The sequence below is a fragment of the Methylobacterium symbioticum genome (assembly GCF_902141845.1).
GTDB classification, from domain to species: domain Bacteria; phylum Pseudomonadota; class Alphaproteobacteria; order Rhizobiales; family Beijerinckiaceae; genus Methylobacterium; species Methylobacterium symbioticum.
In genome coordinates this window covers 1-56609 of sequence record NZ_CABFPH010000018.1, presented here as the reverse complement: position 1 = coordinate 56609, position 56609 = coordinate 1, and the positions used below count along the sequence as shown (strand labels likewise).

Here is a 56609-nt window from a genome sequence, read left to right as displayed (position 1 = left end):
CCCCGAACAGGAACTCTGCCAGCGGTTCGGGGTCTCGCGCACCCCCCTGCGGGAGGCCCTCAAGGTGCTGGCCGCCGAGGGCATGCTGCAGCTCCTGCCCCGGCGCGGCGCCATCGTGGCCCGGGTCAGCCCCGAGGAGATCGACGAGCTGTTCCCCGTGATGGGAGCGCTCGAGGCGCTGGCCGGCGAGTTGGTCTGCCGGCGGGCGAGCGACGCCGAGATCGGGCAGCTGCGCGCGATCCACGACCGCATGATGGAGGCCTACGAGGCCGGCGACGAACCGGCCTACCTGCAGGCGAATCGCAGCTTCCACGAGACCCTGGTGGCCCTTGCCGGCAACGCGACGCTGCAGACCACCTACATGCAGATCCTGCTGCGCACCCGGGCCTTCCGCTTCGTGGCGCGCAAGAGCGCCGAGAACTGGCGGGCGGCCGTCTCGGATCACCGGCAGATCATGGAGGCGCTCGCGGCCCGCAGCGCCAGCCGCCTGTCGCGCCTGCTGCGGCGCCACGTGATGGGCGTCACCGTCAAAATCGCCCGCGACGCCCTCGCCGAGGCGGCGGAACCGGGCACGAGCGCCGTGCACCTCGTGGAGACCGGCTCCGACTGAGGGGCCCTGAGCCGCCCCCGGCCCGCGCCACGGCTGCGTGGCCGGACGACGGGGAATCCGAGAGGCTGCCCACCGGACGGCCGGGCTGAAAGCGGCCCGGAGGCGGGGGCCAGACATGTCGGAGGGCGGCGCGGCACCGGAGAGGAACTCGGCGCCGGCCGCCGGCCGTTCGGCCACGCCGAGGAACGGTGCGGCCGGAGCGACGGCGCTGCATCGCAGACCGGCCCGGCGGTGGCCATGGGGCGGACTACCGAGACACCGGAGCGGAGGACGGGAGACGCGGCCTTGGCGCCGCGCGACCCCATCCTCGAGACAGCCGCATCGGCCGCCCCGGACGATCAGGCGGCGTGCCGCCTGACGAGATCCGGCGGAAGCGGATCCTGCCCCGTCTGCGCCCGATAGGCGGCGGCGAGGTCCGGGCTGCCGCGCAGGTTGCCCGGCTCGTCGCGGTAGCTGCCGGTCCCTGCGACCGGCGCGCCCTGCCCGCGGCGCTCGATCGCGGCCCGCTCGGCCGTTCCGGCGAAGCCGTCGAGGAAGGCATCGACCGCCATCAGCAGGCGGCAGGAGGACGGGTGGTTGGCGACCGCCGCCGCGTAGAACCACGGGGCCGGCGCGATATTGCCCGGCAGGATCTCGATCCGCCCGCGCCAGGGGCCGTCGGGGCTGGTGCAGGCCCAGTGCATGATCGGCGCATCGACGGCGAAGGCATCGACCACGCCATCGTGGATGCGTCCCTGATCGGCCATAGGGATCAGGCTGCCGAGGGCGGCGACGCGCCGCCCCTTGGCCGAGAGGGCGTCACCCCAGCGCAACCCGGCGGCCTTCAGCGTGGCATAGGCGCTCTGATCGTTGATGATGCCGAGCGTCCGGCCTTCCAGATCGGCGAGGCCGCCGAGGCGCGTATCGCCGGCCCGGCGGGCCAGCACGTAGGGCAGGGAGGTCTAGGCCCGCGAATAGGCGATGCCCTCGAAAGCCGCGCTCGGCGGCAGGGCCGACCAGACGATGTCCGCCGGCGCCTCGCCGGGATGGCGGGCGAAGGCCTCGGCATATTCGACGTCGAGGCCGACCATCGAGCCGCCCTCGCGCCGCCGGAACGACAGGCCCTTGAAGGCCGGCTCGATGGCGATCCTCAGGCGGCACCGGGCGAGCACGGCGTCGAGGCGGTCGAAGCCGGCCTCCCGGCGCGCGAGGCCGTGGCGGGCGAGATCGGCGCCGGGCCGCCGTGCGCGGCGGCGAGCCCCTCGACCGAGAGGGCCAGGGCGCGGCCGGCCTTGGCCTCGGTCCGGTCCAGGCAGGCCTGCATCGCGCCGAGCGCCTCGTTGATCGACGCGTTGCTCGCGCTGATCGCCGCGAGTTCGGTGCCGACTCCGCCGAACAGGGACTCGATCCGGTCGGATTCAAGCCCTCATGAAGTCGACTTACTAAAATTGACCGTATTCGTCGCCTTACCCGCGCGACGATCAAGCTTTTATCCCATAGATTAGCAGATTATCCGGTTGTTTGTGCAATGCCTGTGCGGTGGAGAACTGGCCCTTGAGGCCAACGCGCGCCGACCGCGCGCCGCGCCCTGACGGCAGCCTGCTCGCGGTCGGCCGCGTCGACCGCGGGGATGAACCGGGTGGGGCTCGGGCCGGCGGAGGTGTTCTCAAGCACAGCCAAGCTGGGCCGATCCGGCTTCAATCCTCCTAGACGCAATCAGGGCGTCGCTTCGCAACACGAGAACTATTGATGGCCCATCACACCCTTGCCCCGATGACGACGGAGCCGACCCTCGGCGCCGAGGCCGTGCTGCTGTCCGACGAGGTTCTGGAGCAGGTCTCCGCCGGCGATCTGTTCGGGGTGGTGCATCATACGATGGGCACCATCATCGGCGGGATCTTGACCGTGACCGGAGACACCAAGAACGGCCAGCGCCTGCTCACCCACCAGCCGAAGCTGCTGGTCAAGAACGTCAAGGAGCTGTTCAACTCGAGCGCTCCGACGAAATGAATGCCGGTTCGGCGGATCAGGGTCACGCTGCGGTCTCAGGCTGGTTCGCCGCCGCGGTACCGGGCGAACGTTCTACGTCCCTCGGCTCCGAAGAGTGTGACCTCGTAGGTGTCCAGCTCCACGCCATCGACCTCCATGCCGGGCGAGCCGACCGGCATGCCCGGCACCGCCAGGCCCGTCCCGGTCGGCCGCTCCGCCAGGAGGCGCTTGATCGCCCCGGCCGGAACGTGCCCTTCGACCACGTAGCCGCCGACCTGGGCGGTGTGGCAGGAGGCAAGCTCGCGCGGCACCGCGAGGCGGATCTTGAGCGGGTTCACCGGGCCCTCGGTCACGGTGACGGTGACGGTGAAACCGGCCTTGCGCAGGTGCGTGACCCACTTCTCGCAGCAGCCGCAACTCGGGTCCTTGGTCACCGCGACCTCGGGAAGCCCCTGCGCCAGGGCGCCACGTCCGAGCGCCGGCCCCGCGGCCAGGCCCGCGAGCACGGCACGTCGGGACGGCATCGTTTCGCTCCGCATCGTCATCTCCCGTTCGCTCTCACTCGGCTGCCTGCGGCAGCCGCATCGCTTCACCGTTCGCCTCCTCGCGGATCGCGCCGGCCGGGGGCAAGCTCCGCCCCTTCATCAGGGCGTAGACCGCCGGGATCACCACGAGGGTCAGCACGGTCGAGGAGACCATGCCGCCGATCATGGGCACGGCGATCCGCTGCATGACCTCGGACCCCGAGCCGGTGCTCCACAGGATGGGCAGCAGGCCCGCCATGATCGCGGTCACCGTCATCATCTTGGGCCGCACTCGCTCGACGGCACCGACCATGATGGCCTGCCGCAGGTCCGTCCGCGTGAGCGGGTGGCCCTCGCGGTCGCACCCGGCCCGGACCTCGTCGAGGGCGTGGTCGAGGTAGACCAGCATGATCACGCCGGTCTCCGCCGCGACGCCGGCCAGCGCGATGAAGCCGACCGCCACCGCGACCGACAGATTGAAGCCCATCCACCAGAGCAGCCAGACCCCGCCGACCAGGGCGAAGGGCAGCGACAGCATCACGATGAGCGTCTCGGTCAGGCGCCGGAAGTTCAGGTAGAGGAGCAGGAACACGATCAGCAGCGTCAGCGGCACCACGACCGCGAGGCGTGCCTCTGCCCGCTCCAGGTACTCGTACTGCCCGCTCCATTGCAGGGTCGTGCCCTGCGGCAGCCTCACCGCGTCGGCCACCGCCTGGCGCGCCTCGGCGACGTAGCCGCCGAGGTCGCGCCCGCCGATGTCGACGAACAGGTAGACCGCGAGCTGCCCGTTCTCGGTGCGGATCGAGGTCGGCCCCCGGGTGAGTTCGACTTTGGCCACCTCGCCGAGCGGCACCGTACCGCCGGCCGGCAGCGGCACCTGGACCTCGTCGGCGATGGCCCTGGGGTCCGAGCGGAAGGCGCGCGGGTAGCGCACGTTCACGGTGTAGCGCTCGCGGCCCTCGACCGTGTTCGTCACGGACTGCCCACCCAAAGCCGTCGCGACCACGTCCTGCACGTCCCCGACCATCAGGCCGTAGCGCCCGAGCGCCTCCCGGTCGGGCGCGATGTCGAGGAAGTAGCCGCCGATCACCCGCTCTGCGTAGGCGCTCGACGTGCCGGGCACAGCCCGGACGACCGCCTCCACCTGGCGGGCGACCCCCTCCATCTGCTTCAGGTCGGTGCCGAGCACCTTCACCCCGACCGGCGTGCGGATACCGGTCGAGAGCATGTCGATGCGGGCGCGGATCGGCTGGGTCCAGGCATTCGACACGCCAGGGAACTGCAGGGCCGCGTCCATCTCGGCCTTGAGGCTGGCGAGGGTGACGCCCGGGCGCCACTCCGCCTTCGGCTTCAGGGCGATGACCGTCTCGAACATTTCCATCGGCGCCGGGTCGGTCGCGGTGTTGGCGCGGCCCGCCTTGCCGTAGACCGAGGCCACCTCGGGGAAGCTCTTGATGATGCGGTCCTGGGTGGCGAGGAGTTCGCCGGCCTTGGTCACCGAGATGCCCGGCAGGGTGGTCGGCATGTAGAGCAGCGTGCCCTCGTCGATCTCCGGCATGAACTCGGAGCCGAGCTGACGTGCCGGCCAGACAGTGGCCGCCAGCACGCCCACGGCGAGCAGGATAGTAAGGACCCGGGCCCGCAGGACGCCGGCGATGAGCGGCCGGTACAGCCAGATGAGGAGCCGGTTCAGCGGGTTTCGGTGCTCCGGGACGATGCGCCCACGTAAGAACAGCACCATGAGCGCCGGGACCAGGGTCACCGACAGGAGTGCCGCAGCCGCCATGGCGAAGGTCTTGGTGTAGGCCAGCGGCCCGAACAGCCGCCCCTCCTGGCTCTCCAGGGTGAAGATCGGCAGGAAGCTCACCGTGATCACGAGGAGCGAGAAGAACAGGGACGGCCCGACCTCGCTTGCCGCCTCGACCAGGACCTCGACCCGGGGTTTGTCCAGCGGCGCCCGCTCCAAGTGTTTGTGGGCGTTCTCAATCATGACGATGGCGGCGTCGACCATGGCACCGACCGCGATGGCGATGCCGCCCAGGCTCATGATGTTGGCGCCGAGCCCGAGCGCCTTCATGCCGGCGAAGGCCATCAGGATGCCGACCGGTAGCATCAGGATGGCCACGAGCGCGCTGCGCACGTGGAGCAGGAAGACGATGCAGACGAGGGAGACGACGACGCTCTCCTCGACCAGCGTGTGCCGCAGGGTGTCGATGGCCGCATCGATGAGCTGCGAGCGGTCGTAGACCGGCAGGATCTCTGTGCCGGCCGGCAGGCTCTTTGCGACCTCGGCGAGCTTCGCCCTCACGCCGTCGATGACGTTCAGGGCGTTCGCACCGAAGCGCTGGAGGACGATGCCGCCGGCGACCTCGCCGTCGCCGTTCATCTCGGTGATGCCGCGCCGCTCGTCCGGACCGAGCTCGACCCGGGCGACGTCGCGGACGCGCAGCGGCGTGCCGCCCGCGGTCTTCAGCACGACGTTCTCGATATCGGCGACGCTCCGGATGTAGCCGCGACCGCGGACCATGAACTCGAACTCGGAGAGCTCGACCGTGCGACCGCCGACGTCGGCGTTGCTTGCTCGGATCGCGTCCCGGAGCTTGGTGAGGCTGATGCCCTGGGCCCGCATCCGGTTCGGGTCGACGACCACGTTGTACTGCTTCACGAAGCCGCCGACGCCCGCGACCTCGGCCACGCCCTCGGCGCGCGAGGCGCCGAACCGGATGACCCAATCCTGCAGCGACCGAAGCTCGGCGAGGGTCCGTTCCTTGGCGACGACGACGTACTGGTAGACCCAGCCCACTCCCGTCGCGTCAGGCCCGAGGGTCGGCGTCACCCCGGCGGGCAACCGGCTCGCGGCCCCGTTAAGGAACTCCAGGACGCGCGACCTGGCCCAGTAGGGGTCGGTGCCGTCCTCGAAGATGACGTAGACGAAGGACACCCCGAAGAACGAGAAGCCGCGCACGACCTTCGCCTTCGGCACCGTCAGCATTGCGGTCGAGAGGGGAAATGTCACGACGTCTTCGACGGTCGTCGGACTTTGACCTGGATACTCGGTGTAGACGATGGCCTGGACGTCCGAGAGGTCGGGGATGGCGTCGAGCGGCAGGGTCCGCAGCGCCAGGACGCCGGTCGCGACCGCGAACACGGTCCCGACAAGCACCAACACGAGGTTGCGGGCCGACCAGCCGATCAGGCGCGCAATCATGGCGCCGCTCCCGCCGCCTGCCGGTCGTCCTTCGGGGCGGTCAGGGACTGCAGCGCCGCCTTCAGGTTGCTCTCGGCGTCGATCAGGAAGTTCGCGGCCGTGACCACCCGGTCGCCGGCCGAGACGCCCTCGCGGATCTCGACGTAGCCTCGGCCGCGAAGGCCGACCTTCACCGCCTTCGGCTCGAAGCGCCCGTCGCCGCGGTCGAGCAGCACGACCTGGCGCTCGCCGGTGTCGATGACGGCGTCGTCGGGCACCGCCACCACCGGCTTGTCGTCGCCGGTCGCGATCTCGACGTCGGCGTACATCGACGGGCGCAGCGTGCCGTCGGGGTTCGGCAGCTCGATCCGCAGCCGGGCGGTCCGGGTCTCCATGTTGAGGTGGGGGTAGATCCGCGTCACCGTCCCGGTGAAGGCGCGGTCGGGGAAGGCCCGCACTCTCACCGTCGCCTTCTGCCCCTCGGCCACCCCGGCGAGGTCGCGCTCGGTTACGTCGGCCAGCACCCAAACGCGCGTGTGGTCGACGATGCGGAACAGGACGTCGCCGGACTTGGCCTTCATGCCGTCCGAAACATTGCGCTCGACGACGACGCCGTCCCGCGGCGAGGACCAGGTGATGGAGGCCGGCACCTTCCGGGTGCGCTCGATCTCGTCGATGACCTCCGGCGGGATGGCGAGGTTCTCCAACCGCCGGCGGCCGCCCTCGTAGCCGATGGAGGTCAGGTACTGGGCCGCGACCGCGTTGATCTCGGGCGCGAACAGGCGCAGCAGCGGCTGGCCCTTGTGGACGTGGTCGCCGGTGGTGACCGGCTCGACCTTCTCGATGAAGGCGTCCGTGCGCATGGCGATGACGGAGATGCGGCGCTCGTCCTCCTCGACGCTGCCCGGCGCCCGCACTGGCACCGACAGGACGCGGCGCTCCGCGAGCTCGGTCCGCACGCCGGTGCGCTGGACCTTGCCGGGCGACACCGTCACGACGCCGCTCTCATCCTCGCCCGCGTAGACGGGAATGTAGTCCATCCCCATCGAGTCCTTCTTGGGCGTCGGCGAGGTGTCCGGCAGCCCCATCGGGTTGCGGTAGTAGAGGATGCGCCGGTCGCCGCCGGGCTTGGCCGCCTCGCTTGCCTCCGCGCCGTGCCCAGCCATGTCCGCGGGCATGGCCTCGCCGTCGTCGTCGAAGCGCACGTCCTCGCTGGCACGGACGGCTCGGAACTCCCGGCCATCCGCCGTCACCATCGGCGAGGCCGAGTAGACGGGCTTCCCATCCGGGTCCTGGTAGTAGACCACCGGCCCGGACGACGGCCCGGTCTTGGCGGCGGGCGCCTGGGGGCCAGGCTTCGAGGCCGGCATCCAGCGCGCGAATGCCATTCGTGCGCGCTCGGCGAGCGCGGGGACGAACTCGGAACGGGCGCGATCCACGAGCGCCGGCACGGGGACGTCCCCGTGCCCCGCCCCGTAGCCGACGGCCCCCGCCGCGAGCGCAGCGAAGGCCCCGGCCGCCCAGGCGGCGCGGCTCATTTGACGGCCTGGAAGACCAGCTTGTCCTCGACCGTGCCGGTCTCGCCCTGGACCTTGGCCCCGAGGGACAGGCGCCAGCCGCCGGCCATCGAGAGCTTGGCCTTGAAGCGGTAGACGCCCGGCTCGGTCGAGGGCACCTGTTCGACCTTGGTGACCATCTCCTCCATGCTGTCGGGCGCCATGTCGAGGCGCTTGGCGAAGATCACGGCGTCGGGCACCGGCTTGCCGCTGCGCTTGTCCACGAGACGCACGGCGACAACGGCCTCGCCGACCTTCGCCTCCTGCTGCACCAGCTCGAAGCGGTAGTCCTTGATGTCTGCCAGGGCGGGGAAGGTCATCGTCGACGCTGACAGGGCAGCGAGCAGCGCGGCCGGCACGGCGCGCGCGAAGGGGTTCTTGGTCACGGGTGTGATCTCCTGAAGGCGATGGATGGCGGCGCGCGGGCGCGCGTCACCGTGCCGGCGCGAGCGCCGGCGGCATCGGGTTCAGGCTCGGGGAGGCTCAGGCAGCGGGGGGCCGTGCACGCTGGCGAAGGACGCCAGGTCAGGCCAAGCCGGCGTGGCGCGTGTCGCGACCGGCGCCGGGACTGGCACCGCTGCCGGCAGAAGGGAGGCGACGCTGGCAAGGCAGAGCGCCATCAGAGGGCAGCCGGACTTGGCACAGTCCGGCTTCCCCGCCTTCTCCGGCGGGCAGCAGGGCATGTCGTCCATGTCCATGCTCGCCATGTCCATGTCGGCATGGTCCATGGCCGGCATCGCCTCGTACGGGCCGTGAGCCTGCGCCGTCACGGACGCGTGCATGCCCGCGGCGGCCGCCGAAGCGGTCACCGGCATCAGGGCGAGGCTGAGAACCGCGAGGAGCGGGAGCAGCCGCCGGAGGGCGAGCCAGAACGTCACGAATCGACGATGCCAGTTTTCCCGGTCGCGCGGAAGGTCGATGGAGTTCAGGATGCCCCTTCCCACCGTGGGACGGTCAAGTGCACACGACCGCCGGGACCGCGTCGGATGGTCCCGGCGGTTGAACGCGGCCGTCAGTACCCGTGATGGTGATGGTGGTGGCCTCGGTCGAAGTGGACAGGGCGGTCATAGCCGTGATGGTGATGCCGCTCGGAGCCGTGGCGGTGGCCGTAGCCATGGTGATGATGGTGGTCCCAGTGCTGATGGTGATGATGGCGCGGCCCACGCTCGTACCACTGCGCGGAGGCGGCGCCGGGGAGCAGCACCAGGGCCGCGGCAACCAGACCTGCGATGCGAAGCTTCATGGGAGGACCCTCCTCGTTCGAGATGTCCTCAGACTGGGCAAGTCGCGTTGAACCGGTTCTGAAGCCCGCGCGCAGCCTCCGTTCAGCGAACGGCGCCGCGTCCCTCGACGACGTCCGGCCGCGCCCCCCACAAGGCTATCGCCAGCCCGAGGTTCGCCAGCGCGAGCGCCACAAGCAGGACGTAGACCGCGTCGGCGCCGCCGTAAGTGAGCGCCACCGCGCCGAGCGAGGGTGCCAGCGCCTGTGCGGCGAGACCAGGTCGCGCCAAGCGTCCCACGAGCACTGGGTAGCGCGCCGGCCCGAATAGGGCGAGTGGCACCGTGCCCCGGGCAATGGAGTAGATCCCGTTGCCCCCACCGTAGAGTACCAGGGCAAGGCCGACCGTCGGCACGCCCGCCGCCAGGATGGCTAGCCCTACGACCACCAGCGCCATGGCCACGGTCAGGGTCCAAAGCGGGTGGTGCCGGCCCTTGTTTGCCATCTCTACGATGCGGGCGCCGACCTGGGCTGGCCCGATCAGAGCGCCGTAGGACACGGCCGCTGCGAGCGCGACGCCGCGGGCCTGGAGCAGCGCGATCAGGTGCACCGAGACCAGCGTCATGACGGTGCCGCCCAGGACCAGCACGCCCGCCATCAGTAGGAAGGCCCGCCGCTCGCGCGGCGCCAGTGGCCCGTCGTTTCCGTGCGTCCCCGCCGCACCGGGTGCCGCCGCGGGCGCCGGCGGGATCAGCCCGAGCACCAGCGGCAGGGTCACAGCAAGGTGCAGCCCGGCATAGGCGAGGCACGCGCCCCGCCAGCCGACCTGCTCGACGAGGAAGGCCGAGAGCGGCCAGCAGACGGTGCTGGCGAACCCGCCCCAGAGGGTCAGTGTCGTTATGGCCGGGCGCGCCTCGGCGCCGTAGAGGCGACCGAGGGTGGCGAAGGCCGGGTCGTAGAGGCCGCAGCCCATGCCGAGCCCGATGACCAGCCAACCGGAGAGGAACACCGGCAGGTTCGGCGCTAGGCCGATCACCACATGACCCACCGCCAGCAGCAGCGCGGCGAGCGCCAGCACCGGCCGGCCGCCGTGCCGGTGAATGGCGAGCCCCACCCGGGGCGACGCGACCGCCGCCGCCAGGAGGCCGATGGACAGGCCGCCGACCACCCACGCCAGCGGCCAGCCGGTATCCGCCGCGATGGGACCGGCGAGCACCGCCGGCAGGTAGAATGAGGAGCCCCAGGCGAGGATCTCGACGACGCCTAGGGCGGAGATGACGGCGAGGCGCCCGCGGGCCTCAGACCTCACGGGAGGCAGGCATCAGGGCCGCTCCCTTGCCCGCCGCGCCGCGCTCGTGCCAGCCCTGGCTCCGGTTCACGATCCACACGACCGAGAGCATCACCGGCACCTCGATGAGCATGCCGACCAGGGTGGCGACCGCCGGACGGTGACGAAGGCCGGCGACAGTGGCCAGGGCGAGCGCCGCGCCGCCCTTGAGCACAGTGTGCCGGGACCGATAAGTCGGCATGGGCAGGCTCCTCCCCCGTCGGAAATCGGATCAGAAGCCGTAGAGCTTGGCCGGATTGGCGACAAGGATCCGGTTCCGCACCGCCTCATCGGGGGCCCAGGTCGCCAGGAGGTCGAGGAGCAGGGCGTCGTCCGGTTTGGCGTCGGCAGGAGAGGTCGGATGTGGCCAGTCGCTGCCCCAGACGAGACGCTCAGGGGCGAGTTGCACGAAGGCGCGGGCGAGACGGCCACGATCGGCATAGGTCGGCGGCCCGACCTTCGAGAGGAGGTAGGCGCCGGTGAGCTTCACCCAGGCGCCGTGCTTGTCAATCAGATCGGCGATCACCCTAAAGCCCGGATGGTCGGGGCCGGCGGGCTCGGGCAGGTGGCCCATATGGTCGAACACGACCGGAACCGGCAGGCCTTTCAGAGTGTCGGCCAGTTCTACAATCTTGTCGCCATCAGCGACCAGCACGATGTGCCAGCCGAAGGCGGCGATCTTGCGGGCGACCGGCACCAGGTCGGTGATCGGCGCCCCACCCGGCAGGCGCGTCCCGAACCGGACGCCGCGGATGCCGGCCGCGTCCAGGCGCTTCAGTTCCTCGGGCGCAACCGAGGCGTCGAGCATCGCGATGCCCCGGGCGGTCGGGCCGAACTCCTGCACCGACTGAACGAGGAGGCTGTTGTCGACCCCGTAGGTCGACGGCTGCACCACAACGTGGCGGGCGATGCCGAGGCGCTGCATCAGGAGCTTGTAGTCCGCAACGCTCGCATCTGGCGGCCGGAGCGTCGCGCCGGGCGAGGCGGGGAAGCGCGCATCGTAGATGTGGTGGTGGCAGTCCGCGGCCCCCGGCGGCACGGTGATCTTGGGCCGCTCCGTGCCCGAGGACCACGGCACGGTCTGCGCCGCGACTGGCCGGAGCCCGGCGCCGATCGCGGCGCCGGCCATCAGGGCCGCGAGATGCGCGCGGCGAGTCATCGAGGTCGTCATCCGGTCGGTCCGTTCAGTGATGCGAGAAGAGGGTTTGGCCAGCAGCCGGCATTCGTGCCGTCAGGATGCTGCCGGTCTGAGATTCGGTGATGAAGAGGGTTGCGCCATCCGGGCCGCCATAGGCGATGTTGGTGGTCGAGATCCCGGCAGGCGATTTGACCCGCAGCAGCGGCTCGGCGACCGGCGACAGGCGCCAGATCGACCCGAACCCGGTATGGGCGACGATGAGGCAGCCCTCGGCATCGAGCGCGATGCCGTCCGGGCCGCCGAGGCCTCCGTGCAGCTGTGAGAACACGCCGACCTTCGCGACGAGGCCGCTGGCGTTCAGGGGCACCCGCCAGATCTGCTGGGCGCGGGTCACGGCGATGAACAGGCTGCCCATGGCGTCGTCGATGACGATGCCGTTCGGGCTCGGAATGGTGTCCACGAGGCAGGTGAGCTCGCCGGAGGGGCGCAGGCGGTAGACCCGGCCGGTCGGGTCCTGCAGCCCGGTCTGGCCCTGGTCGGTGAAGTAGAGGTCGCCGTTCCTGGCGAAGGTCAGGTCGTTGACCCCACGAAAACCCTCCGAGCCCGCCGTTTCCAAGAACGGCGTCACCGCCCCCGTGTCGGGGTAGAGGAGCATCAGGCCGCGCTTGTAGCAGGTGATGAAGATCCGTCCGTCCTGATGGATCTTCATCCCGTTCGGCCAGCCGTCGTACTCGGCCACGAGCTCCCATTCGCCGGCCGGGTCGATGCGGAAGATCCGGCCGAAGGGGATGTCCGTGACGTAGAGCCGGCCGGCCCGGTCGAAGACGGGGCCTTCGAGGAACGAGTCGATGGCGTGTCCGCCCCGGTTGGCGTTCGCCCAGGCGGTCGGCCGGACCTTGCGGAAGCGATCGGGCAGGCGCGTGAAGACCTCGGCCGTCACCGTTGGCGGAGGAGCGAAGAACGACATCGTGTGTCCTCGGTAGGGGAGCAGGGACGATGGCTCAGGCGGGCAGCGCCGCGGTCCGAGCCTCGCGGGCATGAGCGCGGCTGATCAGGATGACGCTGATCGCGGCGGCGGCATCGAGGGCGGCGACGGGGAGCATGCCGAGTGGGAAGCTGCCGGTCGCGTCCTTCACGAGGCCGACGATGTTCACCATCAGCCCGCCGCCGATCAGGTTCGAGATCGCGTTGATCCCGGCGAGCCCTGCGGCCAGCGTTCCCGGCGACAGCCAGCCGGCGGAGAGCGCCCAGAACGGCCCCTTGAAGGAGTAGGCGCCGACGAGGGCGAAGGTCACGGCCAGGACGGCGGTGGCGATGCCGCCGGTCAGGTTGAGGTAGGCTAGGCCGAAAGCGGCGAGCAGCAGGGGGATCGCCGTGTGCCAACGCCGCTCGCCCTGCCGGTCGGAGTGGCGGCCCCACAGCACCATCAGGATCGTCGCGAAGCCGTAAGGGATCGAGTTGACGAAGCCGGTCTGGAGGTTCGTCAGCCCGAACGACTTGATCATCTGCGGCTGCCAGACCGAGAGCACGCTGCCCGTCGCGGAAGCACCGGAGCAGACCAGCGCCATCGTCAGGAAGTACTTGTTGCGGGCGAGCTGCCAGAGGGAAATGTGGCCGATGGGTTTGCGCTTGGCCGCCTCCTCGTCGAGGCGAGCGACGAGCCATGCGCGCTGATCGTCACCGAGCCATTTCGCATCACGGGGCCGGTCCGTCAGAACGAACAGGCAGGCGATGCCGAGGCACACCGTCGGCAGACCCTCCAGCACGAACAGCCATTGCCAGCCCTTGAGGCCGAGCAGACCGTCGAGTTCGAGGAGCGACACGGACAGGGGTGAGCCGAGGAAGGTCGCCAGCGGGATCGAGACCGTGAAGGTCGCCATAATCCGCGCCCGGTACTCACTCGGCAGCCAGTAGGTGAGGTAGAGGATCGCGCCGGGGAAGAACCCGGCCTCCGCCGCGCCGAGAATGAAGCGCATCACGTAGAGGGAATGGGGCCCGGTCACGAGGGCCATGCCCATAGTGACGAGGCCCCAGGTGATCATGATCCGGGCGATCCAGCGCCGCGCCCCGACCTTCTGCAGGGCGAGATTGCTTGGCACCTCGACCAGGAAGTAGGACACGAAGAACAGGCTCGCCGCGAAGCCGAACATGGCCGGGGTTAGCCCAAGATCCTTGTTCATCTGCAGGGCAGCGAAGCCGACGTTCACCCGGTCCAGCAATGCGAAGAAATAGCAGAGCATCAGGAACGGCACGAGCCGCAGGATGACCCGGCGCATGGTCGCAGCCTCAAGCGGATGCTTGGCTTGTTCGGAGACGTTCACGTCCCAACCTCCCTATAGTTCGAGATTTGGCTCACGTGACGTCCCGCGCCCTTGAGCCTTTGTCGTGCGGCGTAGCGAGGAGGAGATCAGATCCCCTCGCAGCCCGACTCCGCGAGGGCGCGCTCGACCCACGACCGGTCCACGGTGCCGTCCTTGATCGCGGCCATGGTCCTGGCCTCGGCCTGTTGCTTCTTGTCGGCGGCGGCGAACACCGCCTCGGTCTGATCGAAGGGCACGCAGACGAAGCCGTCGTCGTCGCCGACGATCAGGTCGCCGGGCTCGATGACCATGCCCTCGATGGCGATGGTGGCGTTCATCTCGCCCGGCCCGTTCTTGTAGGGGCCGCGGTGGGTGACGCCGGCGGCGAAGACAGGGAACGAGTTCATGCGGATCCAGCCGTAATCGCGCACCGCGCCGTTCAGAACGACGCCGGCCATGCCAATCTGCTGCGCGTGGGAGAGCATGAGTTCGCCCATGAGCGCGTTCGTCAGGTCGCCGTCGCCATCGACGACGAGGACGTCGCCGGGCTTCGCGCGGTTGAGGGCCGCGTGGATCAGCAGATTGTCGCCGGGGCGCGCCCGCACGGTGAGGGCGACGCCGCAGAGCACGCCTCCGGCATGCAGCGGCCGGATCCGCGCGCCGCCATGGCTCATCCGGCTCATGGAGTCGCTGATGTTGGCGACCGCGATGCCCTTGAACTTCTCGACGGTGGCCGGGTCGATCGTGCGGGTGCGCGGGTGGATCTTGAAGCCGATTGCCATGATGGTCGTCCTTCGAGGCGGGGGGATGGAAGGGGGCGTTAGGCGACAGGCTTCAGGCCGGCCTTGAGCACCATGGCGTCCACGGCCTCCTGGTAGGTCCGGGGGACGACGCCCTTGAAGTGGTCCTTGAGGCCGAGGCTCTCCTTCCAGCGCAGACGCTGGGCCACCGCGCGGGCCATGATCGGCTCGACCCCGGCATCGGCGACGGCGTCGGCAGACATCTCCAGCTCCTCGGCGCGGCGCTTGGCGTGGATCGCCCCAGACGGGGTGAGGCTCTGAACCGTATCCATCCACGGCCGGGCGAGGGTCTTGGAGGCCGAGGCGAGGACGACCTCGTCGATCCCGTAGTGCCGGGCGGCGAGCAGCATCTCGTCGGTGAGCGCCTCGATGCCCTTGATGAGGACCGAGCGGATGATCTTGATCCCAGAGGCTGTGCCCAGGACCGGGCCGGTGAACTCGATCTGCATGCCCCACGGCACGAGCAGGTCGCGCACCCGCTCGCCGGCCGGGCCGCTCGACAGCATCCGCATGGAGTAGCCGTGCAGCGGCGTACCCTCGATCGAGCCGTCGCCGAGGAGGGCGCCGGTCGCTTCGAGCTTGCCCGCGACACCCTGCTTAATCTTCGGAGTCGCCGAGGCGAAGTCGAGGAAGGTGTGGCGCGCCGTGAGCACCGGGGCGAAGGCGTCAGCGCTTTCCAGCGAGGAAGCGCCCGGCGTGACACTCACGATCAGGTCGGCGGCCTCGGCGAGGTCCGCGTTCGAGCGGACGAGGGCAACGCCCGCCTCCTTCGCCCGCGCCTGGATGAGGTCCGCGTAGGGGCCGTCGAACGCGTACTTGTCGTAGCAGGCGATTGCTTCGAGGCCGGCACCGCGCAGGCCCGCGCCGAGCGTGCTGCCGATCTCGCCGTAGCCGACGAGGCCCAAACGGAATTGCGTGCGGTCTGCCATGGTGTGCTCCTTGAGGGTCATGCGGTGAGGGTGGCGGTCCGCCGGCCGGCCAGCGGGCCAGCGGCGAGGTGATCGCGGAGAATCTCGACGGGGTGGGGCAGGCGCAGGCCGTCGACCAGCTTCACCTGCGAGCGGCAGGAATAGCCGTCCGCCAGAAGGTGGCCCGAGCGGCCCTTCGCGGCGACGTGCCCGGCCCAGCTCAGGCCGTAGATCCGCTCCGACATCGCCCGGTGCTCGGCCTCGTGGCCGTAGGTGCCGGCCATGCCGCAGCAGCCCGATGGCAGCACCGACAGGCGCAACCCCAGGGCGGCGAAGACCGTGGCCCAGTCGGCGAGCGCCGGCTGCGCCGTCGCCCGCTCGGTGCAGTGGGGCAGCAGCCAGTAGGACTCGGCTTCGGGGGCCGGGCGGACGCCGTTGAGGCGGCCGGCGAGCCATTCCTGGACAAGGTGGACCCGTGGCAGGTCCCGCCCCGGCAGGGCCTGCCGGTACTCGGAGCGGTAGGTTAGCGTCATCGACGGGTCGAGGCCGACGAGGTCGATGCCGGTCGCGGCGAGCTGGCCGAGATCATCGGCATTGGCCTCTGCCAGACGCGCGAACCGGCCGAGGAAGCCGTGGACGTGGAGCGGCTTGCCGTTCGGGCGGTAGGGCGCGAGCCAGGGCCGCAACCCGAGCCCGATCAGCATGTCGAGGAGGGCCAGAAGGACGGGCGTGTCGTAGTGGCTGGTGAAGGCATCCTGCACCACGATGACGCTCGTCAGCCGCTCGGCCTCCGGGAGGCGGTCCAGGGTCCGCGCCTCGGCCAGCGCTACGCCGCGGCGCTTCAGTTCTTTGGGCAAGTCGAGGCCCGACAGCTGCGGGACGTGCACGAGCCCGATCAGCCCGGTCAGGCCCAGCGAGGTCGCGGCATTCGCGAGCCGGGGCGCCTTGGCCAGGAGCGGTACGGCGGCCTCCAGGGCGGCGACGGCGTGATGGCGCAGGGGCCGCAGGTAACGGCCGTGATAGAGTTCGAGGAACTTCGCCCGAAAGGTCGGCACGTCGACCTTGATCGGGCATTGCCCCGTGCAGGATTTGCAGGCGAGACAGCCGGCCATCGCCTCGTGGACCGCGTGGGAGAAGTCGGCCCGCCGCCGCAGGGTCGCGGCGAGGCGGGCCAGGAAGGTCAGCCAGCCCGACCGGGCGCGCAGGCGGCGGGCCTCCTCCAGCGGGTCGCGGCCCTCGGCGGCCAGCCGCCGCAGCCACTCGCGCATGAGCTGGGCGCGGCCCTTCGGCGAGTGCCGCCGCTCGCGGCTGCCCTTCCAGGACGGACACATCGCCTCGTCGGGGTCCCAGGTGAAGCAGGCGCCGTTGCCGTTGCAGTGGAGCGCCTCGTCGTAGGCGGCCCGGACGGTCTTCGGGATCGACCGATCCCGCTGGCCCTTGGTCGGCACGCCGTCCACGGTCATGAGCGCCGTGCCCTCGGGGCCGGCGATTTTGCCCGGGTTGAGCTGGTTGCGCGGATCGAAGGCCGCCTTCACCGCCTGCAGCACGGGGTAGAGCGGGCCGAAGAACCGGGGGGAGAACTCGGAGCGCACGCCCTTGCCGTGCTCGCCCCAGAGCAGACCGCCATAGCGCTGCGTCAGGGCGACGACGTCCTCGGTGACGGCGCGGACGAGTGCCTCGGCGCCAGGCGCCTTCATGTCGATGGCCGGCCGCACGTGCAGCACGCCGGCATCGACATGGCCGAACATGCCGTAATCGAGTCCGCGCCGGTCGAGGGCGTCGCGGAATTCCGCGATGTAGTCGGCGAGGTGTTGCGGCGGGACGGCGGTGTCCTCGACGAAGGCGATGGGCCGCCGGTCGCCCTTGGTGTTGCCGAGGAGGCCGACCGCCTTCTTGCGCATCGCCCAGAGGCGGCCGACCTCCGCCTCGCCCCTTGCTACCGTGTAGCCTCGGCGGCCCTTGGTCCGGCCGGCTTCGTCCAGGGCCGCCGCGAGACGGGCGAGCGCCGCCTCGACCGCCGGCTCACCGTCGCCGACGAACTCGATGAGGTTGACGCCCCGTGCCCGCTCGCCCCCGTCTTCAGGAAAGTAGGCGGCGACGCCCTCCCAGATCGGATCCTCCTGGGCGAGGCCCAGCACCTTGGAATCGACCGTCTCGACCGAGGCCGCCCCGAAGGCCACGAGCGTCCGCGCGTCGCGCAGGGCCGCGTCGAAACTGTCGTAGCGGAGGTTCACCAGCGCCATGTGGGTCGGCAGCGGTAGGACGTTGAGCGTCGCCTCGGCCAGCAGGCCCAGCGTCCCCTCCGAGCCGCACAGCACGGCGTTGAGGTCGAAGCGTCCGTCGGCGCGGCGCAGATGGGCGAGATCGTAGCCGGTGAGGCAGCGGTTCAGCGCCGGAAAGGTCTGGTCGATCAGCGCCGCGTTCTCGCGCTGGAGCCTGTCCACCTCCCGGTGGATGGCACCCACGAGATCCAGGCGTGCCTGGGCCGCCGTCAGGCCGGCGTCATCGAGGGGTTCGGAGTGCCAGACCGTCCCGTCGGCGAGCACCATGGTGAGGGCGAGCACGTGGTCCCGGGTCTTGCCGTAGAGGCAGGAGCCCTGGCCGCAGGCATCGGTGGAGATCATCCCGCCGATGGTGGCCCGGTTCGAGGTCGAGAGTTCGGGCGCGAAGAACAGGCCGTGCTCAGCAAGCGCCGCGTTGAGCTGATCCTTCACCACCCCCGCCTCGACCCGCGCCGTCCGGCGCACCGGGTCGATGGCGAGTATGCGGTTCATGTGCCGGGAGAGATCGACCACGATCCCGTCCGTGAGGGACTGGCCGTTGGTTCCTGTCCCGCCGCCGCGGGGAGCGATCCGCACCGTGGCAAACCGCTCCTCGGCGAGCAGGGTCGCGATGCGAACGAGGTCGTCGAGCCCCTGCGGAAACGCGATGGCCTGCGGGGTGATCTGGTAGATCGAGTTGTCCGTGGCGAGCACGGTGCGGTCGGCCTCGCCGAGGGTCAGGTCGCCCGCAAAGCCCCGCGCGCGCAGCTCGGCGCAGAAGGCCGCGGTGAGCGAGGTCACCTCCGGGCCGGATGGAAGAGGCGGGATCATGGCGGTTACGCCGGGATCGCGACCGGGATCGCATCCCGGCGAACCTGCCGGCCGAAGGCCAGCATCAGCACCGCGCCGACGAGGAGGATCCCACTGACCGCCAGCAGCGGCGCGGTGAACCCGCCCGAGAGATCGCGGACGAGGCCGATCAGGTAGGGCCCAGCGAAGCCGCCGAGGTTGCCGATCGAGACGATCATCGCGATCCCGCCCGCCGCGGCGCGACCGGTGAGGAAGCCCGACGGTACAGCCCAGAAGGTCGCTACGAAGGAGTTGATGCCCATCACCGCCACGCAGAGCGCAGCGATGGTGAGGATCGGCGTCGGCGTGACGGCGCTCGCGGTCAGCGCGGTGGCGCCGACGAACAGCGAGATGGCCGGGTAGACCGTGCGGTCGCCGCCCCGGTCGGACAGGCGGCCCCACACCACCATCGCTACCGCGCCGCAGAGGTAGGGGATAGCGGTCACGAACCCGACCAGCGAGGTCGCGAGCCCGAGCTGCTTGATGATCTGCGGCAGCCACAGGCCGATTCCCAGCGAGCCGATGATCGCGCAGAAGTTGATCGTGGCCAGCATCAGCACCCGCCAGTTCCGCAGGGCCTGAGCCAGGGTCATCGGGTGCTTCTTCTCGATCGCCGCCTTCTCCTGGGCGAGCTTGGCCACGAGCGCCTCGCGCTCGGCGGGCGTGAGCCAGTCGGCCTTCTCAGGCCGGTCGGTGAGGATGAAGAGGCAGACGATGCCGAGGATCACCGCAGGCAGCGCTTCGAGGATGAGGAGCCACTGCCATCCCGCGAGGCCGAAGCCCTCGATCTGCACCAGCGCCCCGGAGATCGGTGAGCCGATGATGTTGGCGACCGGGATCCCGAGGAGGAACAGCGCGGTCGCCCGCGCCCGCACCGCCGAGGGGAACCAGAGGCTGAGATAGAGGAAGACGCCCGGCACGAAGCCCGCCTCGCCGAGGCCGAGAAGGAAGCGGGCGATGCCAAACTGGATCGGGCCCGTCACGAAGGCGGTGGCCGCCGAGACGAGGCCCCAGGTGATCATGATCCGCGCGATCCAGAGTCGGGCTCCGACGCGCATCATGATCAGGTTGCTCGGAATCTCGGCGATGAAGTAGCCGAGGAAGAATAGCCCCGCGCCGATACCGAAGGATGTCGCGGTCAGACCGATATGCTCATTCATCGTGAGCGCGGCGAAGCCGACATTCACGCGGTCCAGATAGCTGACCACGTAGCACACGAAGAGGAACGGCAGGATCCGCCGCATCATCTTGCGATGGAGGTTTCGCTCATCGACCGCGTGGGCCGGAGCTTGGGTCTGTTGCCCTAGCGCCATGACGTCCACTCCCGAATCGCCGAATTTTGAAACGGCGTTTCGTTTTTACTCGCGCAAACAGCGGGGGCTGTCAACGATGCCGTGGGCAAGGCGGTGTCACGGCTTGGTGAGGAAGGGGACGATCGCTATGGATCGCGCGTCACAGACCTCGCGAAACCGGAACGAGTGCGAAGAGATGGCGAAGGAGGCGCGTGCGCGGCCCAATCTCGAAGGCGTGGCTTCGGCCGATCGGGTACTGACGGTGCTCACCGCGTTCCGACGGGGCGACGATGCTCTGGAACTCTCCGAGCTCGCCCGGCGAACGTCGCTCGTGAAGAGCACGATCATGCGGCTGTGCATCTCGCTTGAGAAGTTCAACCTGATCGAGCGGCTGGACGATGGGCGCTACCGCCTGGGCGTTGAGGCGGCCCGTATCGGCTCGGTTTACCAGCAATCCTTCGCCTTGGAGGAGCGGATCGTCCCCGTCCTCGAGCGACTCGCCGCCGAGTCACTGGAGACGGCCTCGTTCTACATCCGCCGGGGCAACCAGCGGCTGTGCCTGTTTCGGGCGGATTCGCCGTCACCGCTGCGGATGAATGTCCGCCCTGGCGACATGCGGCCGATGGACGAATCGGCCATCGCCCAGGTTTTGAGGACCTTCAGCGACCGAAGGGCTTCGGGAAAGGCGTCGATCGAGATCCCGATCTATTCCTCCGGCATTACCGACCCTCATGTGGCATCGATCGCGATGCCAGTGTTCGGGACGGAGCAGCGGTTGATCGGTGCCATCGCGCTATCCGGTCCAGCGTCTAGGCTGACATTAGAGCAAGCGGAGACGCTCAAGCCTCGGCTGCGAGAGGCTGGCGAACGCCTCTCGTCTGAACTCGGTGCACAGCTCTAACGGGGTTTGCAGTCCAACAGGCTGTCTCGAGAAGAGTGCTCCGTAGTCTTGTTGCACCTCAGCGCTGGGGTCTGCTTATTCGTCCAAGGGACCGGCGAGCAGACATTCCGCTTTCGGCCACGAGCCGCCGACGCTGACCTATTCGGTCGCTCACGAGCGGACCTTTCAAATGCCTGCCCCGGGTCAGATCAAGCCTCTGGCTGCCTCATTCTCGGACGGTGGAGAGGAGGCGAGCGACGGAAAGGCGCAGAACGTGCCTCCCTCTCGTTCGTAGGGCCGCGAAGGTCGTCGGACGACCTGGGCCGGAACGTTCGCTGTGCTCACCAGATTGCCCGACAAGGCAAGCCTGGAGCGCGAGGTGCTCGCGTACTCATGACGGTACCTGCACCCCCAACACACTCGGCGAGGCCCCGTCGAATTCTCCTCGTCGCGACCATGCGAAACGAGGGACCGTACATACCTGAATGGCTCGCCTACCACCGTGCCATCGGGTTTACCGATATCGTCATCTGCACAAACGACTGCGTCGACGGTTCACCGGCACTCCTCGACCGCATTCAGGCGCTCGGCCTGCTCACCCATCTACCCCATACTGTTGCGCCAGGGGACAAGCCCCAACTCGCCGCCTATGCCCGCGCCGAGCGGCTGCCCATCCTGAGCGAGGCAGACTGGGTCATGGTGCTCGATGCCGACGAGTTCCTCAACATCCATGTCGGCCAGGGGCGCGTGACGGACCTGATCACGGCCGTTCCCGGGAGCACCGCCATTCTCGTGAACTGGCGCGTATTTGGCAGTTCCAGGCACCGCACATGGTCTCCGGACTTCCTGACCGAGCGGTTCACCCGGGCAGCGCCTCTCGAACATGGCGTCAATCGACCCTACAAGACGCTCTTCACGCAGGCGGAAGTTTACGGCTGCAAGCTGCTGCCACATCAGCCGCGCTTTCCGCACTCGGACGCACTCGGCACACTTCGCTATGTGAATGGAGCGGGTGCGACGCTGCCCGCCTACTTCTACGACGAGTCGCACGGAGACTTTCTGCAGTCGGAGCCGGGAGCAGTCTCCTGGAAGCTGGCTCAGGTCAACCACTACAACACGCGTTCTTGGGAGGACTACGTCGTCAAGCACCGCCGCGGCGGCGGGCTGAACGTCGAGTGGTCGCGCGAGACGAACTGGCCTGTGTTCGACCGGAACGAGGAGGAAGACCTCAGCATTGCGGTCAGGCTGCCAGCAGTCAGGGCCAGTTACGACAAGCTCATGATGGATGAGGGCGTCCGAACCCTCCACGAGCAGTGTTGCCGCTTCTACGCGGCGCATGTCGCTGCGCTTACGCGTGATGTCACCGCAGCCCAGTGCGGTACAGGGCCATTCTGAGGGCGGCGGATCGTGGCGGAACCTTTCACCTTCGGAATCCCCCTGATCGCGCGTGACGCCGCCACGGACTGGCCGCTCGTTGAGGCGCTGCTCGGCTTGACCCTCAAGTCAGTCGCGGCTCAGACGGACCTGGCGTTCCGCGTCGTGATCGCCGGACATGACCGGCCAGCCGTCGTGCCCCTTGATCGCCGGATTGCCTTCATTGCCGCCGACTGGCCGGTCGAGGCCGTCCGTGCGGACAATCTCGACAGCGGGCGCAAGAAGCACTTGATTGCCCAGCGTATTTTGGCGGAAGGCGGCGGTCTGCTGATGTTCCTCGACGGCGACGACTGGGTCGACCGTCGGCTCGTTGAGGCGGCACGAACCGCGATCCCGTCCGAGGCACTGGGCGGGTACATCGCCGACGGCTTCATGGCCGACATCCGGGCGCACCGGGCGATCCACCTGCCGGACGAGCGCATCTTTGATGGTGGCTTCCAGCGTCTTTGCGGTTCAAGTGTTGTCGCGCGGCTTGTCCCCGAAGCGGCCGAAGCGCTGCGGCGCGATCCCCACGCCGTCTTGCACGAGCACTATCGTTGGCCGGAGACCGCGCGGGAGCACGGCGGGGTGGCTGTCCCCCTCCCGGTGACCGGCGCCTACGTGATTAACAGCTCCGTGAACCACTCGGAAGTTCACGGCCCCTTCAGTTCCTGGCGCCGCAGTTTGAGCACAGCGGTTCGGGAAGCTGGCTTTGCGATGAATGATCAGTTTTTGTCCGGGTTCGGGCTGAGCGCACAGGATGTCGCTCGAGCTGTGGGACGCCCTCTGCGGTGATTGTGGATGTGGCCCGGTTCGGCCCCGAGTTTGTCCTGCCTTGTTCGGCTTCCGGCTACAACCGAGCCTTGGCTTTTGACCGAAAGGCAGCCCTTCGGCTTTGCGCTCCCTCTCGGCGAATCAGCCGCCCACAGGAGCGTCTTCAGAGCGGACGCCGCGGCAGCTCAGCTTGTCGATCCAAATAGTGCGCGCTTTTGACGATCAATCTGTGTCGTGGGGAGATCTGCTTGCTCCTCATCGGCAAATTCAAGGAGCCCTGCTTGATCAGCTTTGTGCCATTGCTTGTGCTAGCCTACAGGTGGAAACCGCTGGATTGGGTCTGAGGCTTGGCTCCTTCCATCTCCGGCTTATGAAAGGTGAGGCTCTGCTTCCTGATCGGGCCTGCGGCCATCCCACCTCTTAGCAAAGTTCGTCTCAATCCCGAAGAGATCGAGTGCTCGGACGACCGTCTGATCGACAATGTCATTGATGGTCTCGGGCCGATGATAGAACGCCGGCACGGGGGGCATGATGATAGCCCCGTTGCGGGTCGCCTGCGCCATGAGTTCGATATGGCCCGCATGGAAGGGCGTCTCGCGAACAAGGAGTACGACGCGCCGTCGCTCCTTCAGGCACACGTCTGCCGCCCGCACGACGAGGGCTTCGTTGGTGCAATGGGCGACGCCGCTCAGGGTCTTGATGGAGCATGGCGCGACCAGCATCCCGTCCGTCAGGAAGGAACCGGAGGCGATCGAGGCGCCGATGTCCTTCGGGCTGTGCACATAATCGGCTAACCCCCGCACAGCGTCCGGCGTCACATCGGACTCAGCCAGGATCGTGCGGACGGCCGAGGATGTCAGGACGAGATGCGTCTCGATATGGCCGAGCGCCCGCAGGATCTGGAGCGCGCGGATGCCGTAGGTGGCGCCGGAGGCGCCCGTGATCGCCACGATCAGCCGCGTCGGGCGGGTCCGCCTCGGCGGCCCCTCGCCGGACGCGAAACGCTCAGCTGGCATTCTCGATCCCCTGCAGGCCTGAGGGCCTCGCCGACCGGGATGCCCAATGCCGATCGAGCAGTTCGAAGAGAGCGTACATTCCGGTCCCGAGGACGCCGACGACGCTGAGCGCTGCGAAGACGAGCGGCATGTCGAAGTTGGAACTGGCCACCAGCATGACGTTGCCGATCCCGCCGTTGCCGCCGATGACTTCCGCGATGATGGATCCGACGAAGGCGAGGGTGATCGCGACCTTCAGGGAGGCGAAGAGGTAGGGCAGGGCGCGGGGAATCCCGATCTTGACCATGAGATCGCGGCGGGAGCCCCCGAGGGAGCGGATCAGGTCGACGAGCTCCGGCTCGATCGAGGAGAACGCGAGCGCCACGTTGGCGACCACTGGGAAGAACGACAGCAGGAAGGCCGTGATCACGGCCGGAACCGCCCCCAGGCCAAACCACACCACGAAGATCGGCACGAGCGCGGCCTTCGGCACGCTGTTGAAGGCAACTAGGAGGGGGTAGATCGCCTGATGCGCGAGCCGGGACATGCCGACCAGCATGCCAATGAGCGTCCCGAAGACCAGCGTCGCGGAGAAGCCGACCAGCGTCGTTGCCAGCGTGATGGCGCCGTTCGCCGCCAGCGGCCGCCAGTGCCGGACGAGCGAGGCGAGGGTCTCGCCGGGGGTCGGCATGATGTAGGACTTCACGTCGAAGGCCGCGACGCCGAGCCACCAGACCAGAACGAGAAGAGCGGCGCTGATCCAGGGGGCGGCGCGGGCGAGGAGCATCGACCTCATGCGCATCGCGCCGCTCCGATCGCGTGACGCAAATCCTGCACGATGCCGACGAAGCTCGGCTCGAAGGTCGTCTCGAGGGTGCGGGGCCGAGCGACGCGCACATCCGTCCGCTTCACGAGCCGGCCGGGGCGCGCGCTCATGACGTAGACCGTCTCCGCCAGGAAGACGGCCTCGCGCAATTCGTGAGTCACCAGGATGATGGTGCAGCTCTGCCGCGACCACAGATCCTGCAGGACGTGCCAGAGCTCCTCCTTCGTGAAGCTGTCCAGTGCCGCGAAGGGCTCGTCGAGCAGAAGGATCGAGGGTTGGTGGACGAGGGCGCGGCAGAGCTGCGCGCGCTGCTGCATGCCGCCGGAGAGCTGCCAGGGCATCCGGTCGCCGAAGCCGGACAGGCCGACCGCCTCCAAGAGGGCGTCCGCCCGCGCCCTGTTAGCCGCGCGATCCTGCCGGAGGCGCCGACGGTAGGGCTCGACCACCTCCAGCGGCAGCAGGACGTTGTCACGGATCGTGCGCCAGGGCAGCAGGGTCGGGTTCTGGAAAGCCATGCCGACGGTCTTGAGCGGCTGCGTGACCTCAGCCCCCTCGACCCGGATCCGGCCCGCGCTCGGCCGGACGAGGCCCGCGACGAGCTTGAGGAGCGTGGACTTCCCGCATCCACTCGGTCCCACGAGTGCGACGAACTCGCCATGGCGGATTGAAAGGCTCGCTTCGGAGACGGCAAGCGTGCCGGTTCGCTCCTCGCCATAGATCAGGTCGACTGCTTCGATCTCGATGAACGACATGGCAGCCCTGCGAAGCCGGAGGGAAGGACGTCTCAGCGAACCATGCGCTCGTCGCGGGATGGCAGGAACGATGGGTCGTAGACCTCGGCGACGGCCGGCGAGCGGGGCAGGCCATACGACTGCACGATGAGCGCGATGCCCTTGGCGAGCCGATCCTCGTCGAGGACGCCCCAGCCGTCCTTCAGGACGCGCTCGGTCACGAGACAGCACTTCATGGCGATCGCGAGCCGTTCCCGCTCAACTTCGGCGTTGAGAAGCGGCTGGAAGGTCAGTGCCGCTCTCACGCCTTCCTCGGGATCGCGCACGAGGTCGCGCAGTCCCTTCACGGAGGCGCGCAGGAAGGCCCGCACCGCTTCGGGATGCTGCTCCGCGAAGCGCCGGGACACCGCAATCGAGTTTGCGTAGAGGGATAGGCCGTGATCGCTGTACATGAAGTACTGTATGTCCTCGGCCTTCACACCCTTCGCCTTGAGGGCGATGTACGAGTTGAAGACTTGGCCCGGAACGGCGTCTACGTCGCCCCGGGCGAGGAGAACCTCCCGCAGGCTCGGCTCGATCGACTGGACCTTGACCGAGTCCGGGTCGAACCCGTTCCGCTTCGCGAAGACGGGGAACAGCTTGAAGGTGGAGTCGTGGGGCGCCGAGCCGAGCTTCCGGCCGGCGAGCTGCGCCGGCTCGGAGATGCCACTCTTGCGCAGAAAGACGATCGCCGCAGGCGCCTGTTCGTAGCCGCTCATGACGGCCCGGAAGGCCTGATCGGGATTGCGGGCGTTGAACTCCATCAGGACGTTGATGTCGGGAAATCCCATGTCGTAGAGGCCGGCGGCCAGTTGCCGGACCACTTCGGTCGAACCCTTCCCGGGATCGATGGTGACGTCGAGACCCTCGGCCTTGTAGTAGCCCTTCTGCTGCGCGATCAGGAACGCGGCGTGGGTCGAGCCCGGGATCCAATCGAGGGCGAAGCGAAGCTTGGTCTCAGCACGGGCCGCGGGCACCGACGCGGTCAGGATCGCGGACGCTAGCACCGCGGCCAGGAAACGCCTCAGCATCGAACCACTCCTCTCTTGCCGTGACCGCATAGCGGGTTGCGTGTTCAGGCCTGCAATCCGGCCCGTTCCAGGATGGCGCGCGCCCGCGCACGGTCCTCGTCCCCGATCACCAGACGCTCGGCGAAATCGCGGCCTGCCGGACGCGTCGCATCGATGCCCATCTTGGTGAGCGTGAAGTCGGTCGGGTCGGAACTCGGATCGAGGATAGCGCCTTTCACGCCGGGGATCAGGACGATGTCCTTCTCGGCCCGCACGCGGGTGGCGATCGCCCAGAACACGTCGTTGATGTCGAAGATGTCCACGTCGTCGTCGACCACGATGACGTACTTCGTGTAAAGTTCGGTGCCGAGCGCGGCCATGATGGCCATCTGGGGCTCGCCCTCGGCGGTCTTCTTCATCGAGACGATCGCGACAAAGGCCCCGCAGGTCGAGTGCGGGACGTGCACTGCCTTCACATTGGGTAGGTTTCGCCGGAGCGCGTTGAGGATCTCGCCCTCGCGCGTGATGCACGAGACCAGGATGTGGTCCTTCGACATGCCGGAGGTGACGCTGTGGAACATGGCGTCGCGCCGCATCCGGATTCGGTGGGCGACAAAGACATTCTGGGTGCTGCGAAAGGAGGCGTAACCGGTGAACTCGCCGAAGGGACCCTCGGGCTCGCGGACGTCCGGCAGGATCTCGCCCTCGATGATCATCTCCGCGCCGGCCGGCACCTCGAGGTCGCCGACGCCGCAGCGCGCGAGGCGGTAGGGCTCGCCGAAGAGGCCCCCGATGATCTCGAACTTCCGGACGTTTGGCGGATAGGCGTAGACCATCGAGCCCATGTAGTGGAGCGGATGGATACCGATCGTGATCGCGACCGGCAGCGCTTGGCCTCGGGCTTCAGCGCGTCGGTGGAACTCGTACATCCGCCGGCGCGAGTGCAGCGACACGCCGAGCCTGTTACGGCCCTTGAGCATGAGCCGGTGGAAGCCCGTGGTGTCGACGCCGGTCTCCGGGTCGCGAGCGGTGAGCTGCCCGGCCGTGATGTAGGGCGCGGCGTCGACGGTGAACTGGTAGGGGATCGGCAGGAGGGCGAGATCGACCGCCTCGCCCTCGATCACCACCTCGTCCCAGGCCGGGTCGGTGACCGTCTCGCAGGGGATGTAGGTCTGGCACCGCTCCCGGAACGCGGTGGGCAGTTCGGCCGGCGGCACGCCGAGACAGGCCGCCAGCAGGGTCCGACTCGCGGCGATGTTGGTGACGCAGGGCATGCTCTTGCCGTCGAGCCGGTCGAACACGACCACCGGGTCGCGACCCTGCCGTTCCAGCTCGAAGACGATTGCCGTGGGGACAAGGCGGGAATCGACGGTTTCCGCGATGCGCAGGAAGTCCCGCGGATAGTGCTCCTGGACCATGCCGAGGAAGCCGCGCAGGGTTTGCCGATCACGGTCCTTCGATGGCATCAGGTGACCCTTCCGGCTTGGCTCAGGGTGAGGCGCGCCCGGTGCGGCAGCTCCCCAGCCAATTCGTCAGTACACTGATGATAGGATTTCGATAGGTCAACGCGAAGATTCGAGCAGCGCGCGCCTAATATGTTTTCAGAATGGCGCGCCCTTGCTCATTGTTTGCTTCGACCAGCACAAGCAACTGCTCGACGAAGGCCTGACGCGCCTCCGGCGGTAGAGCCTCGATGAGTCTGCGATGCGCGTTGTCGAGCGCGCCCTGCATCGCGCTCACCATCGCCGCGCCCTCGTCCGTCAGGAAAGCGCGGCGGGTCCTGCGGTCGTGTTCGGCCGGGCGGCGGGCGATCAGGCCGCGTCGCTCCAGACGATTCAGGACCTCGGAGAGGGTCGTCCGATCCACGCCGATCTCGGCCGCCAGGGTGACCTGATCCAGGCCCGGGCGCAGCAAGAGGACCTGAAGCACGCTGGACTGGACGGGTGTTGTCCCGAACGGCTCGCATTCCTGCAGGTAGAGCGCGACATAGATCTGGTGGAGTCGTCGGACGAGAAAGCCAGGCCTCTGGAAGAGGCTCGCGGCTCTGAGTCTGGCGGCCTGCAGGTCTTCATCCATCCCGATCTGACCAGTTCGTCGCGGTAGTAAGCGAGGCTACCGCGGCGCTGGCACGTCGGCGAGCAACCGCGCATCGTTGTGCGGGCGACATGTTCGAGATGGAGTCCGGAGTCAATGCTGGCCCGGAACCTCAATTCCGTCTGCAGGCTGCAAGGTTGGACGAGCGGCGAGCGGTAGCCGAGCGCCGAGTGGCGGCGCAGCGGATTGTAGAAGCCTTCGATGCAGCTGAAGACGGCCATGCGTGCCTCCGCCTGCGAGGGGAAGCGGCGGCGGGCGAGCACCTCGCATTCGCGAGTGGAGAAGAAGCTCTCGGCCATGGCATTGTCGTAGGCGTCGCCGACCGAGGCCGCGCGTCGCCCGACGGTCCCGAGGCGCCGCGCACTGGCGACGACTTGCCGGCGCGGTTCTTCAGGTCGAGGTCCCGGAAACGGGGTCGGCGAAGACCGTCGGGTCGAGGGGCGCCGGCTAGGCCGGCATACGGCCATCCGGCGTGTAGCGGTCGACGGCTTGCGGAAGCTCCCGGGACAGCCGGGACAGCAGTTCCTGGCGGGACAGGCCGGTGCGCTGCGTCAGGGCCGCGAGGACGTCAGGCCCGATGGCCTGCTCCAAGTGTTGAGGCGCGATTTCCTGGTTCGGCCCCTGGTTGACCCAGGACTGCGCGGCTGCCCCGTGGCCAGCTTGCTGGAAGCGCTCAAGCATCTCGCCGAGACCACTGTGCAGGAAGCCGCCGGGCGCTTGGTTCGGCTGATTGCCAAGCAGGCCGCCAAAGATACCCCCGAGTCCACCGCCCGTGCTGCCGGGCGCCGCACCCGTGCCTGCGGGCGCCTGCGTGGCTTGGCCAGCGCCGCCGAGCAGCTCCGCGAGCTTGTCCCGGTTCTGGTAGCCGGCGAGAGCCAGCAAGCCCAGGAGGGCCGTCATCGAGGGGTAGCCGTCACTCATGGGTCGTCTCCGGCTTGCGGCGGTGAGGCGGGAGCCATCCGCCTTAGGATCGGGACGGGAAACGCGCCCGGACGCCGATGCGATGCATGTCCTTTGTTCAACGGCCCGACGTGCCGTCACCCTCGCCCTTCCTGGGCCCGCCCGTCACGCCCGACCGCCTTGCGCAGGACGCGGGAGACCTGCTCGGCCGAGTACGGCTTTCGCAGGAGCTCGAAGCCGTGGGCACCCTCCTGCGCCAGGACGTGGCTGTAGTGCGTTCGGCGACCGGCGACAGCGTGGATCTCGCCTATGTCGATCAGGGCTTCACAGGCAAGCGTGCGGCGAAGGTGGCGGCGGATCGCGGCATCACCTTGGAGGTGGTGAAGCTGCCCGAGGCCAAGCGCGGCTTCGACCTTTTACCACGCCGATGGGTGGTCGAGCGCACCTTCGCCTGGATGGCCCGCTTTCGCCGGCTGGCCTGCGACTACGGACGCTTGCCCGCCACCTTGGCCGGACCGCAACTCGTCGCCTTCAGCCTCCTACTCCTGCGCAGAGCCGCCGACTTCGCAGCAGTCCGTACCAGCCTCTAGTTCGCAGGAAAACGGGCCGCACCATGCTCCTCGCCGTTCCTCAATGTAAGCGAGCGTAGGCCGCCCAGCAAATGGCGAGCAGGACCAGGCATGCCTCTGCAATAGCCTCGCAGCCTACTATTCGCGCGCCGATCTCCCTGCGTGATATATTGACTTTGTCTGCCAGACTGCGCCTTATAGTCACGTTTAGTCGAGCCGCTGCACGCAAGGCTGATTATGAAGGCTGCCCGACCGCTGTTCGCAGCTCTGATCGTTGCGCTCCCCTTCAGCACCTTCAATCCTGTCGGGTCTTTGGCGGGATCGTCGCCTATGAGCCGCCCGGCTTTCGAGAAGCTGCTCATGGAGCGCGCAAATCCCGACAGTCTCGGCACCGACACCGCAGGAGCGTGGGACGGCCTCTATCAACACCTCTCAATCGCACGGTCACTCGACCGGACCCTGTACGAGCGAGCTCTGCTGCAGCTCAATGATCCAAGTTGCGATGCCCACAAGAGAAAAGAGGCTCGTTTATCTTGCGCCGCAAATCACGCCGCAAGCGTGGCTTCCTCAATCAAAGCATTTGCGGCTGCAGTTGACTTTCGACAGGATGCAGTAGTTTACGCCGAGCGTGGAGACAACAAAGATCGAGGAGCACTTGTTGACGCCTTGATTGATCTAGCGTTTGATGAGCAGCTTTACGGCAATTTATTTGCGACAGAACGCGCGTCAGCGCGCGTTGGAGAGTTATTGGCGGCGGACCCATCTCTCATAACTCTCAAGCGCAGGTTCCAATCTTCGCTTATCAGGGCCAGAATAGCCGATGCGCGCCTGGAAGATACTGCGGCCGGACAGGCATTCTCCGATGCAGTTACTGCTGCCATCCAGTCGAGAACGCGGGCACGCAGCTCCTCTAATCCAGACTTTATTCGAACAGAGCCCTTGGACGAATTGGTGCGACAATACATTCAAGGACGTTTTTGCGCGACCTGCGGAGCATCTGCGGCCGTAGCAGTCAGGCAGTGGATCGCGTCACAGCTCACAGGTGTCGCAGACGAGGATGTCGGGACAAAGCTCCCACAATCTGCGTACCTGCTAATGGCATTGTCGCTCACGCGGGATGGCTTTTCCAAGGTAGATTTGTCGTCCTACGTACAAAGATACCTGCAATTAGTCCGAAAAAATGGAGGCATACATCCGAGCGCTCAACGGGCGCTTCCTCCCAGAATAGACGATCTTAGCAAGGCCAAATTATTTGCTCTGGTCGGCGAGACTACCGCAACAAGCGACACAACGACGGCAGAATTTGCTCAACTTCTCTCCGCTATGAAGCCAGAGATTTCTCGCAGCCAGTTTGATCACTTGATAGCAATACACAAAAATGTTATCGAGAATAACTTCGAACAGTTCGGCGCGGTCAGCGCCGTCTCTAAGCATTTATCGGTCCTTGCACGCAACTTTCAAACCTTCGGCCTTCGTCAGCAAGCTCGGGCAACACTTCAGCTCCTTATGACGCGCGATGAGGCCGTCGATAAGCCTTCCAGACGCAGAGAATGGGAGAAGTTGACTAGTGTCTACGCCCCTGCTTTGGCGCGCTTGGCTTCCCTTGAATTCGATGCAGGCGATAGAGCATCAGCCTTGCTTCGCCTCGACGAGGCCAGTGCTCTCATTACGAACAAGCTGCGGGCTGAATGGGCAGCCGGAGGGGCTGGAGCCATCCTGGCGCTGCGCGATCTTGGGCCCACTTTTCGGCTAATTGCTCAGAAGAGAGCTGAGATCCTTGTACCGACGGGGCTCTCACGCAACGGCACGGGTCATGACACGCTGTTCCGGGAGTTGCAGCGAGCGATGTTTGGCGAGACGGCGCTTGCCGTTGAGGTTGCCAACCAGCGGCGCATCCTCGCTGATGAGGCTTTGCGTGATCTGAGTCGCCGCTACCATGCGGTCGTAGGAGAGGCTGAACGGGCTATCGAGATTGCCGGCTACGGCCATTCTTCGGGCGACGTAGACGGCGCGCTCGCCGCGGTCCGACGGTCGGCAGAAGCACGACGCAATGCATTGGAGCGTGAGTTCCGAGAGCGAGTGCCTCCGGCTCACTCAGCTGCCGCGGACATCGATCCGGTACCACTCGCCGAGGTGACGCCGCGGCTGCGTTCAGGCGAGGCTCTTGTACTGCTGCATGTCGGCAGCCATGGACTGCACGGCTTCTTGCTGGACGCCACCGGCCAAAGCTACGCGTGGCGCACCCTGATCCGGCGTGAGGCGATCGAGGAGTTGGTGCGCAATCTCAGAGGGGCCGGCGACGTCACGCGGGGCGTACAGCCCTTTCCCGCAGCAGATGCGGCAAAGCTCCACGCGCTGATCTTCGGGCCCGCGCAGGACAGGCTCAGCGCCTATAACAAGCTCATCCTCGTGGGCGACGGCCCGCTTCAGGCGATGCCATACGGGCTGCTCCTCACACGCGCGACCGAGATCCCGGCCGATCCGGGGGCCTATCGCGCAGCCGCGTTGCCCTGGCTCATCCGCACGCATGCATTAGCGCTGCTGCCGTCCGTCCGCACCCTCGTCACGCAGCGTGCAGGGACGCTCAGGAGCAGGGCCGCCAAGCCGTTCCTCGGCATCGGCGACCCGAGCCTTGCTCCTCCGGAGCTGCGGGTGGCCGATGGGTCAGGAGCACTGCGCGGCATTGACGTCTCGGCCGCATTCCAGACCAGCGGCGGCTTGGCCGATGTCTCTGTGCTGCGCCGGCTGGTCAGTCTGCCCGAGACGGCAGATGAACTGCGCGCCATTGCCACCCTGCTGAAGGCTCCGCCCGAGGCCCTGCTGCTCGGTGCCGGCGCCACGGAGCGGGCGGTTCGCGCAGCGCCGCTGGTGGACTACCGCGTCATCGCCTTCGCCACCCACGGAGCGCTCGCCGGTGAGGTGACTGGCACGAGCGAGCCAGGCCTTGTGCTGACGCCGCCTGCTACGGCCAGCCGCGAGGATGACGGCTTCCTGGGGCTGTCGGAGATCTCCGGGCTGCGCTTCGATGCCGATCTGGTGATGCTCTCGGCCTGTAATACCGCGACCCCTGACGGTCGGCCCCGGGCGGAGGGGCTGTCGGGCTTGGCACGCGGCTTCTTCAACGCCGGCGCGCGCAGCCTTTTGGCGACGCACTGGGCGATCCCCTCGGAAGCCTCGGTGAAGCTGACGACGGGGCTGATCGCATACCAGGCCGAGAGACCTGAAGCGGACTGGGCGGAGGCGCTCCGTATTGCGACGCTCGCGGTAATCGACCGCGAAGGTCCGGCCGCCTGGGCGCATCCGGCCTATTGGGCCGGCTACGCTGTGTTGGGAGTGCGACCGGCGCAGCCATGATGCGCAACCGCGCTTCAGCCTCTCACAGCCGAACAGGCAGGCCAAAAGAACATCACTCGGATTAATGACGGGCAGATCTATGCAGCACTTTTTGGGACTGACTTACTCCTCAGTCTGTATCTGCGTACTGGCCAGCGCATCTGCAGTGGCCGGCGACCTCACAAAGGAAGCGCTTGGGAGTTATGAGCTGAAGGGCAGCTACAATCAGAGGGTCAAGATCAGCTCACCTAATGGAGGACGGAGCTTTATTGGGACATTTGAAGTGTTTACGCGCGGCTGCCAAGGAGACGTGCGCATGGCGGGCCAAGCCTCCGGACGATACAGCATCCTATTCGTGAAGAAAGACCCAAATGTCGAAGGTGGCGCCTGCAAAATTAATGTTGTTTTTTCTCCAAACTTCAATAACATCGAAGTTTCTCATACATATTGCGGTTATTCTGGGGCTTCGTGCGACTTCAATGGGAAGCTCCAAAGGACAAAGCGCTAAAGAGTTCCTGTGGGTCAAATATGTTCTCGGAGCGTGTTACGGACTTGGACCCAAGTGACTGTACCCGCCCATCAATTCGGCTGAGTATCGCGCGAGAGAACCGCTGTGGTTCAACGGATTAGCTTTAGTCCGTAACACGCTCCAGGGCCGAAGCGCCCAGCCATTCCTTCTGCTCGATCTCATCCGCAGCTGGAAAGGGGTGAACCGCCGGATATGACGCACCCATCACACCATTCCGGGCTCACCCACTGGTTGAGAGAGGCCTCTCAGTAGGGAAGACGCAACAGAACTTCATACAATTGCCGTAGCTTGAACCCGAATTCTGAGTAGTGCTGGCCAAGCATACTGCCGAAGCGCCTGGTCCGCGGCCGCCAGCGTGAACTGGATGAAGCGGTCCATCTTGCAGCGGTCCTTCACCGGGATGAGGGCATCCGGATCGAACCCATCCGGCTCCTCGTCGCGGGACGGCACCAGCCCAGCGACCCTCGCGTCGATGTCGGGTACCAGGTCGTCCGGCAGGCGCCGCAGCCCGGACCCGGACGCGACGAGCCTACGCCGCATGCCCTCGACGCTGCAGCCGAGGGGGGGACACGACGCCCTTACCGGAGACCCCGATCCGGTCGCGCATGGATCTCCTCTCCCCAAGATCGTGCGCGCGGCGGTGGCGCACGGCACAGGCGGCTCCCGACAGGCCGGGCACTGGCATTCCTTCAGGTTGTCAAGGACCGCGCCGCCTTGAGGCGCGAGCCGTCACGGCCGGCCTGGTCCCGTGGATGTCAGGCCGAGACGGAAGTCTGCGCCGCCTCGATCAGCTCGGTCGCCAACGCCTCGTCGTCGACAGCCCGCGCCAGGACGACGGCACCGACGATTGTCGATAGCGTCGCCAGGGACCGTTGCCGGCGGCGCTCCTTGGCTACCCTGGGCGTCAGGCCGGCGAGGATGGAGGCCATGCGCTCGACCCCTTGGGTGAAGCGCGCACGCACGGGGCCGCCCCGCGGCTCCCGCGCGACGTCGTTTGCCAGTGCGGCGAGAGGACAGCCCATCCCGGGTGACCGGACGTGCGCGAGAGAGAGATAGTTGGCGATTATGGTATCGACGGTCCCGCGGTATTCCTCATCCAGCGCCGTATCGAACGCCTCGGCCGCGAGCGCCTCCTTGTTGGCGAACTGACCGTAGAACCCTCCATGGGTGAGGCCGGCGGACGCCATGATGTCGGCCACGCCGACGCCATTGATGCCACGCTCCCGGAACAGCGACGCGGCGACCTCGACGACGCGTCGGCGGTTGATCTTGGCCTGTTCCTGCGAGACCCTGGGCATTGCCTAATCCTTCGGCGTTCCTAAAGCGAATATAGATGCGCCTCGTCATTTAAAGAAGGGCAATCCCTGGTGCGATCCGCGTGCGGTGGCCCGATGCTGCCGGGCAAGGGGAACTGCCTTCGAGACTACAATCGGCCGGCCTGCATAGGGGGCTTGGTCGCAGGCCGGCCGGTGCACCGCGCGTTCGGTCGTCGAACGCGCGATCCCGGCATGCCCCCTCACCGGGACCTCGACCCGTGTCTCTGGATCAAGGCTCCGCCGGAACCGGCATCGCGTCGGATCCGGATGCGACGCCAGTTGCGACGGGCGCCCGTATGACCCGGAACCACAGGGCGTAGAGGGCCGGCAGGAACAGCAGCGTCAGGACCGTGCCCACGCCGACGCCGCCAATGAGGACGTAGGCCAGCGCCCCCCAGAACACCGAGTGGGTGAGCGGGATGAAGGCCAGCATCGCGGCCGCCGCCGTCAGGATCACCGGACGCGCCCGCCGCACCGTCGACTCCACGATGGCCTCGTAGTCCGACAGCCCCGCGGCTCGGTCGTGGTGGATCTGGTCCACCAAGATCAGCGTGTTGCGCATCAGGATGCCGGACAGCGCGATCAGGCCCAGGATCGCGTTGAAGCCGAACGGTTGGTGGAAGACCAGGAGCGTCGGGACAGCGCCGACGAGGCCCAGCGGCGCGGTGGCGAACACCATGAACATGGTGGTGAACGAGCGCACCTGCAGCATGATGACCGTCAGCGTCACGATCAACATCAGCGGGAAGACCGCGACCAGGGCGTTCATCGCCTTCGCGCTCTCCTCGACCGCGCCGGCCGTGTCGATGCGGTAGCCGATCGGCAGTTTCGCCTTGATCGCGTCGAGCTCGGGGAAGATCTGTGCGTGGATGTCTGGCGGCTGTTTCCCGTCGAGCACGTCGCCCTGGACGCGGATGTAGGTCTCGCGATTGTAACGCTTGAGCACCGCGTCTTCGTTGCGGCTCTCCAGGTGGGCGACCTGCGAGACCGGCACCTGGCGCCCGTCATGGGTGGTCAGGGTCAGGTCGCCGATGTCGCCGAGCGAGCGCCGCTCCGGGCCGGGACTGCGCAGCAGCACGTCTACCGCGCGCTGGTTCTCGCGGACCTGGGTTGCCGGCGTGCCGTTGAGGTAGCTCTGCAGTTGCTGGCCGGCCTCCTTGGGCGTCAGGCCGATCAGGCGCAGGCGCTCCTGGTCGAGGGCGAGGTGCAGGCTCGGCGTCCTGTCGCCCCAGTCGAGATGCACCAGCCTCATGTTCGGGTTGGCCATCATGACATCCCGGACCTCCGCGGCGATGCCGCGGATGACGTCGGGGTCCGATCCGACCACACGGAAGGCGACGGGGAAGCGGATCGGCGGGCCGAACACGATCTGCAGGACCCGCACCCGCGCCTCGGGGAAGAGCCCGTCGCTCACGAGCTTGCGAAGCTTGATGCGGAGCGCGTCGCGGGACGCGGCGTCGGAGGTCTGGACGACGATCTGAGCGAAGGCAGGATCGGGCAGCTCGGGATCGAACGAGAGCACGAAGCGCGGCATGCCCTGGCCGATGTAGCTCGTGATCTCGCGCGCCTCGGGGAGCCCACGGACGGCCGCCTCAACCCTCTTCACGCTCGCCTCGGTGGTGGCGAAGGCGGAGCCTGTCGGCAGGGTCACCTCGACGATGAGTTCGGGACGTTCCGAGTTCGGGAAGAACTGCTTCTCGACCCTGCCCATGCCGATGACGGCCGCCGCGAACAGTCCGACCGTGATCCCGGCCGCCAGCCACTTGTGGTCGACGGAGGCTCGCACCACGCGGCGCAGGCGCTCGTAGTTCCTCGTGGCGTAGATCGCCTCGTGGCCGCCTTCCACCTTCTTGATGTCGGGCAGGAGCTTGACGCCGAGATAGGGTGTGAAGGTCACGGCCACGATCCACGAGATGATCAGCGAGAAGCCGACCACCCAGAAGATGTTACCGGCGTACTCGCCCGCCGTGGAGGCGGCGAAACCGACCGGCAGGAAGCCCGCGATGGTGACGAGGGTACCGGTGAGCATCGGCGCGGCGGTGGCGCTCCAGGCATGGGTCGCGGCCTCGATGCGGTCGTAGCCTTCCTCCATGCGCACCACCATCATCTCGATGGCGATGATGGCATCGTCCACGAGCAGGCCGAGCGCGATGATCAGCGCACCCAGCGTGATGCGGTCGAAGTCGCGGCCGGTGAGCATCATGACCACGAAGACGGCCGCGAGGGTGATCGGGACCGCGAGCGCCACGACGATGCCGACCCGGAAGCCCAGCGCCACGAGGCTGACCACGATGACCACCGAGAGGGCGGTGAAGAACTTCACCATGAACTCTTGGATGGCGTCATCGATCACTTTCGCCTGGTCGGTGATCTTGGTGAAGGTGATGCCGGTGGGCAGTTCGTGGTGGAGCGCCACCTCCTCGGCGTTGAGCGCTTCGCCGAGCGCCAAGCCGTTGAAGCCCGGCTTCATCACGAGGCCCAACATCAGCGCCGGCTCGCCGTCGTTGCGGATCTCGAAGACCTTCGGGTCCTCATAGCCGCGCTTTACCTCGGCGATGTCCCCGAGCTTGAGGCTGCGGTCCCCGACCGCCACCGGCAGGTTGCGGATCGTGTCGAGGCCGTCGATGGCGCCGTCCAGCCGTAGGTAGACGCGCGGACCGGTGGTCTCGATGAATCCGGCCGGTGTCACGTCGTTCTGGTTGGCCAGCGCCGCGAGCAATTGCTGGCCGGTGATGCCGAGCGTAGCCAGGCGCTGGTAGGAGATCTCGACGAAGATCTTCTGGGCCTGCTCGCCCAGGATGTTGATCTTCTCGACGCCGGGCACCCGCAGCAGCCGCTGGCGCAGGTCCTCGGCGCGCAGCACGAGGTGCCGGTGCGGCAGCCCCTGCGCCTGGAGCGCGTAGAGGGCGAAGTAGACGTCCGAGAACTCGTCGTTGAAGAGCGGTCCGAGCACGCCGCGCGGGAGGGTGGAGGCCTGGTCGGAGAGCTTCTTGCGGGCCTGGTAGAACTCCGCCTGCAACCTTGCCGGCGGCATGCTGTCCTTGAAGTAGACCTTCATCAGCATGAGACCGGGCCGAACGGTGGTCTCGACGCGGTCGTAGTAGACGAGTTCCTGAAGGCGTTTCTCAAGGGGGTCGGCGACCTGCCGCTGGATCTCCGAGGTGGTCGCGCCGGGCCAGGCGGCCGAGACCGACATCGTCTTCACGGTGAAGGCCGGATCCTCGGCGCGCCCGAGCTTCTGGAAGGCGAAGAAGCCCGCAGCGGTCACCGCGATGATGAGGAAGAGCGTGACGGCGCGCTCGCGGACCGCCAGGGCGGAGAGATTGAAGCCGGTCATCGCGCCGCTCCCGTCAGGCTTGAGGGGGCCTGCCGCACCGTCTGGCCGGCCTTCAGGAGGTGGGCGCCGAGCGCCACGATGCGGTCGCCCGGGCTGAGGCCGGACACGACCTGGGCGCCTTCCTCCGACATGCGGGCGACCGAGACGGGCTGGGCGGTGACGGTGTTGGTGTCGGCGTCGAACTTCCAGACCGCCGAACCCTGCCCGGCGTCGAACAGGGCCCCGAGCGGCACGTCGACCGACGTCGCGCGTCCGGCATCCGGCGGCGTGAGCCGGAGCGTCACCGTGGCGCCGAGCGGCGCGGCCTCGCCTCCGCCCGACAGGATGTAGCGCGCCCGGTAGGTCCGCGTGGCCGGGTCGGCGGTGGCGGAAAGCTCCCTGAGCTTGGCTGGGTAGGTCGTCTCGCCCTCGGCGTAGAGGGTGGCCGACGCTGCCCCCTTAGCGCGTTGCCGGCTCCCCTCCGGCAGGAACACCTCCGCCTCGCGGGCGCCGTCGCGCGCCAGCTTGACGACGGTCTGGCCGGCGGCGACGACCTGCCCCGGTTCGGTCGGAACCTCCATCACGACGCCGTCGGCATCGGCCTGAAGCTCGGAATACCCGGCTTGGTTCGCGATCTGGCTCGCCTGCGCCTCAGCGTTGGCGAACTGCGCGATGGACGCGTCCGCCGCGGCCTTGTTCTGGTCGTAGGTCTGCTTCGAGGTCCAGCCGTCCCCAACGAGCTTTCGGCTGCGTTCCTCGTCGGCCTTGGCCTTGATCATCTGTGCCCGGGCCGCCTCGACCGAGGCCCGCGCCGCGTTGAGGGCCAAGGTGAAGTCTGTCCGGTCGAGGCGCATCAGGGGCTGCCCGAGCCGGACGTGGTCCCCGGGATCAACGAGGCGCTCGAAGATCTTGCCGCCGACCCGGAAGCCGAGGTTGCTCTCGGTGCGAGCGCGGATGACACCGGTGTAGCGCGCGATGCCAGCCTTCGCCGGAGCGACCGCGATGGTCTGGACCAGCGGCGGCTCCGGGGGCACGGCGGTCTCGGCCGGCGAGCATGCCGCCAGAGCTAGCGGGGTCAGCACAAGGAAAGCCTTGGGGTCCATCGCACCGCTCCTTTGTGGCCGTTCCCGACCACCGTATTCATTACGGTCGACATTTATTTCGATGTGAGACGGTCGTCAATGCCGCCGCAGTACGGTCGTCCTGCCAGGGGTGCGGGAGCGCACAACGTCGGCGGGTTGGCGGATCGGACAGACCTCCTGGACGGAGCGAACTGCCCTGGTTGCGCCCTCTGGAACGTCGCCGTGACGAGACCGGAGGGGTCGAAGGGCCCGCCGCGCCCGTGGAACCTGTCGCCTGACGCTACCGACGCGGCCTCACGGACGGCCCGAGGATGCAGGCCCGTCGGCTGCCTCGAGGAGCGCAGCGACCGCAAGCTTGGCGGACACGAAGGGTGAACCGTCGCCGTAGACCTGCGAGAGCAGCAGAGCTCCCTGGAACAGCACGTTGATTTGCTTGCCGACCTCGGCCGGCTTCGCGAGCCCGGCCCGCTCGCACAGGTCGATGAAGCGTCGCTCGACGTAGTGCGCGGCCCGCTTCCCGTGCGCGGCCAGGCCGGCGTTCTTGCCCACGAACTCTTGGGCGGCCTTGATACCCAGGCAGCCTCGCGTCGGGTTCTCGTCGATCATCGCCTTGCGGGCATCAAAGAAGGCCATGATCTGCTGGCGGGGTTCTTGGTTCGAAGCCGCCACGGGATCAAAGAGCTTCCCGACGATGACTTGTCCGTAGAGGTCAAGTACCGCTTCGATCAGGTCGTCCTTAGTCGGGAAATACTTGTACAGCGTACGCTTCGAGATGCCGCTCTCCGAAAGGACGGCATCGACGCCGGTCGCGTGGAAACCGCCGTCGTAGAAGCGGTCGAAAGCCTGCCGCACGATCTCACGCTTCTTGTCCTCGCCCCGTATGTCGCCGGCCATCGGCCTCCACTCCATCCCTCCGCACCATACCGAGTGGCCTTGACCGGGTAAACCGATCTGTTTACGTGAGCCCCATGTAAACAGATCGGTTTACATCACCGCGAGACCTGTCCGGTGCGCGACGCTGATCGGAGAGAGATCATGTCCCTGCAGAACAAGGTGGTACTGGTCACCGGCGCCAACCGCGGCATCGGTGCGGCCGTTGTCCGCGAATTCCTCAAGGCGGATGTGGCGAAAGTCTACGCCGCCGCGCGAAGCGTGGCTTCGCTGCCCGACTTCGGCGACCGCCGGGTCGTCCCGTTGCAGCTCGACGTGACCAGCGACGCATCCGTCGCCGCGGCCGCCGGAACCGCCAGGGACCTCGACATCCTCGTCAACAACGCCGGCACCATGGCGTTCGGCGACTGGATCGCCACGAACCAGGACGCGGTCGAGGCGGATATGAACGTCAACTACTACGGCACGTTGCGGGTCGTCCGGGCATTCCTGCCGCATCTCACCGGCCGGGGATCGGGGACGATTGCGAACGTCGTCAGCATCGTCGGCCTTGCGCCCGTGCCGCTTCTGGCCGGCTACTCGGCCTCCAAGGCCGCCCTGCAGTCGTTGACCCAGGGGCTACGTGGCACCTTGGCGAAGTCCGGGGTCAGCGTTGTCGGGATCTATCCCGGTCCCGTCGACACGGACTTGGCCCGGGACATCCCGATGGAGAAGGCATCGCCCGAACACGCGGCCGCCAACATCGTCCAGGGGCTCGCCGAAGGTCGGACCTCGATCTTCCCAGATCCCACGGCGCAGCAGATCGGCCAGCTATGGTCCCAGACCGGGCCGCAGCTCGAAGCCGCGCTGCAGGCCGGGGGCTGACGGACCTCTGGCGATTTGGATTTTTGCGGGACTTCAGCTCCGACCTGTCGAGGCGGGGGTGGCGACGGTCGCCGCCCTCCCTCATCCGGCCTCAGAGTCGCCCATGCACGCGCGTGAACAGAACCGGTGACATCACGCTGGATTCGATGCGCTCCGCCGTACCAGGAGGCCTGACGTGCCTCGGAAAGATCGCTGCACGCCAAGGTATTGCGCCAGCGATCAACGCCGAACAGGATGTCGCCGGCCGGCCGCCGAGATCTCCATGACCGGTCCTAAGGTCGATCTCGCATTCCGATCCTTCATCGCCGCAGCTGTGGGTCGTCCTGCGTGACGCGGCTGCGCAGCGGGAAGACACCGCCCCCGCACAGCATGGCGCTCCGGGCGAGGAGACGGCCGCTCTGCCGGTTGGAGAGCCCGAGTTCGGGCTGGTTCAAAGCGTATTGCCCGTCGACCCACCGGGTGAACCCGTCGCCCACGAACGGCGCGCTCAACGTCCTGCCGGTTCGCCTCGGCGATGGCATGCCAAGCAGACGGGCCTTCGAGGAGCGCAGCGAAACGGTCGAAAAACCGCTCGATGCCTTGATCCGGTATCGTCGACATCTTCATGAAGGCTGCATGCGCCCGGTCCACTGCGGCGGCGGCCAAGGCGATCTGAACCGCGGGGGTGTGGAGCAGGTCTCCGGTTTCCTGCAGGACCAGCAGGTGATCGCCAAGTTGGAAGGCCTCCGCGAGTTCCGGCGTGATCACGGTCATGCGGTCGCCGCCGAAAGGCACAGGAGTTCCCGACACGAGGCGCGCGACAGTGTTCATCGTGGAAGCGGGCATAGGGAATGGCAGCCTTGGGGATTTGTGCCGAGAGCATGTTCCGCCGAAGCGGATGCAGGTTCGGCGCAAGAAAATGGTTCAAAAACAATGAACTAGAGCATTCTTCGGCTCGCCGGGATCGGAAGCAGGAGGTCCGCCAATGACGAACCGGCATAACCACCGGCCCGTCACGTCCTGTGCGGTGCCGGGGGCGGAGCGGTCGTCGTCCGAGATCGTCCGAGCCACGCCCCGGACGCCAAGGCGCCGGCATTGATGAAAGCAAGGGTGGAGAGACCCGCCCCGAGAGCGAGGAACAGGCCTTCCAGCCCGTAGCCGAGATGCAGGGCCAGCAGGCCTCCGCCGAGTGCGACGGTGACGCGTAGCAAACCTGCCACCAGCGGCCACGCCACCTGTCCCGCCCCCTGGGCGGAGAAGTAGAGGGCCAGCCCGACGCCGAAGAGGCCGTAGAACGGCCCGACCAGACGAAGGTAGAGCGCACCGACAGCGAGCATGCCGCTGTCCTGGTCGAACAGGTGCAGCCAGACCTCGGGTCGGAGTGCGGCGGCGAGCCCGATCCCCTCTGCGAGGAGGCCGGCGATCACCGCCCCCGTCCAGGCCACCTGCCGCGCGCGGGCGACGTCTCCCGCGCCCACGGCCGTCCCGACCATCGCGGCAAGCGGCGCTCCGAGGCCGAACACCATGGGCACGAGCAGGTATTCCAGCCGCGCCCCCGTGCCGTACCCCGCGACCGCCGACGGCCCGGCCACGCCCACAAGGCCGGTCGCCGTGGCGACGGTCACGTTCGTGGTGGCGCTCACGATGGCCGAGACGGCACCGATCCGGAGGATCGATGCCAGCGCGGTCCGGGACAGGGCCGGCGGCCGGACCGACGGATGCAGAACCCCGCGGCCGGACCAGAGGTAGCCGGCGAAGATAACGATCCCCGCCCCATAGTAGGCCAGGACCGCGAACGCTCCGCCGACAACGCCGAGGTGCGGCAGGGGCCCGAGGCCGAAGATCAGGGCGGGGGAGAGCGGGATGAGGGCGACCGTGCCCGCACACATCACCCCGGCCGGGAGCAGCATGTTGCCGGTGCCCCGGATCACGGCGGCCAGCGCGTTGAACAGCCAGAGCAGCACGGCGCCGGCGAAGACCACATCCGAATAGGCGAGTGCGGCCGCGAGCGAGGCTCCGCTTCCCCCCATGGCGGCGTAGAGGTGCGGGCCGGCGAGCAGCGCCGCGACGGTGGTGAGCACACCGAGCCCGACCGCGATCGCCACCGCGTGCCAAACCAGACCGTTCGCCTCCGCCAGTCGACCGCCGCCCAGCGCCCGAGAGACAGCCGAGAGCATGCCGCCGCCGACCGCGCCGGCCGAGATCATCTGGACCAGCATCAGCATCGGGAAGACGAGGGCCATGCCGGCCAGGGCATTGGTGCCGAGACGGGCGATGAAGTAGGTCTCGATCAGGCCCGTCGAGGCCTGGGCGGTAGTCATCAGGACGTTGGGCCCCGCGAGGCGCACCAAAGTTCCGAGAACCGGGCCCCTGAGCAGGCGTTCCGTGCGGGCATCCCGCGGGGGCGGCCCGCTTCCGAGGCCGGGCCGGTCGAGACCGAGCGCCGATACCGCCGGCCTCGCGGTACGAGCGGCCGTCACGAGATTCGCGTCCAGGCCGCCACGACCGGATCGGGCGCCGGGGGCGGCCGATCGATCAGCAGGCAGGTGGTGCTTGCCGTGGCGCAGAGGCGCCCCGCCCCGTCGGAGAGCCGGGCCTCGGCCACCGCCTGCCGGCGTCCGGCGTGGACGATCTCTCCCACTGCCGTGAGCGGCCCGGACGCGGCCGTGACGGCGCGCAGGTAGTTCACCTTGATCTCCAGCGTGGTGTAGCCCCGGCCCAGGGGCAGCGTCGAATGCACGGCGCAGCCCATCACGCTGTCGAGGAGGGACGCGAGCGCGCCGCCGTGGACGGAGCCCAGCGGATTGTAGAGGTACTCGCCCGGCCCCATCCGCATCGTCACCCGGCCGGGCTCGGCCGAGACGAGATCGATGCCGAGCAGGGCGATCAGCGGCGGAGGCGGAGCGTCCCCCGCCATCATCGCCCGCAGGAAGGCGAGGCCGTCGAGGCCTTGACCGGCCTTCGCCACGAGGGCGGGGTCGGACCATTCCACGACGCGTCGGCGGGACGGCGCGGTGTCGGGGGCGGCATCAGTGGGCATCGGCGACGGGTCCTTTCGGCGGCCCGACCCTGCGCATCAGCGGGACGAGGGCGGTGGCGAGGGCGAAGCAGCCGGCGATGACCACGAAGGCGTCGGCGTAGGTCATCGTCTGCGCTTCGCGGTAGGTGAGCGACCAGAGCTGACGCAGGGCCGCCGCGTGCCCGTGAGCCGAATCCCCAGCGAAGCCGTTCGCCATCCGCACCTCCATGCCGCGCAGGTTCGCGAGCATCGCCGGGTTCGTCGGGTTGAGGTGCTCTGCGAGCCGCAGGAAGTGCAGGTTGGTGCGATCGTTGAGGATCGTCGCGCGAGCCGCGATGCCGATGGCGCCGCCGAGGTTGCGCATCAGGTTGAACAGGCCGGAGGCGAGCTTCAGCTTCGCTGGGGCGAGACCGCCCAGCGTCAGCGTGACCGTCGGGGCCACGGCAAATTGCTGTGCGAAGCCCCGCATCGCCTGCGGCCAAAGCAGCTCGCGCCAACCCCATTCGTGCGTGATCGGCGTGAACGACCACATGCTCAGACCGAACAGGCCGAGCCCGAACATCATCAGCCAGCGCAGGTCGATGCGCCGGGCGAGGATCGCGTAGACCGGGATTGCCATCACCTGGAACACGCCGGTCGAAAACACGGCGAGCCCGATCTGCAAGGCTGAGAAGCCGCGCACGCGGCCGAGGAACAGCGGCGTCAGGTAGATCGTGGCAAAGATGCCGATGCCGGTGACGAAGGAGAACAGGCAGCCCAGGGCGAAGTTGCGGCTCTTGAGGGCCGTGAGATCGACGATCGGGTGGGCATAGGTCAGGCTGCGCCAGAGGAAGCCGATGCCGGCGAGCCCCGAGATCCACGCCGTCGTGCGGATCGTGGCGTCCTCGGTCCAGTTCCAGCGAGGACCCTCTTCGAGAGTGTATTCGAGGCAGCCGAGGAACAGCGCCATGAGCGCAATGCCGATCCAGTCGGCGGTCTTGATGAGGGCCGGCTCGGGCTCGTCGACCCGCACCATCACCGGCACCACGACGGCGACGAAGATCCCAGGCACGAGGTTCACGAAGAATAGCCAGTGCCAGGAATAGTTGTCGGTGATCCAGCCGCCCACCGTCGGCCCCAGCGTCGGGGCCAGCGAGGAGAGCGCCCCGATGGTCGCGGCGGCCACCACCATCTTCTTGCCGGGGAAGAACGCGAAGGCCGTGGTGAACACGGTCGGGATCATCGAGCCGCCGAGGAAGCCCTGGAGCGCCCGGAAGGCGATCATGCTCTCGATGTCCCAGGCCCAGCCGCAGAGCAGGCTGGTGGCGGTGAAGCCGGCGGCCGAGGCGCAGAACAACCAGCGGGTCGACATCACCCGGGCGAGGAAGCCCGAGAGCGGGATCACGATGATCTCGGCGATCAGGTAGCTGGTCTGCACCCAGGCGACCTCACCCGGGCTCGCCGAGAGGCCACCGCCGATCTCCCTCAGGGAGGCCGAGACGATCTGGATGTCGAGGAGCGCGATGAAGAAGCCGACGCACATCACCGCGAAGGCGAAGATCTTCCGCCCCTCGCTCAGCTCTGTGCGGCCGGCGATGCTCACCGGCCGAGCGCCCCAACCACGACCGCAGCACCCGCGTCGGGGGTGGCGGACCGGGGCGATCCGCCCCGGCGGTCGACCGAGGCGGTCACCGACAGGCCGGGGCGCAGGCGCCCGAGACGCTCCCCCTCGCCGTCGAGGCGGATACGCACCGGCACCCGCTGGACGATCTTGGTGAAGTTGCCGGTGGCGTTCTCGGGCGGCAGCACGCTGAACTGCGCGCCGGTAGCCGGGGCGAGGCTCTCGACATGGCCGGTGAAGGTCTCGTCCGGTAGCACGTCCGCGACGATGCCGACGCTCTGCCCCGGACGCATCTGCGCGAGCTGGCTCTCCTTGAAGTTCGCATCGACCCACAGGCCGTCCGCCGGCACGAGGGCGATGAGACCGGCGCCGGTCGTGGCGTAAGAGCCCGTCCGAGCGCTGCGGTTGCCGACCACGCCGTCGGCCGGCGCGCGGATCTCGGTGTAGCCGAGGTTCAGCCGGGCCGCCTCGCGTTCGGCCACGGCCTGCGCCCGGACAGCCTCGGCCTGCCGGCTCTGCGTGTCGATGACGGCGATCTGTCGCGCGGCGGCATCGAGGCTGGCCCGAGCCTTGGCAACGGCGGAGGTAGCCTTCTTGTCGTCGGCATCCGCCTGCTGGAAGCGCTGCTCGGAGGCATAGCTCTTGGCCGAAAGCTCGCGATAGCGGTCGACGTCGAAGCGGGTGCGGGCCGCCTCGGCCTCTACCCCCGCGAGTTCGGCACGGTTCTGCGCGATCACCGCCTCCTGCAGACGCCTTGTGGCGGCGAGGTTGAGGAGCGTGGCGTCCTGACCCGCCACCGACGCCTCCGCCTTCGCCAGGGCCGCGCGGTAATCCCGGTCGTCGAGGCGGATGAGAAGGTCTCCGGCGGCGACGCGCTGGTTGTCCCTCACCAGCACCTCGGCCACGATGCCCGGGACACGGGGGGCAATCACCGTCACGTCGCCGCCGACATAGGCGTCGTCCGTGCTCTCGATGAACCGGCCGGTCTCCCACCAGTAGCGGCCGTACAGTCCGCCCCCGGCCAGCGCCAGAAGCGCGATCCCGCAGAACGCTGCCCGCTTGCGCGACAGGCGTCGCCTCGGTGCCACGAGGTACTCCTCGCCATCGCCCTTCACGAACGCATCGGCTGTCGCGGCCTCGCCCATCCCCGTAGCTCCCGCTGTCAGATCGTGGTGTTGGGCTCGAAACGGCGCCGGAGCCTGTCGCTGGCGGCCGGGCCCGCCGCCACGCGCACACCCTCTTCCAGGGGGCGGCCGGTCCGCCGGTCCACCACGACGGGATCGACGGGCAGGCCGGTGGCCGGATCGGTCAGGATCACGCTCTCCCCCTCGGGGGCGAGGTGGCGGTTGCCCCAGGCGAACAGGGTCCAGAGCACCGGCCGGAAATCGCGGCCCTTCTCCGTCAGGATGTATTCGTACCGGGTCGGCCGCTCCTGATAGGGCCGCCGCTCCAAAAGACCCGCGTCGCACAGGGCTTTGAGCCGGCGTGTCAGCATGTTCGGCGCGATCCCAAGGCTCTGCGCGAACTGGTCGAACCGGGTCAGCCCGTAGAAGGCGTCCCGGAGGATGAGGATGCTCCACCATTCGCCGACTCGGTCCAGAGACCGGGCGACGGGACATGGCATCTGATCGAAGGTCGTGCGTTGCATCGGCCTAACATGGCCGAGTCACTTGCATCATGCAAGTGACTCGGCGTGAGACGGCGGGGTGCCCCTGTTCTGTGTCATGCGGAGGCGCGGCGGCGATCCGCAACGTGGGATTGAGCAAAGTTAAAGACCATCGCGATCCGTGCCGGCTCGAACGCCTGCCACCGGCCGGCATCGGGAAGGCGTAGGATGGTCGCGTCATCGCGACGATCGAAACTCCTTCTCGCATCGCCGGCAGCCAGCGACATCACGGGAGCGTCGCTGTCGGTCGGTGGCGGCGCAACCGCCTGAGCGCGCGAGCGATAAGTGCTCCGCCTGCGCCGTCCATCCGATGAAGGGTCGGAAAGTGCGGCCGAAAGTCGGCCCGACGTCTCCCGACCTGCAGCGGGCACCGCTCGTTCAATCCAAGGTTTTTTTGAATGATCTCTCGGGAGCCCGTGCGCGATTGGCATGGGCGCGATGCTGAAACAGGATCTCGGGCGCCGCGTGTAGGCGCCGATACTCGCCGGGCACCAGCTTCGGCAACGTCAAGGCCGACGTGATCGCCGAGAAGGAGCCGGGCTTCCGCAAGGGCAACTTCTGCAGCGTGATCCGGGCCTCTCGCTGGCCCGGCGGGGCCCCTGCACCGGGGTGCGGCTGCGGCCAGCATGACTGAGCGTCGCTGCCGGGCCCCCGGAATCGTCGCCAGCCCACAGGGCACGCCGCCTGCACGGGGGGAAGGGAAGCCACCGGACCGATCGACCGATCGACCGATCGACCGAGTGGGTGACCTGTCGGGAAGGGGTGACGATGGGCGCACGGACCATCACGGTCGGTCTCGTCGCCCCCCGGAAATCCCAGGCGCGGGACATCGTCGGGCCTGCCCACGCGTTCGCGCAGGCCTCCAGGTGCGGTTAGCATGATGGAACGGTTTAGACCGCATCTTCCCTGTGCGCGCTCCCCGCCTCCCGCCCCAGACGCACCATGACTTCCCGCAGCCAGCGATGGGCGGGATCTCGGTCATAGGAAGCGTGCCACAGCATCGAGATGACGATCTCCTCGGTCGGCACCGGCACGGGGCTCGTCGCCAAGCCGAGTTGGGCCGCGAAGGTCGTGGCCAACTCGTCGGCCATCGTCGCAATCAAGGGTGCGGCCTGCACGTGGAACGGCACGGTGGCGAAGCGCGGCGTCGTCGCCGCCAGCCTCCGCGTCCGGCCCACCTTCGCGAGCGCCTTGTCCACCACCCCCGGGCCGACGCCGGTCAGGTAGGTCAGGATGTGCGGGAAGCGGACGAAGTCGTCGAGCGACAGCGGACCGCTCACGCCGAGCAGCCGGGGATTGAACAGGCTCAGGAAGCCGAAGCGATATAAGGGCCGGACCTTATGGTGGACCTGGCCCTCGGAGATCATGCCGACGGCCATGTCGATCCTGTCGGCGTCGAGGTCCCCCAGCACGCTCCCGTAATCGAGGCCGATCAGGTGCAGGCGGATGCCGGGTGCCTCGCGTGCGAGGAACGCGAGCAGGCGCGGGATGAGGCGCACCTCGACGCTGCCGGGGATGGCTAGCGTGAAGGACCGCTCGACCGTCGAGGGGTCGAAGTCGTCCTCCCGGAGGACGATGCCCTGGAACTGGCGCAGGGCGGCTCGGACCGGCTCGACGAGGGCGAGCGACCGCGGCGTCGGGCGCATGCCGTCCGGCGTGCGGGTCAGGAGTTCGTCCCCGAGGAGCCTGCGCAGGCGGGCGAGGCTGCTGCTCATGGCCGATTGCGTGATGCCGACCTTCGCGGCGGCGCGCGTGACGCTGCTCTCGGTCAAGAGCGCATCCAGAGCCACGACCAGGTTCAGGTCGATGCCGGCGAGGTCACGGTGCTTGATCGTCATGGCTCGACCCGCTGGTGGACGTCGACCACGGCGGCGGGGTGATGCGGCACCGGACCGAGCGCGATCATGAGGCTCCCCAACATTGATCGACCGTCATAGGGGTCAAAGAAATCCGGGCGTCATTTACGGCGTAGATGTCGGGTATCAACTGCATCTGTTTGATGAATGACCGCCCCGGCGGCATCTCCTCCTCATCGAAGGACGGGCCACCCGTCACACCGAGAGGATCAGAAGATGTCCCACCCTACCGGCACCCTCGCCGCCGCCCTGACGATGACCGTTGCGGCCCTCCTGCCGGCTTCCGCGTCCGAGGCGAACCTCGACACCGCCGCGCACGGCACCTTCTCCGTCCCCCCTGTTGTGGGCGCGGCCTACCACACGCCGGGTGTCGCGCTCAGCGCCGCCGACATCCGTGGGCAGGGTGGTCTCCTCGTGCCGGCCATCACGCGCTGGCAGCAGGCTCGGCCGGCCTTCGCCTCCGCCGAGCCCTTCAAGACGCCCGCCACCATCACCGTCGCCTACCGGAACCGGGCCGTGGCGACGGATGCCGCGCAGGTCCTCAAGCAGGGCGGTTTCGCGACCGCGGGTGCCGTCCGATGGCTGCACGACGCCCCGAACACGGTCGAGGCCACCACGATGACGGTCAAGCTCGGGGCGCTTGAGGCGATGAACTGATCGCGTCCTCGGACCAGTCAGGACGAGCCGCCGCGGCCTGCGCGGCGGGCCGTTCACCTCATGAAATTCGGAGATGAAACCATGACCAGCCAGCTCACCTCGACCACGATCACCGTCGAGCACGTCACCCTTTCCTCGACCAAGTCTTTCGAGGCAGTCCGGTCCGCCTTGGAGGCTTCGGTGCCCGTCATAGACCCCGATTACGCCAAGCTCCTGAAGGCCAGGAAGGTGGATGAGGCGCGCGACCTCCTCGAACGGCAGGCGCCGCTCTCGATCTTCGGCTCCCGGAACCACGGCGATGTGCTTCTCACCGTCGGGTTGAGCCGCAAGGCCATCCAGTACGACATCGGCAACCCCCTGACGGCCGCATCGATGACCCGGCACGACGTATCGGCCGCGCTCTACGCGCCGATCCGGGTGCTCTTGCGTGAGGATGCCGTGGGTGGTGTCGCCTTCGAGTACGACCGCCCGGCCAGCACGTTCGGCCAATTCGGAAATCCGCAGGTCGACGCCGTTGCCGGCGGACTGGATGACCTGCTTCGGAGCGTGCTCGCCGCGGCCGCCGAATGACTTCAGGGCCTTGCGGATGTCGCCGCTCGGCCCAAGCCTTGCCGATCCGCGACGCATGATGGGCAGCGGTTTAAAGGCGTCTGTGATCTCTGCCGTCCGCGGCACTGGCCTCGCGCTCTGCCCGATTGAGATTCCTGGGCTGGGCCGTGACCTCGCTCGTCGCTGTCGCAAACCGATACGTCGCCGATCCCAGCATGCGCATGAGCGAACCACACGATTTTAGGACAATTGTCCTTTGCAGCCCAACATTCCCCCGGCAATGCGCGGAAGATGCAAGTGAACCAGATTTCAATGTGAATTACTTGCCAACCGAATGCGATAATCATGCGGTGAAAGGCGACAGCTCTTCACGAACGCGCGCCGCAGACGTTCGTCACACCCAAGGCCGCCGCGGTTGGCGATGGTCTGGATGGTGTCATGGGTGGACTGCAGCAGACGGCGAGCCTCTTCGACCCGCATCTGTTCGACGGCCCTCGCAGGACTTTCCCCGGTCTCACGCGTGTAGACGCGAGCGAAGTTGCGGGGACTCATAGGCGCGACCGCCGCCAGTTCCGGTACCGAGAGGTCGCTCTGGAGATTGGCTCGCATCCAGGCATGAAGCCCGTCGAAACGGCCACGCGCGTCCTGGGTTTGGCGGCGCAACTTCACGCTGAACTGAGACTGGCCGCCCGGGCGCTTGAGAAAGAGCACGAGGTCGCGCGCCAAGCCCAGCGCGGTGGGATGGCCGAGATCCCTCTCCACCAAGGCCAGGGCCAGATCGATCCCGGCGGACACCCGGACGGCGTCGTTGAAGACCTGCATCGGGCCGATCACGTCGAGCGACTTGGCTTCGTGGAAGATCACGAGGACGATCTTGCGTGAAGGCCGATACGGCGTCGCGGCCTTCTCCAGGGTCATTCACCCATCACCCGCCCGAAGAGAGCGCCGCCCTCCCGTTGGCGGAACACGTCCTGGCGCCGAGGGACCGCACCGGCTCGAGAGTTGACCGCGGGGTCGCATCGAATAATCTGACGAATACACCTCGCAATAATATTGAGACAAGCACCGGAGGAAATATCAAACCGAGCAATTGCACATGCGGCCGGTAGAGATTCCCAATGGCGGCCATTTGTCGATCCGGTACTCCGACCGGATGCGTGCTGGGCGGCGAGCTCTACGTCCTAACATACTCCCACACCTTGGAGATGACGACCGATCCCTCGCCGACCGAGGCTGCGACCCGCTTGACGGAGCTGGCGCGGACGTCGCCGACCGCGAAGATGCCCGGATGCGAAGTCGCATAAGGCGAACGCGCGCCGATCGCATCTCCGGTCAGGACGAAGCCGTGTCTATCGAGCTCGACGAGCCCGGATAGCCAGCCGGTATTGGGGGCGGCGCCCACCATGACGAACACGGCACAGGTCGAGATCCGGCGCGTCGTTCCGTCGGCGACGGTGCGGATCGTCACCGCGTCGAGACAGTCGTCGCCGTGCAGGTCGGTGACTTCGGCCCCATACTCGATGGTGATCGCAGGGTCTGCCTCCAGCCGGCTCGACAGGTACCTCGACATGGAGGTGGCGAGCGATTGCCCACGCACCAAGAGGCGAACGTGTCGCGCTGAGCGGCTGAGATACATCGCGGCCTGGCCGGCCGAGTTGCCGCCGCCGATGACGATCGTCTCGGCATTCCGGCAGTAGCGGGCCTCGATCTCTGTCGCAGCGTAGTAGATGCCTGCACCCTCAAACGCTTCGAGCCGGTCGATCGGCAATCTTCGGTACTGGACGCCGGTCGCGACGACGACGGCCTGTCCCCGGACGCGCCGGCCGTTGTCAAACGTCGCACAAAACGATCCGTCCTCAAGCCGTTCCAACTTCGCCACCCGTCGCGGCATCGCGAAGCGTGTGCCGAACTTCATCGCCTGGATCTCGCCGCGCCAGACGAGGTCGGCGCCCGAGATCCCGGTCGGGAAGCCCATGTAGTTCTCGATCCGGCTCGATGTGCCGGCCTGACCGCCGATCGCCACATCCTCGATGACCAACGCGCGCAGCCCCTCCGCACCCGCATAGACGCCCGCTGCCACCCCGGCCGGACCGCCGCCCACGATGAGCACGTCGAAGTCCTCGTCGTCGACGAGGTCATAGTCGAGGCCGAGCAGCCGCGCGACCTTGGCGGGCGTCGGCTCGGTCACGACCACGTCCCGGCCGAAGATGACCGCCGGTCGGTTAGGCGAGATCGAGCAGGCCGCGGCGACGCTCGCCGCTTCCGGGCTGCTCAGCGGATAGGTCCTGTAGGGAAACCGATTGCGGCTCGCGAACTCTGCGATCCGTCGGACGCTACGGTCGTTGTCCTCGCCGATGAGCACGAGCGTGCCGTCATGCGAGTCGAGCTGTCGACGCCGCCGTGCGGCTAGGACTGTGATGATAATGTCCGACATCTCCGGGATCTCAGACATCAGTCGCAGCATCGCGGGGCGCGGCACCTCGGTGACGACCGTATCTGCGCTCGCCCGCATGGGCATCGACCAGACGCCGCCGTTCAGGAACGAGATCTCGCCCATGAACTGGGTCGGGCCGAGGGTGGATGGGAGATGCCGCTCGTCCGTGAAGGGATTGACGACTTCGATCTCGCCGGCCTCGACATACACGAAGCGATCGGCTGGATCACCGGGACGGACGAGAAAGGCACCGGCCGGGTAGTGCTTCTCGGCCCCGATCGCCCGCAATGCGGCGACATGCGATGCGGCGAGAGGGATGCGCTGCATCTCGCGCAGGTCACGGCCGATCGTTTCCAAAGGTCGCTCCCGTCGCAGTCCATCCGCTGCGGCGCAGCATCAATGGCTCGGCCATTGCAGGCAAGACCCTCAGCGGGAGCGATCGTTTGATCAAAGCCGCGAGCTTGCAGTGGCCTGCGTGCGCGCTCGGCAATGTCCTGAGGCCCGAGCTGGCACGCCTCGTTCAACCGCAGACCATGAAAGAGCGCGAGAAGCGGCGTGTCGCTCTGGACTCCTCGATCGCAAGCCCCGTCGCGGGGTTCTTCTCGATCCACTCCTCCCGCACGGCCGAGTTGAAGAGGGTCGCGATCTTCGTCAGGTGCGAATTGACCGTGTGCGTATTGAGCGCCGGCAACCCTTTGCTGGCCGCGATCTCGGCGGCCTGCTGGAGCGACTGTCCAGGGAAGCGCTTCGTGGCATTCGGTGGCAGCGACCGAAAGAGGTCACGCACCCGCCGCGCTTGGTCGCGCGAAATGCGCCTTACGTCGGTCTCTCCAGCGATGACCTCCCTCAGCGGGAGCCGAAGACCATGCCGTAACCGGCCTCAGTTTTCCCGGTGCGGCTGCTGCGGCCGGGATCGCTCGCGAAGGCGCGGATCGGTTCATCCAAGGACCGGCGGGGCGCAATATCGAGCAGGTCACGCGGCTGCAAGGAGCCGTTGAGGTCGCCCGATGGTCCGCCATCGAGACGGGAAACCTCGCTCCGGTTCAGAGCAATAAGGCCCCGGCGCACGAGAGCCGCGAGTTGCGCATACTGCGCGGTAGTCCGATCGACCATCGGGCGCTGAGCCCTCCGCTGGATCCTGCTTTGTCCTTGCGGCTCGGGAGGCATGCCCGCCGATAGGAGAACGCGGTCGATGACCCCGTCCACGATCGGCTCCCAGTGATCAGGGTCTGGGCTTCGGAGGAGGTCCCCGTCTGCCTTCGTCTCCTCCAGTACAGCGTCCCAATCAACCAACCTGCCGTCGCGCTCGCCGATGGCCTTCGATGCAACCGGTTGCACGGCATGCTCTAGCCAGCGGAGTGCCAGGGCCTCGATCTCTCCCGGTGCCAGCTTCTCCAACCGCCCTGAGGCCAAGGCGTTCCGAATGGTCGCGGTCTCGCTCGCCTGACGCCGAGCGGCTTCGAACTCCCGCTCGATCCGCGCTTGCTCCAGCCGGAAGCGGGTAAGCGCAACGCGCCGCTCTTTGGTCCTGCGACTGACGACGACCTCGCGGCGCCCAATCACTGGGACTAGGTCTGAGGGCACTCTGGTACGGAGGTGAAAGGTCCCGCTTCTGATCGCGAGATTCGGCTGATGGGCCACGGTTTCGTCCGCCCTGTGTCACAGTCGCGCTTCGAAAACCGTTCTTGCTCAATAACTTGTTGCGCATCAAGCGCTTGAGGGGAGGGTGGTGGGCCCGGCAGGACTCGAACCTGCAACCAGACCGTTATGAGCGGTCGGCTCTAACCATTGAGCTACAGGCCCTGCGCGCCTCGCGTGCCGTGGAGGGATAGCGGAGCGACGGTGTTTCGTCACCCCGGATTCCCGGCCTTTCCGGTCCAGGGAGGAGGGGGACGCGGTGGTGCGGGCCGGACGATCCTGATGGACGCCTCATGGAATCGCCTGCACGTCCCGCTCGACCCCTTATGCAGCCGGCCGCAGCTTAGGGGGGCGGTTCCGGGAGGACCGCGTGAACCCCGAGCGCACCATGCCATCCCTCGTCCCGGCCGCCGTCTCCGGCACCCCCGCAGCCGCCGATCCGATCCGCTTCATCGTCGGCCAGGACCGGCGCGGGCACTGGGTCGCCGTCGCGAGTCACGGGCGCGCCGGCGGCCTGTTCCGGAGCCGGGAGGCCGCGATCGGCTTCGCCGTGGGCGAGACCGGCCATCGGCCCGACGCGGTGCGCCTCTCCGGGGAGCGCGTCGAGCTGCGGCTCTGACGTCCAGGGCGGCCTTGACTCGGCCCGGGCGGGCCCCAGGATAGACGGACAAGCGCCGAGATAACGGCGACCGCCCGGACCGGACGGGTCCAGCCCGTGGGGCACGGCCCTTCGCGCGGGCGAGCGGGGAGGGGCGTAGCGAGGAGGACGCGCGATGTCCGGGATCACCGCGACGGCGCCCCTGGTCCTCGTGGTCGACGCGGATGCGGCGGCGCGAGCCCGGGCCGAGGCCCTTCTGGAGATGACGGAACTCGGCGTCATCACCTGCGCCAGCGGCGAGGCGGCCGTCGAGGTGCTGCAGCGCTGCGGCGACGACGTGATCATGCTGCTCACCGCCGACGCGCTCCTGGGCGGCATGGACGGGCACCGCCTGGCCGCCGCTGCCGGCACCCTGCGCCCGGGGATCCGCGTGGTGGTGAGTACGCGCACGCCCGAAGCCTGCCGAGCGCGGATGCCCCCGGCGGCCATTTGCACCGGCCGCCCCTGGCTGCCGCTCGACATCCTCGTCCAGGCCCACGCCGCACTGCGCGAGCCCCGCCGGGCCGCAGCCTGACAGCCCGAGACATCCGGCGCATCCGGAGACCGAACGCCTGGGGCCGAGGGTGGGATTCCTGAGGAATCCCGAGCTATCCCGTCTCGGGCCTGCGATGGTCGCGACGCGGCCGGCGGACTCGCACGATCGACGGGGCGCGCAGCGTCCGTGATCTCGCCGGGCCGAGCCCGGCATTCGCTCACCGATTTGTGCACAATCGACGCAAATCCTTGCCGACTATAGGGTTCCACCAATGTTGCGGGGCGGCAACATGACTCCGGAACCGGGCCTGGGCGCGTGAATCCACGTTGCCCCGCTTCCAAGCTTCGCACAGAGTGCAACCGCACTGGGGGCATCGCGGAAGCGGGCCCGCAAGAGCCCACCGCACTCAAGACGGGGGCCACGCAAAACAAGTCCGGAACCAGACGGCAAACGCCGCGGTGCCCGGGCACCTCTCGGGTCTCGAAGCTTTTGGAGATATCGATGAAGCTCTTGAAGAGCTCCCTTCTCGGATCGGCTGCGGCCTTCGCCGCCGTCGCCGCCGCCCAGGCCGCCGACC

51 protein-coding genes, 1 tRNA gene and 4 pseudogenes (1 of these 56 running past the window's edge) are annotated in these 56609 nt (G+C 67.9%); 14 read left to right on the top strand and 42 right to left on the bottom strand.

The features are described 5' to 3' along the window. On the top strand, nucleotides 1-610 hold the 3' portion of the coding sequence (locus MET9862_RS08910; RefSeq protein ID WP_142582675.1) for a GntR family transcriptional regulator. Its footprint begins 104 nt before the window's first position; the window shows 610 of its 714 coding nt (coding positions 105-714); its start codon lies beyond the left edge, outside the window; its stop codon occupies nucleotides 608-610. Between the two features lie 338 nt (nucleotides 611-948). On the opposite strand, the gene MET9862_RS08905 is transcribed toward MET9862_RS08910, so the two are convergent. Genes MET9862_RS08905 through MET9862_RS29270 form a run of 3 tightly spaced genes read right to left on the bottom strand, consistent with a single transcriptional unit; the run spans nucleotide 949 to nucleotide 1913 of the window. Beyond that, nucleotides 949-1536, bottom strand: coding sequence for a transporter substrate-binding domain-containing protein (locus MET9862_RS08905; RefSeq protein WP_142582674.1), 588 nt, complete (start codon nucleotides 1534-1536; stop codon nucleotides 949-951). A gap of 15 nt (nucleotides 1537-1551) precedes the next feature. Further along, nucleotides 1552-1761, bottom strand: a complete 210-nt coding sequence (locus tag MET9862_RS08900) for a transporter substrate-binding domain-containing protein (RefSeq protein ID WP_142582673.1) — start codon at nucleotides 1759-1761, stop codon at nucleotides 1552-1554. Then, complete coding sequence (locus MET9862_RS29270; protein WP_185156807.1) at nucleotides 1740-1913, bottom strand: hypothetical protein; 174 nt, start codon at nucleotides 1911-1913, stop codon at nucleotides 1740-1742. The genes MET9862_RS08900 and MET9862_RS29270 overlap by 22 nt, the downstream gene beginning before the upstream one ends. A 425-nt stretch (nucleotides 1914-2338) precedes the next feature. Between MET9862_RS29270 and MET9862_RS08895 the strand changes: the two genes are divergently transcribed. Then, entirely contained in the window at nucleotides 2339-2599 is a 261-nt protein-coding gene (locus MET9862_RS08895) for a hypothetical protein (protein WP_142582672.1), read from the top strand. Nucleotides 2600-2634: 35 nt separating this feature from the next. Here the strand turns inward: MET9862_RS08895 and MET9862_RS08890 are convergent, their stop codons facing one another. The 15 genes and pseudogenes from MET9862_RS08890 to MET9862_RS08820 all read right to left on the bottom strand — a co-directional run bounded on the left by MET9862_RS08890 (nucleotide 2635) and on the right by MET9862_RS08820 (nucleotide 19960). After that, nucleotides 2635-3117, bottom strand: coding sequence for a DUF411 domain-containing protein (locus MET9862_RS08890; RefSeq protein ID WP_185156806.1), 483 nt, complete (start codon nucleotides 3115-3117; stop codon nucleotides 2635-2637). A gap of 19 nt (nucleotides 3118-3136) precedes the next feature. After that, on the bottom strand, nucleotides 3137-6310 hold the full coding sequence (locus MET9862_RS08885) for an efflux RND transporter permease subunit (protein WP_142582670.1): 3174 nt from the start codon (nucleotides 6308-6310) through the stop codon (nucleotides 3137-3139). Further along, nucleotides 6307-7827, bottom strand: a complete 1521-nt coding sequence (locus MET9862_RS08880; RefSeq protein ID WP_142582669.1) for an efflux RND transporter periplasmic adaptor subunit — start codon at nucleotides 7825-7827, stop codon at nucleotides 6307-6309. The genes MET9862_RS08885 and MET9862_RS08880 overlap by 4 nt, the downstream gene beginning before the upstream one ends. Further along, nucleotides 7824-8231, bottom strand: coding sequence for a FixH family protein (locus MET9862_RS08875; RefSeq protein ID WP_142582668.1), 408 nt, complete (start codon nucleotides 8229-8231; stop codon nucleotides 7824-7826). The genes MET9862_RS08880 and MET9862_RS08875 overlap by 4 nt, the downstream gene beginning before the upstream one ends. Nucleotides 8232-8312: 81 nt before the next feature. Then, on the bottom strand, nucleotides 8313-8723 hold the full coding sequence (locus MET9862_RS08870; RefSeq protein WP_142582667.1) for a hypothetical protein: 411 nt from the start codon (nucleotides 8721-8723) through the stop codon (nucleotides 8313-8315). Nucleotides 8724-8857: 134 nt separating this feature from the next. Further along, entirely contained in the window at nucleotides 8858-9088 is a 231-nt protein-coding gene (locus MET9862_RS29265) for a hypothetical protein (protein ID WP_185156805.1), read from the bottom strand. A gap of 82 nt (nucleotides 9089-9170) precedes the next feature. After that, the gene (locus tag MET9862_RS08860; protein ID WP_142582666.1) at nucleotides 9171-10373 is read right to left on the bottom strand and encodes an MFS transporter; all 1203 of its coding nucleotides are present in this window, start codon (nucleotides 10371-10373) and stop codon (nucleotides 9171-9173) included. Then, nucleotides 10363-10506, bottom strand: a pseudogene (locus MET9862_RS08855) (arsenical-resistance protein); the annotation flags it as partial. The gene MET9862_RS08860 and the pseudogene MET9862_RS08855, both read right to left, overlap by 11 nt. A gap of 117 nt (nucleotides 10507-10623) precedes the next feature. After that, nucleotides 10624-11562, bottom strand: coding sequence for an amidohydrolase family protein (locus MET9862_RS08850; RefSeq protein ID WP_142582665.1), 939 nt, complete (start codon nucleotides 11560-11562; stop codon nucleotides 10624-10626). A gap of 13 nt (nucleotides 11563-11575) precedes the next feature. Next, a complete protein-coding gene (locus tag MET9862_RS08845; protein ID WP_142582664.1) occupies nucleotides 11576-12496 on the bottom strand; it encodes an SMP-30/gluconolactonase/LRE family protein in 921 nt (306 codons plus the stop codon). Nucleotides 12497-12530: 34 nt separating this feature from the next. Next, complete coding sequence (locus MET9862_RS08840; RefSeq protein ID WP_244612634.1) at nucleotides 12531-13850, bottom strand: MFS transporter; 1320 nt, start codon at nucleotides 13848-13850, stop codon at nucleotides 12531-12533. A gap of 86 nt (nucleotides 13851-13936) precedes the next feature. Beyond that, nucleotides 13937-14611, bottom strand: a complete 675-nt coding sequence (locus MET9862_RS08835; RefSeq protein WP_142582663.1) for an RraA family protein — start codon at nucleotides 14609-14611, stop codon at nucleotides 13937-13939. Between the two features lie 38 nt (nucleotides 14612-14649). Continuing rightward, nucleotides 14650-15558 carry a DUF1932 domain-containing protein gene (locus tag MET9862_RS08830; protein WP_142582662.1) on the bottom strand — a complete coding sequence of 303 codons (909 nt, stop codon included), beginning with the start codon at nucleotides 15556-15558 and terminating at the stop codon, nucleotides 14650-14652. Between the two features lie 17 nt (nucleotides 15559-15575). Continuing rightward, entirely contained in the window at nucleotides 15576-18629 is a 3054-nt protein-coding gene (gene ydiJ, locus MET9862_RS08825; RefSeq protein ID WP_142582661.1) for a D-2-hydroxyglutarate dehydrogenase YdiJ, read from the bottom strand. 5 nt (nucleotides 18630-18634) lie between these two features. After that, nucleotides 18635-19960, bottom strand: coding sequence for an MFS transporter (locus tag MET9862_RS08820; protein ID WP_142582660.1), 1326 nt, complete (start codon nucleotides 19958-19960; stop codon nucleotides 18635-18637). Nucleotides 19961-20135: 175 nt separating this feature from the next. Here MET9862_RS08820 and MET9862_RS08815 point away from each other — a divergent pair, with 175 nt between their 5' ends. The 3 genes from MET9862_RS08815 to MET9862_RS08805 all read left to right on the top strand — a co-directional run bounded on the left by MET9862_RS08815 (nucleotide 20136) and on the right by MET9862_RS08805 (nucleotide 23027). Beyond that, entirely contained in the window at nucleotides 20136-20840 is a 705-nt protein-coding gene (locus MET9862_RS08815) for an IclR family transcriptional regulator (RefSeq protein WP_142582659.1), read from the top strand. A gap of 435 nt (nucleotides 20841-21275) precedes the next feature. Then, the gene (locus MET9862_RS08810; RefSeq protein WP_185156804.1) at nucleotides 21276-22214 is read left to right on the top strand and encodes a glycosyltransferase family 2 protein; all 939 of its coding nucleotides are present in this window, start codon (nucleotides 21276-21278) and stop codon (nucleotides 22212-22214) included. Between the two features lie 12 nt (nucleotides 22215-22226). Beyond that, complete coding sequence (locus MET9862_RS08805) at nucleotides 22227-23027, top strand: glycosyltransferase family A protein (protein ID WP_142582657.1); 801 nt, start codon at nucleotides 22227-22229, stop codon at nucleotides 23025-23027. 347 nt (nucleotides 23028-23374) lie between these two features. Here MET9862_RS08805 and MET9862_RS08800 read toward each other — a convergent pair whose 3' ends face one another. The 8 genes and pseudogenes from MET9862_RS08800 to MET9862_RS08765 form a co-directional block, all read right to left on the bottom strand. Next, nucleotides 23375-24022 (bottom strand): UbiX family flavin prenyltransferase, encoded by a 648-nt coding sequence (locus MET9862_RS08800; protein WP_142582656.1) that lies wholly within the window; start codon nucleotides 24020-24022, stop codon nucleotides 23375-23377. Continuing rightward, entirely contained in the window at nucleotides 24012-24797 is a 786-nt protein-coding gene (locus MET9862_RS08795; RefSeq protein ID WP_142582655.1) for an ABC transporter permease, read from the bottom strand. Before MET9862_RS08795 ends, MET9862_RS08800 begins: the two co-directional genes overlap by 11 nt. Further along, nucleotides 24794-25579: an ABC transporter ATP-binding protein gene (locus tag MET9862_RS08790; protein WP_142582654.1), complete on the bottom strand. Its 786-nt coding sequence runs from the start codon at nucleotides 25577-25579 to the stop codon at nucleotides 24794-24796. Before MET9862_RS08790 ends, MET9862_RS08795 begins: the two co-directional genes overlap by 4 nt. A gap of 32 nt (nucleotides 25580-25611) precedes the next feature. Beyond that, a complete protein-coding gene (locus MET9862_RS08785; protein WP_185156803.1) occupies nucleotides 25612-26628 on the bottom strand; it encodes an ABC transporter substrate-binding protein in 1017 nt (338 codons plus the stop codon). A 44-nt stretch (nucleotides 26629-26672) separates the two neighbouring features. After that, a complete protein-coding gene (locus MET9862_RS08780) occupies nucleotides 26673-28073 on the bottom strand; it encodes a UbiD family decarboxylase (protein WP_142582652.1) in 1401 nt (466 codons plus the stop codon). 124 nt (nucleotides 28074-28197) lie between these two features. Next, entirely contained in the window at nucleotides 28198-28683 is a 486-nt protein-coding gene (locus MET9862_RS08775; RefSeq protein ID WP_142582651.1) for a MarR family winged helix-turn-helix transcriptional regulator, read from the bottom strand. Between the two features lie 164 nt (nucleotides 28684-28847). Beyond that, nucleotides 28848-29027, bottom strand: a pseudogene (locus MET9862_RS08770) (integrase core domain-containing protein); the annotation flags it as partial. A gap of 121 nt (nucleotides 29028-29148) precedes the next feature. After that, the gene (locus MET9862_RS08765) at nucleotides 29149-29622 is read right to left on the bottom strand and encodes a YidB family protein (RefSeq protein ID WP_142582650.1); all 474 of its coding nucleotides are present in this window, start codon (nucleotides 29620-29622) and stop codon (nucleotides 29149-29151) included. Between the two features lie 245 nt (nucleotides 29623-29867). On the opposite strand from MET9862_RS08765, the pseudogene MET9862_RS29805 reads away from it, so the two are divergent. Together MET9862_RS29805 and MET9862_RS08755 are read left to right on the top strand one after the other, a co-directional pair. Next, nucleotides 29868-30191 (top strand): annotated as a pseudogene (locus MET9862_RS29805) (transposase); the annotation flags it as partial. Between the two features lie 309 nt (nucleotides 30192-30500). Further along, nucleotides 30501-33524 carry a CHAT domain-containing protein gene (locus tag MET9862_RS08755; protein WP_185156801.1) on the top strand — a complete coding sequence of 1008 codons (3024 nt, stop codon included), beginning with the start codon at nucleotides 30501-30503 and terminating at the stop codon, nucleotides 33522-33524. Nucleotides 33525-34302: 778 nt separating this feature from the next. Here MET9862_RS08755 and MET9862_RS08750 read toward each other — a convergent pair. From MET9862_RS08750 to MET9862_RS08730, 5 genes are all read right to left on the bottom strand, one after another. Next, nucleotides 34303-34572, bottom strand: coding sequence for a hypothetical protein (locus MET9862_RS08750; protein ID WP_142582647.1), 270 nt, complete (start codon nucleotides 34570-34572; stop codon nucleotides 34303-34305). A 215-nt stretch (nucleotides 34573-34787) separates the two neighbouring features. After that, nucleotides 34788-35330, bottom strand: coding sequence for a TetR/AcrR family transcriptional regulator (locus MET9862_RS08745; protein ID WP_142582646.1), 543 nt, complete (start codon nucleotides 35328-35330; stop codon nucleotides 34788-34790). A 247-nt stretch (nucleotides 35331-35577) separates the two neighbouring features. Beyond that, entirely contained in the window at nucleotides 35578-38685 is a 3108-nt protein-coding gene (locus MET9862_RS08740) for an efflux RND transporter permease subunit (protein ID WP_142582645.1), read from the bottom strand. Beyond that, nucleotides 38682-39767 (bottom strand): efflux RND transporter periplasmic adaptor subunit, encoded by a 1086-nt coding sequence (locus tag MET9862_RS08735; protein ID WP_142582644.1) that lies wholly within the window; start codon nucleotides 39765-39767, stop codon nucleotides 38682-38684. Before MET9862_RS08735 ends, MET9862_RS08740 begins: the two co-directional genes overlap by 4 nt. Nucleotides 39768-40040: 273 nt before the next feature. Continuing rightward, nucleotides 40041-40640 (bottom strand): TetR/AcrR family transcriptional regulator, encoded by a 600-nt coding sequence (locus MET9862_RS08730; protein ID WP_142582643.1) that lies wholly within the window; start codon nucleotides 40638-40640, stop codon nucleotides 40041-40043. A 141-nt stretch (nucleotides 40641-40781) separates the two neighbouring features. On the opposite strand from MET9862_RS08730, the gene MET9862_RS08725 reads away from it, so the two are divergent. After that, nucleotides 40782-41501: an SDR family oxidoreductase gene (locus MET9862_RS08725; RefSeq protein ID WP_142582642.1), complete on the top strand. Its 720-nt coding sequence runs from the start codon at nucleotides 40782-40784 to the stop codon at nucleotides 41499-41501. A gap of 459 nt (nucleotides 41502-41960) precedes the next feature. Further along, a complete protein-coding gene (locus MET9862_RS29260; RefSeq protein ID WP_185156800.1) occupies nucleotides 41961-42422 on the top strand; it encodes a hypothetical protein in 462 nt (153 codons plus the stop codon). A 71-nt stretch (nucleotides 42423-42493) separates the two neighbouring features. Here the strand turns inward: MET9862_RS29260 and MET9862_RS08710 are convergent, their stop codons facing one another. From MET9862_RS08710 to MET9862_RS08690, 5 genes are all read right to left on the bottom strand, one after another. After that, on the bottom strand, nucleotides 42494-43801 hold the full coding sequence (locus MET9862_RS08710) for an MATE family efflux transporter (RefSeq protein ID WP_244612633.1): 1308 nt from the start codon (nucleotides 43799-43801) through the stop codon (nucleotides 42494-42496). Nucleotides 43802-43956: 155 nt separating this feature from the next. Continuing rightward, a complete protein-coding gene (locus tag MET9862_RS08705) occupies nucleotides 43957-44520 on the bottom strand; it encodes a PaaI family thioesterase (RefSeq protein ID WP_142582641.1) in 564 nt (187 codons plus the stop codon). Beyond that, nucleotides 44510-46081 carry a DHA2 family efflux MFS transporter permease subunit gene (locus MET9862_RS08700; protein ID WP_142582640.1) on the bottom strand — a complete coding sequence of 524 codons (1572 nt, stop codon included), beginning with the start codon at nucleotides 46079-46081 and terminating at the stop codon, nucleotides 44510-44512. The genes MET9862_RS08705 and MET9862_RS08700 overlap by 11 nt, the downstream gene beginning before the upstream one ends. Next, nucleotides 46078-47244 carry an HlyD family secretion protein gene (locus MET9862_RS08695; RefSeq protein ID WP_142582639.1) on the bottom strand — a complete coding sequence of 389 codons (1167 nt, stop codon included), beginning with the start codon at nucleotides 47242-47244 and terminating at the stop codon, nucleotides 46078-46080. The genes MET9862_RS08700 and MET9862_RS08695 overlap by 4 nt, the downstream gene beginning before the upstream one ends. A 17-nt stretch (nucleotides 47245-47261) precedes the next feature. Next, nucleotides 47262-47747 carry a winged helix-turn-helix transcriptional regulator gene (locus tag MET9862_RS08690; RefSeq protein WP_185156799.1) on the bottom strand — a complete coding sequence of 162 codons (486 nt, stop codon included), beginning with the start codon at nucleotides 47745-47747 and terminating at the stop codon, nucleotides 47262-47264. A 502-nt stretch (nucleotides 47748-48249) separates the two neighbouring features. On the opposite strand from MET9862_RS08690, the pseudogene MET9862_RS29990 reads away from it, so the two are divergent. Further along, nucleotides 48250-48399, top strand: a pseudogene (locus MET9862_RS29990) (phosphohydrolase); the annotation flags it as partial. A gap of 256 nt (nucleotides 48400-48655) precedes the next feature. On the opposite strand, the gene MET9862_RS08675 reads toward MET9862_RS29990, so the two are convergent. After that, nucleotides 48656-49603: a LysR family transcriptional regulator gene (locus tag MET9862_RS08675; protein ID WP_142582638.1), complete on the bottom strand. Its 948-nt coding sequence runs from the start codon at nucleotides 49601-49603 to the stop codon at nucleotides 48656-48658. Between the two features lie 234 nt (nucleotides 49604-49837). Here MET9862_RS08675 and MET9862_RS08670 point away from each other — a divergent pair, with 234 nt between their 5' ends. Together MET9862_RS08670 and MET9862_RS08665 are read left to right on the top strand one after the other, a co-directional pair. After that, nucleotides 49838-50278 (top strand): hypothetical protein, encoded by a 441-nt coding sequence (locus MET9862_RS08670; protein ID WP_142582637.1) that lies wholly within the window; start codon nucleotides 49838-49840, stop codon nucleotides 50276-50278. Nucleotides 50279-50359: 81 nt separating this feature from the next. Next, nucleotides 50360-50848: a DUF302 domain-containing protein gene (locus MET9862_RS08665; protein WP_142582636.1), complete on the top strand. Its 489-nt coding sequence runs from the start codon at nucleotides 50360-50362 to the stop codon at nucleotides 50846-50848. A 288-nt stretch (nucleotides 50849-51136) separates the two neighbouring features. Here MET9862_RS08665 and MET9862_RS08660 read toward each other — a convergent pair whose 3' ends face one another. The 5 genes from MET9862_RS08660 to MET9862_RS08640 all read right to left on the bottom strand — a co-directional run bounded on the left by MET9862_RS08660 (nucleotide 51137) and on the right by MET9862_RS08640 (nucleotide 55064). Beyond that, the gene (locus MET9862_RS08660) at nucleotides 51137-51745 is read right to left on the bottom strand and encodes a GlxA family transcriptional regulator (RefSeq protein WP_142582635.1); all 609 of its coding nucleotides are present in this window, start codon (nucleotides 51743-51745) and stop codon (nucleotides 51137-51139) included. Nucleotides 51746-52001: 256 nt separating this feature from the next. Further along, entirely contained in the window at nucleotides 52002-53618 is a 1617-nt protein-coding gene (locus tag MET9862_RS08655) for an FAD-dependent oxidoreductase (protein ID WP_142582634.1), read from the bottom strand. Between the two features lie 163 nt (nucleotides 53619-53781). After that, nucleotides 53782-54048: a phage integrase SAM-like domain-containing protein gene (locus MET9862_RS08650; RefSeq protein ID WP_142582633.1), complete on the bottom strand. Its 267-nt coding sequence runs from the start codon at nucleotides 54046-54048 to the stop codon at nucleotides 53782-53784. 59 nt (nucleotides 54049-54107) lie between these two features. Continuing rightward, a complete protein-coding gene (locus tag MET9862_RS08645) occupies nucleotides 54108-54902 on the bottom strand; it encodes a DUF6538 domain-containing protein (RefSeq protein WP_306438897.1) in 795 nt (264 codons plus the stop codon). An 86-nt stretch (nucleotides 54903-54988) separates the two neighbouring features. Beyond that, a tRNA-Ile gene (locus MET9862_RS08640) sits at nucleotides 54989-55064 on the bottom strand. Between the two features lie 223 nt (nucleotides 55065-55287). Between MET9862_RS08640 and MET9862_RS08635 the strand changes: the two genes are divergently transcribed. Both MET9862_RS08635 and MET9862_RS08630 read left to right on the top strand, forming a co-directional pair. Then, nucleotides 55288-55518, top strand: coding sequence for a hypothetical protein (locus MET9862_RS08635; protein WP_142582687.1), 231 nt, complete (start codon nucleotides 55288-55290; stop codon nucleotides 55516-55518). Nucleotides 55519-55672: 154 nt separating this feature from the next. Next, nucleotides 55673-56071: a response regulator gene (locus MET9862_RS08630; RefSeq protein ID WP_142582631.1), complete on the top strand. Its 399-nt coding sequence runs from the start codon at nucleotides 55673-55675 to the stop codon at nucleotides 56069-56071. Nucleotides 56072-56609: the final 538 nt, after the last annotated feature.

Bases quoted from the DNA above. Each gene is read 5' to 3' on its own strand.
- MET9862_RS29270 (WP_185156807.1), bottom strand. From the start codon at position 1,913: ATGCAGGCCTGCCTGGACCGGACCGAGGCCAAGGCCGGCCGCGCCCTG.
- MET9862_RS08895 (WP_142582672.1), top strand. From the start codon at position 2,339: ATGGCCCATCACACCCTTGCCCCGATGACGACGGAGCCGACCCTCGGC.
- MET9862_RS08890 (WP_185156806.1), bottom strand. From the start codon at position 3,117: ATGCGGAGCGAAACGATGCCGTCCCGACGTGCCGTGCTCGCGGGCCTG.
- MET9862_RS08885 (WP_142582670.1), bottom strand. From the start codon at position 6,310: ATGATTGCGCGCCTGATCGGCTGGTCGGCCCGCAACCTCGTGTTGGTG.
- MET9862_RS08880 (WP_142582669.1), bottom strand. From the start codon at position 7,827: ATGAGCCGCGCCGCCTGGGCGGCCGGGGCCTTCGCTGCGCTCGCGGCG.
- MET9862_RS29265 (WP_185156805.1), bottom strand. From the start codon at position 9,088: ATGAAGCTTCGCATCGCAGGTCTGGTTGCCGCGGCCCTGGTGCTGCTC.
- MET9862_RS08850 (WP_142582665.1), bottom strand. From the start codon at position 11,562: ATGACGACCTCGATGACTCGCCGCGCGCATCTCGCGGCCCTGATGGCC.
- MET9862_RS08845 (WP_142582664.1), bottom strand. From the start codon at position 12,496: ATGTCGTTCTTCGCTCCTCCGCCAACGGTGACGGCCGAGGTCTTCACG.
- MET9862_RS08835 (WP_142582663.1), bottom strand. From the start codon at position 14,611: ATGGCAATCGGCTTCAAGATCCACCCGCGCACCCGCACGATCGACCCG.
- MET9862_RS08830 (WP_142582662.1), bottom strand. From the start codon at position 15,558: ATGGCAGACCGCACGCAATTCCGTTTGGGCCTCGTCGGCTACGGCGAG.
- ydiJ (WP_142582661.1), bottom strand. From the start codon at position 18,629: ATGATCCCGCCTCTTCCATCCGGCCCGGAGGTGACCTCGCTCACCGCG.
- MET9862_RS08820 (WP_142582660.1), bottom strand. From the start codon at position 19,960: ATGGCGCTAGGGCAACAGACCCAAGCTCCGGCCCACGCGGTCGATGAG.
- MET9862_RS08815 (WP_142582659.1), top strand. From the start codon at position 20,136: ATGGCGAAGGAGGCGCGTGCGCGGCCCAATCTCGAAGGCGTGGCTTCG.
- MET9862_RS08810 (WP_185156804.1), top strand. From the start codon at position 21,276: ATGCGAAACGAGGGACCGTACATACCTGAATGGCTCGCCTACCACCGT.
- MET9862_RS08800 (WP_142582656.1), bottom strand. From the start codon at position 24,022: ATGCCAGCTGAGCGTTTCGCGTCCGGCGAGGGGCCGCCGAGGCGGACC.
- MET9862_RS08795 (WP_142582655.1), bottom strand. From the start codon at position 24,797: ATGAGGTCGATGCTCCTCGCCCGCGCCGCCCCCTGGATCAGCGCCGCT.
- MET9862_RS08790 (WP_142582654.1), bottom strand. From the start codon at position 25,579: ATGTCGTTCATCGAGATCGAAGCAGTCGACCTGATCTATGGCGAGGAG.
- MET9862_RS08785 (WP_185156803.1), bottom strand. From the start codon at position 26,628: ATGCTGAGGCGTTTCCTGGCCGCGGTGCTAGCGTCCGCGATCCTGACC.
- MET9862_RS08780 (WP_142582652.1), bottom strand. From the start codon at position 28,073: ATGCCATCGAAGGACCGTGATCGGCAAACCCTGCGCGGCTTCCTCGGC.
- MET9862_RS08775 (WP_142582651.1), bottom strand. From the start codon at position 28,683: ATGGATGAAGACCTGCAGGCCGCCAGACTCAGAGCCGCGAGCCTCTTC.
- MET9862_RS08765 (WP_142582650.1), bottom strand. From the start codon at position 29,622: ATGAGTGACGGCTACCCCTCGATGACGGCCCTCCTGGGCTTGCTGGCT.
- MET9862_RS08755 (WP_185156801.1), top strand. From the start codon at position 30,501: ATGAGCCGCCCGGCTTTCGAGAAGCTGCTCATGGAGCGCGCAAATCCC.
- MET9862_RS08750 (WP_142582647.1), bottom strand. From the start codon at position 34,572: ATGCGGCGTAGGCTCGTCGCGTCCGGGTCCGGGCTGCGGCGCCTGCCG.
- MET9862_RS08745 (WP_142582646.1), bottom strand. From the start codon at position 35,330: ATGCCCAGGGTCTCGCAGGAACAGGCCAAGATCAACCGCCGACGCGTC.
- MET9862_RS08740 (WP_142582645.1), bottom strand. From the start codon at position 38,685: ATGACCGGCTTCAATCTCTCCGCCCTGGCGGTCCGCGAGCGCGCCGTC.
- MET9862_RS08735 (WP_142582644.1), bottom strand. From the start codon at position 39,767: ATGGACCCCAAGGCTTTCCTTGTGCTGACCCCGCTAGCTCTGGCGGCA.
- MET9862_RS08730 (WP_142582643.1), bottom strand. From the start codon at position 40,640: ATGGCCGGCGACATACGGGGCGAGGACAAGAAGCGTGAGATCGTGCGG.
- MET9862_RS08725 (WP_142582642.1), top strand. From the start codon at position 40,782: ATGTCCCTGCAGAACAAGGTGGTACTGGTCACCGGCGCCAACCGCGGC.
- MET9862_RS08710 (WP_244612633.1), bottom strand. From the start codon at position 43,801: ATGACTACCGCCCAGGCCTCGACGGGCCTGATCGAGACCTACTTCATC.
- MET9862_RS08705 (WP_142582641.1), bottom strand. From the start codon at position 44,520: ATGCCCACTGATGCCGCCCCCGACACCGCGCCGTCCCGCCGACGCGTC.
- MET9862_RS08695 (WP_142582639.1), bottom strand. From the start codon at position 47,244: ATGGGCGAGGCCGCGACAGCCGATGCGTTCGTGAAGGGCGATGGCGAG.
- MET9862_RS08690 (WP_185156799.1), bottom strand. From the start codon at position 47,747: ATGCAACGCACGACCTTCGATCAGATGCCATGTCCCGTCGCCCGGTCT.
- MET9862_RS08675 (WP_142582638.1), bottom strand. From the start codon at position 49,603: ATGACGATCAAGCACCGTGACCTCGCCGGCATCGACCTGAACCTGGTC.
- MET9862_RS08670 (WP_142582637.1), top strand. From the start codon at position 49,838: ATGTCCCACCCTACCGGCACCCTCGCCGCCGCCCTGACGATGACCGTT.
- MET9862_RS08665 (WP_142582636.1), top strand. From the start codon at position 50,360: ATGACCAGCCAGCTCACCTCGACCACGATCACCGTCGAGCACGTCACC.
- MET9862_RS08660 (WP_142582635.1), bottom strand. From the start codon at position 51,745: ATGACCCTGGAGAAGGCCGCGACGCCGTATCGGCCTTCACGCAAGATC.
- MET9862_RS08635 (WP_142582687.1), top strand. From the start codon at position 55,288: ATGCCATCCCTCGTCCCGGCCGCCGTCTCCGGCACCCCCGCAGCCGCC.
- MET9862_RS08630 (WP_142582631.1), top strand. From the start codon at position 55,673: ATGTCCGGGATCACCGCGACGGCGCCCCTGGTCCTCGTGGTCGACGCG.